Source organism: Allosediminivita pacifica, from assembly GCF_003054175.1.
GTDB classification, from domain to species: domain Bacteria; phylum Pseudomonadota; class Alphaproteobacteria; order Rhodobacterales; family Rhodobacteraceae; genus Allosediminivita; species Allosediminivita pacifica.
This window is the reverse complement of sequence record NZ_QBKN01000011.1, coordinates 1-54517: the sequence shown is the minus strand read 5'-3', so window position 1 is coordinate 54517 and position 54517 is coordinate 1. Positions and strand designations below refer to the sequence as shown.

Annotated in this window: 59 protein-coding genes (1 of these 59 cut by a window edge); 24 read left to right on the top strand and 35 right to left on the bottom strand. The window is 66.3% G+C overall.

Going from position 1 to position 54517, the window contains the following annotated elements:
• On the bottom strand, nt 1-261 hold the 5' end (the start) of the coding sequence (gene infC, locus C8N44_RS10215; protein ID WP_107976114.1) for a translation initiation factor IF-3. The gene continues 420 nt to the left of window position 1, outside the view; the window shows 261 of its 681 coding nt (coding positions 1-261); its start codon is at nt 259-261; the stop codon falls past the left edge of the window.
• A 63-nt stretch (nt 262-324) separates the two neighbouring features.
• Here infC and C8N44_RS23360 point away from each other — a divergent pair, with 63 nt between their 5' ends.
• Nucleotides 325-1350: a hypothetical protein gene (locus C8N44_RS23360; RefSeq protein WP_158274036.1), complete on the top strand. Its 1026-nt coding sequence runs from the start codon at nt 325-327 to the stop codon at nt 1348-1350.
• A 71-nt stretch (nt 1351-1421) separates the two neighbouring features.
• Here the strand turns inward: C8N44_RS23360 and C8N44_RS10200 are convergent, their stop codons facing one another.
• The 6 genes from C8N44_RS10200 to cobA form a co-directional block, all read right to left on the bottom strand.
• Entirely contained in the window at nt 1422-2282 is an 861-nt protein-coding gene (locus tag C8N44_RS10200) for a ferredoxin--NADP reductase (RefSeq protein WP_107976110.1), read from the bottom strand.
• Between the two features lie 132 nt (nt 2283-2414).
• Entirely contained in the window at nt 2415-2798 is a 384-nt protein-coding gene (locus tag C8N44_RS10195; protein ID WP_107976107.1) for a DUF934 domain-containing protein, read from the bottom strand.
• Nucleotides 2795-3568 carry a phosphoadenylyl-sulfate reductase gene (locus C8N44_RS10190; RefSeq protein WP_107976105.1) on the bottom strand — a complete coding sequence of 258 codons (774 nt, stop codon included), beginning with the start codon at nt 3566-3568 and terminating at the stop codon, nt 2795-2797. The genes C8N44_RS10195 and C8N44_RS10190 overlap by 4 nt, the downstream gene beginning before the upstream one ends.
• Nucleotides 3569-3572: 4 nt before the next feature.
• Nucleotides 3573-5246 (bottom strand): nitrite/sulfite reductase, encoded by a 1674-nt coding sequence (locus C8N44_RS10185; RefSeq protein ID WP_107976103.1) that lies wholly within the window; start codon nt 5244-5246, stop codon nt 3573-3575.
• Between the two features lies 1 nt (nt 5247).
• Nucleotides 5248-5550 (bottom strand): DUF2849 domain-containing protein, encoded by a 303-nt coding sequence (locus C8N44_RS10180; protein ID WP_107976101.1) that lies wholly within the window; start codon nt 5548-5550, stop codon nt 5248-5250.
• Nucleotides 5550-6311 carry a uroporphyrinogen-III C-methyltransferase gene (gene cobA / locus C8N44_RS10175; RefSeq protein WP_107976099.1) on the bottom strand — a complete coding sequence of 254 codons (762 nt, stop codon included), beginning with the start codon at nt 6309-6311 and terminating at the stop codon, nt 5550-5552. The genes C8N44_RS10180 and cobA overlap by 1 nt, the downstream gene beginning before the upstream one ends.
• Nucleotides 6312-6459: 148 nt before the next feature.
• Between cobA and C8N44_RS10170 the strand changes: the two genes are divergently transcribed.
• From C8N44_RS10170 to C8N44_RS10155, 4 genes are all read left to right on the top strand, one after another.
• A complete protein-coding gene (locus C8N44_RS10170) occupies nt 6460-6915 on the top strand; it encodes an Lrp/AsnC family transcriptional regulator (RefSeq protein ID WP_107976306.1) in 456 nt (151 codons plus the stop codon).
• 121 nt (nt 6916-7036) lie between these two features.
• Nucleotides 7037-7822, top strand: coding sequence for a 5'/3'-nucleotidase SurE (surE, locus tag C8N44_RS10165; protein ID WP_107976096.1), 786 nt, complete (start codon nt 7037-7039; stop codon nt 7820-7822).
• Nucleotides 7819-8460, top strand: coding sequence for a protein-L-isoaspartate(D-aspartate) O-methyltransferase (locus C8N44_RS10160; RefSeq protein WP_107976094.1), 642 nt, complete (start codon nt 7819-7821; stop codon nt 8458-8460). The genes surE and C8N44_RS10160 overlap by 4 nt, the downstream gene beginning before the upstream one ends.
• A 57-nt stretch (nt 8461-8517) precedes the next feature.
• Nucleotides 8518-9756, top strand: a complete 1239-nt coding sequence (locus C8N44_RS10155) for a LysM peptidoglycan-binding domain-containing M23 family metallopeptidase (protein WP_107976092.1) — start codon at nt 8518-8520, stop codon at nt 9754-9756.
• Here C8N44_RS10155 and C8N44_RS10150 read toward each other — a convergent pair.
• The gene (locus C8N44_RS10150) at nt 9753-10745 is read right to left on the bottom strand and encodes a molybdopterin-binding protein (protein WP_107976090.1); all 993 of its coding nucleotides are present in this window, start codon (nt 10743-10745) and stop codon (nt 9753-9755) included. The two genes, C8N44_RS10155 and C8N44_RS10150, sit on opposite strands and share 4 nt — an antisense overlap.
• Nucleotides 10742-11710: an XdhC family protein gene (locus tag C8N44_RS10145; protein WP_107976088.1), complete on the bottom strand. Its 969-nt coding sequence runs from the start codon at nt 11708-11710 to the stop codon at nt 10742-10744. Before C8N44_RS10145 ends, C8N44_RS10150 begins: the two co-directional genes overlap by 4 nt.
• Nucleotides 11711-12020: 310 nt before the next feature.
• Between C8N44_RS10145 and C8N44_RS10140 the strand changes: the two genes are divergently transcribed.
• Both C8N44_RS10140 and pyrC read left to right on the top strand, forming a co-directional pair.
• Nucleotides 12021-12998 (top strand): phosphoadenosine phosphosulfate reductase, encoded by a 978-nt coding sequence (locus C8N44_RS10140; RefSeq protein ID WP_188758708.1) that lies wholly within the window; start codon nt 12021-12023, stop codon nt 12996-12998.
• A gap of 42 nt (nt 12999-13040) precedes the next feature.
• On the top strand, nt 13041-14075 hold the full coding sequence (gene pyrC / locus C8N44_RS10135) for a dihydroorotase (RefSeq protein ID WP_107976086.1): 1035 nt from the start codon (nt 13041-13043) through the stop codon (nt 14073-14075).
• 10 nt (nt 14076-14085) lie between these two features.
• Here the strand turns inward: pyrC and C8N44_RS23150 are convergent, their stop codons facing one another.
• Nucleotides 14086-14820, bottom strand: a complete 735-nt coding sequence (locus C8N44_RS23150; RefSeq protein WP_146178834.1) for a hypothetical protein — start codon at nt 14818-14820, stop codon at nt 14086-14088.
• A gap of 260 nt (nt 14821-15080) precedes the next feature.
• Between C8N44_RS23150 and C8N44_RS10125 the strand changes: the two genes are divergently transcribed.
• Nucleotides 15081-15749, top strand: coding sequence for an orotate phosphoribosyltransferase (locus C8N44_RS10125; RefSeq protein ID WP_107976083.1), 669 nt, complete (start codon nt 15081-15083; stop codon nt 15747-15749).
• Nucleotides 15750-15965: 216 nt separating this feature from the next.
• Nucleotides 15966-17456, top strand: a complete 1491-nt coding sequence (locus C8N44_RS10120) for a replicative DNA helicase (protein ID WP_107976082.1) — start codon at nt 15966-15968, stop codon at nt 17454-17456.
• 47 nt (nt 17457-17503) lie between these two features.
• Here the strand turns inward: C8N44_RS10120 and C8N44_RS23355 are convergent, their stop codons facing one another.
• From C8N44_RS23355 to cobS, 3 genes are all read right to left on the bottom strand, one after another.
• Complete coding sequence (locus C8N44_RS23355; RefSeq protein ID WP_158274035.1) at nt 17504-17896, bottom strand: response regulator; 393 nt, start codon at nt 17894-17896, stop codon at nt 17504-17506.
• A gap of 142 nt (nt 17897-18038) precedes the next feature.
• Complete coding sequence (cobC, locus tag C8N44_RS10110; RefSeq protein WP_107976080.1) at nt 18039-18542, bottom strand: alpha-ribazole phosphatase family protein; 504 nt, start codon at nt 18540-18542, stop codon at nt 18039-18041.
• Nucleotides 18533-19291 (bottom strand): adenosylcobinamide-GDP ribazoletransferase, encoded by a 759-nt coding sequence (gene cobS, locus C8N44_RS10105; RefSeq protein WP_107976079.1) that lies wholly within the window; start codon nt 19289-19291, stop codon nt 18533-18535. The genes cobC and cobS overlap by 10 nt, the downstream gene beginning before the upstream one ends.
• Nucleotides 19292-19417: 126 nt before the next feature.
• Here cobS and alr point away from each other — a divergent pair, with 126 nt between their 5' ends.
• From alr to C8N44_RS10060, 9 genes are all read left to right on the top strand, one after another.
• Entirely contained in the window at nt 19418-20455 is a 1038-nt protein-coding gene (gene alr, locus C8N44_RS10100; RefSeq protein WP_107976078.1) for an alanine racemase, read from the top strand.
• Nucleotides 20452-21237 (top strand): MlaE family ABC transporter permease, encoded by a 786-nt coding sequence (locus C8N44_RS10095; RefSeq protein WP_107976077.1) that lies wholly within the window; start codon nt 20452-20454, stop codon nt 21235-21237. The genes alr and C8N44_RS10095 overlap by 4 nt, the downstream gene beginning before the upstream one ends.
• Nucleotides 21238-21391: 154 nt before the next feature.
• The gene (locus tag C8N44_RS10090; protein ID WP_107976076.1) at nt 21392-22138 is read left to right on the top strand and encodes an ABC transporter ATP-binding protein; all 747 of its coding nucleotides are present in this window, start codon (nt 21392-21394) and stop codon (nt 22136-22138) included.
• On the top strand, nt 22135-22518 hold the full coding sequence (locus C8N44_RS10085; protein ID WP_107976075.1) for a hypothetical protein: 384 nt from the start codon (nt 22135-22137) through the stop codon (nt 22516-22518). Before C8N44_RS10090 ends, C8N44_RS10085 begins: the two co-directional genes overlap by 4 nt.
• 170 nt (nt 22519-22688) lie before the next feature.
• A complete protein-coding gene (locus C8N44_RS10080) occupies nt 22689-23456 on the top strand; it encodes a DNA repair protein (protein WP_107976074.1) in 768 nt (255 codons plus the stop codon).
• Nucleotides 23457-23539: 83 nt separating this feature from the next.
• Entirely contained in the window at nt 23540-24907 is a 1368-nt protein-coding gene (radA, locus tag C8N44_RS10075) for a DNA repair protein RadA (RefSeq protein ID WP_107976073.1), read from the top strand.
• Nucleotides 24908-24941: 34 nt separating this feature from the next.
• A complete protein-coding gene (locus C8N44_RS10070) occupies nt 24942-25511 on the top strand; it encodes a CvpA family protein (RefSeq protein WP_107976072.1) in 570 nt (189 codons plus the stop codon).
• 138 nt (nt 25512-25649) lie between these two features.
• The gene (purF, locus tag C8N44_RS10065) at nt 25650-27143 is read left to right on the top strand and encodes an amidophosphoribosyltransferase (protein WP_107976071.1); all 1494 of its coding nucleotides are present in this window, start codon (nt 25650-25652) and stop codon (nt 27141-27143) included.
• 382 nt (nt 27144-27525) lie between these two features.
• The gene (locus C8N44_RS10060; RefSeq protein WP_107976070.1) at nt 27526-28167 is read left to right on the top strand and encodes an SDR family NAD(P)-dependent oxidoreductase; all 642 of its coding nucleotides are present in this window, start codon (nt 27526-27528) and stop codon (nt 28165-28167) included.
• Between the two features lie 188 nt (nt 28168-28355).
• On the opposite strand, the gene C8N44_RS10055 is transcribed toward C8N44_RS10060, so the two are convergent.
• Genes C8N44_RS10055 through tatA form a run of 4 tightly spaced genes read right to left on the bottom strand, consistent with a single transcriptional unit; the run spans nt 28356 to nt 30827 of the window.
• Nucleotides 28356-29207 (bottom strand): ATP-binding protein, encoded by an 852-nt coding sequence (locus tag C8N44_RS10055; RefSeq protein ID WP_170121077.1) that lies wholly within the window; start codon nt 29205-29207, stop codon nt 28356-28358.
• The gene (tatC, locus tag C8N44_RS10050) at nt 29200-30045 is read right to left on the bottom strand and encodes a twin-arginine translocase subunit TatC (RefSeq protein ID WP_373282707.1); all 846 of its coding nucleotides are present in this window, start codon (nt 30043-30045) and stop codon (nt 29200-29202) included. The genes C8N44_RS10055 and tatC overlap by 8 nt, the downstream gene beginning before the upstream one ends.
• A 2-nt stretch (nt 30046-30047) precedes the next feature.
• On the bottom strand, nt 30048-30572 hold the full coding sequence (gene tatB, locus C8N44_RS10045) for a Sec-independent protein translocase protein TatB (RefSeq protein WP_107976068.1): 525 nt from the start codon (nt 30570-30572) through the stop codon (nt 30048-30050).
• A 3-nt stretch (nt 30573-30575) separates the two neighbouring features.
• The gene (gene tatA, locus C8N44_RS10040) at nt 30576-30827 is read right to left on the bottom strand and encodes a twin-arginine translocase TatA/TatE family subunit (protein ID WP_107976067.1); all 252 of its coding nucleotides are present in this window, start codon (nt 30825-30827) and stop codon (nt 30576-30578) included.
• A 171-nt stretch (nt 30828-30998) separates the two neighbouring features.
• On the opposite strand from tatA, the gene C8N44_RS10035 reads away from it, so the two are divergent.
• Nucleotides 30999-31676, top strand: a complete 678-nt coding sequence (locus C8N44_RS10035; RefSeq protein ID WP_107976066.1) for a helix-turn-helix transcriptional regulator — start codon at nt 30999-31001, stop codon at nt 31674-31676.
• Between the two features lie 447 nt (nt 31677-32123).
• Here the strand turns inward: C8N44_RS10035 and C8N44_RS10030 are convergent, their stop codons facing one another.
• A complete protein-coding gene (locus tag C8N44_RS10030) occupies nt 32124-33026 on the bottom strand; it encodes a fructose bisphosphate aldolase (RefSeq protein ID WP_107976065.1) in 903 nt (300 codons plus the stop codon).
• 150 nt (nt 33027-33176) lie between these two features.
• Nucleotides 33177-33923, bottom strand: a complete 747-nt coding sequence (locus C8N44_RS10025) for a cytochrome c biogenesis CcdA family protein (RefSeq protein ID WP_107976064.1) — start codon at nt 33921-33923, stop codon at nt 33177-33179.
• A 93-nt stretch (nt 33924-34016) separates the two neighbouring features.
• Here C8N44_RS10025 and C8N44_RS10020 point away from each other — a divergent pair, with 93 nt between their 5' ends.
• Nucleotides 34017-34241 (top strand): sulfurtransferase TusA family protein, encoded by a 225-nt coding sequence (locus C8N44_RS10020; RefSeq protein ID WP_107976063.1) that lies wholly within the window; start codon nt 34017-34019, stop codon nt 34239-34241.
• Nucleotides 34242-34304: 63 nt separating this feature from the next.
• Here the strand turns inward: C8N44_RS10020 and C8N44_RS10015 are convergent, their stop codons facing one another.
• Together C8N44_RS10015 and C8N44_RS10010 are read right to left on the bottom strand one after the other, a co-directional pair.
• Nucleotides 34305-37013 (bottom strand): Rne/Rng family ribonuclease, encoded by a 2709-nt coding sequence (locus C8N44_RS10015; RefSeq protein WP_107976062.1) that lies wholly within the window; start codon nt 37011-37013, stop codon nt 34305-34307.
• A 454-nt stretch (nt 37014-37467) separates the two neighbouring features.
• Complete coding sequence (locus tag C8N44_RS10010; protein WP_373282706.1) at nt 37468-38517, bottom strand: NAD(P)-dependent oxidoreductase; 1050 nt, start codon at nt 38515-38517, stop codon at nt 37468-37470.
• Here C8N44_RS10010 and C8N44_RS10005 point away from each other — a divergent pair.
• On the top strand, nt 38444-40906 hold the full coding sequence (locus C8N44_RS10005) for a penicillin acylase family protein (RefSeq protein ID WP_107976060.1): 2463 nt from the start codon (nt 38444-38446) through the stop codon (nt 40904-40906). The genes C8N44_RS10010 and C8N44_RS10005 overlap by 74 nt on opposite strands.
• 16 nt (nt 40907-40922) lie before the next feature.
• On the opposite strand, the gene arsJ is transcribed toward C8N44_RS10005, so the two are convergent.
• The 4 genes from arsJ to C8N44_RS23350 form a co-directional block, all read right to left on the bottom strand.
• Complete coding sequence (gene arsJ, locus C8N44_RS10000; protein ID WP_107976302.1) at nt 40923-42182, bottom strand: organoarsenical effux MFS transporter ArsJ; 1260 nt, start codon at nt 42180-42182, stop codon at nt 40923-40925.
• Between the two features lie 40 nt (nt 42183-42222).
• Nucleotides 42223-43221 (bottom strand): ArsJ-associated glyceraldehyde-3-phosphate dehydrogenase, encoded by a 999-nt coding sequence (locus C8N44_RS09995; RefSeq protein WP_107976059.1) that lies wholly within the window; start codon nt 43219-43221, stop codon nt 42223-42225.
• A complete protein-coding gene (locus C8N44_RS09990; RefSeq protein WP_107976058.1) occupies nt 43218-44051 on the bottom strand; it encodes an arsenate reductase/protein-tyrosine-phosphatase family protein in 834 nt (277 codons plus the stop codon). The genes C8N44_RS09995 and C8N44_RS09990 overlap by 4 nt, the downstream gene beginning before the upstream one ends.
• 93 nt (nt 44052-44144) lie before the next feature.
• Entirely contained in the window at nt 44145-44300 is a 156-nt protein-coding gene (locus C8N44_RS23350; protein WP_158274034.1) for a hypothetical protein, read from the bottom strand.
• Between the two features lie 119 nt (nt 44301-44419).
• Between C8N44_RS23350 and C8N44_RS09985 the strand changes: the two genes are divergently transcribed.
• Complete coding sequence (locus tag C8N44_RS09985; RefSeq protein WP_107976057.1) at nt 44420-45154, top strand: PRC-barrel domain-containing protein; 735 nt, start codon at nt 44420-44422, stop codon at nt 45152-45154.
• On the opposite strand, the gene C8N44_RS09980 is transcribed toward C8N44_RS09985, so the two are convergent.
• The 5 genes from C8N44_RS09980 to C8N44_RS23345 are packed head-to-tail and all read right to left on the bottom strand — an operon-like array spanning nt 45133 to nt 49319.
• The gene (locus C8N44_RS09980; protein WP_107976056.1) at nt 45133-45873 is read right to left on the bottom strand and encodes a gamma-glutamyl-gamma-aminobutyrate hydrolase family protein; all 741 of its coding nucleotides are present in this window, start codon (nt 45871-45873) and stop codon (nt 45133-45135) included. The two genes, C8N44_RS09985 and C8N44_RS09980, sit on opposite strands and share 22 nt — an antisense overlap.
• Nucleotides 45861-46823, bottom strand: coding sequence for an amidoligase family protein (locus C8N44_RS09975; protein ID WP_107976055.1), 963 nt, complete (start codon nt 46821-46823; stop codon nt 45861-45863). The genes C8N44_RS09980 and C8N44_RS09975 overlap by 13 nt, the downstream gene beginning before the upstream one ends.
• A complete protein-coding gene (locus C8N44_RS09970; protein ID WP_107976054.1) occupies nt 46820-48541 on the bottom strand; it encodes a sensor histidine kinase in 1722 nt (573 codons plus the stop codon). The genes C8N44_RS09975 and C8N44_RS09970 overlap by 4 nt, the downstream gene beginning before the upstream one ends.
• Complete coding sequence (locus tag C8N44_RS09965) at nt 48541-49146, bottom strand: RNA polymerase sigma factor (protein ID WP_107976053.1); 606 nt, start codon at nt 49144-49146, stop codon at nt 48541-48543. Before C8N44_RS09965 ends, C8N44_RS09970 begins: the two co-directional genes overlap by 1 nt.
• On the bottom strand, nt 49143-49319 hold the full coding sequence (locus C8N44_RS23345) for a NepR family anti-sigma factor (RefSeq protein WP_158274033.1): 177 nt from the start codon (nt 49317-49319) through the stop codon (nt 49143-49145). Before C8N44_RS23345 ends, C8N44_RS09965 begins: the two co-directional genes overlap by 4 nt.
• A 126-nt stretch (nt 49320-49445) precedes the next feature.
• Here C8N44_RS23345 and C8N44_RS09960 point away from each other — a divergent pair, with 126 nt between their 5' ends.
• Nucleotides 49446-50246, top strand: coding sequence for a response regulator (locus tag C8N44_RS09960; protein ID WP_107976052.1), 801 nt, complete (start codon nt 49446-49448; stop codon nt 50244-50246).
• 73 nt (nt 50247-50319) lie between these two features.
• Here C8N44_RS09960 and C8N44_RS09955 read toward each other — a convergent pair whose 3' ends face one another.
• The 5 genes from C8N44_RS09955 to C8N44_RS09935 all read right to left on the bottom strand — a co-directional run bounded on the left by C8N44_RS09955 (nt 50320) and on the right by C8N44_RS09935 (nt 53927).
• On the bottom strand, nt 50320-50478 hold the full coding sequence (locus C8N44_RS09955) for a DUF1328 domain-containing protein (protein ID WP_107976051.1): 159 nt from the start codon (nt 50476-50478) through the stop codon (nt 50320-50322).
• Nucleotides 50479-50494: 16 nt separating this feature from the next.
• The gene (locus C8N44_RS09950; RefSeq protein ID WP_107976050.1) at nt 50495-50683 is read right to left on the bottom strand and encodes a PLD nuclease N-terminal domain-containing protein; all 189 of its coding nucleotides are present in this window, start codon (nt 50681-50683) and stop codon (nt 50495-50497) included.
• A gap of 113 nt (nt 50684-50796) precedes the next feature.
• A complete protein-coding gene (locus C8N44_RS09945; RefSeq protein WP_107976049.1) occupies nt 50797-52197 on the bottom strand; it encodes a TRAP transporter large permease in 1401 nt (466 codons plus the stop codon).
• Nucleotides 52197-52826 carry a TRAP transporter small permease subunit gene (locus C8N44_RS09940; RefSeq protein ID WP_107976048.1) on the bottom strand — a complete coding sequence of 210 codons (630 nt, stop codon included), beginning with the start codon at nt 52824-52826 and terminating at the stop codon, nt 52197-52199. The genes C8N44_RS09945 and C8N44_RS09940 overlap by 1 nt, the downstream gene beginning before the upstream one ends.
• A gap of 84 nt (nt 52827-52910) precedes the next feature.
• The gene (locus tag C8N44_RS09935) at nt 52911-53927 is read right to left on the bottom strand and encodes a C4-dicarboxylate TRAP transporter substrate-binding protein (protein WP_188758710.1); all 1017 of its coding nucleotides are present in this window, start codon (nt 53925-53927) and stop codon (nt 52911-52913) included.
• Nucleotides 53928-54320: 393 nt separating this feature from the next.
• On the opposite strand from C8N44_RS09935, the gene C8N44_RS24185 reads away from it, so the two are divergent.
• A partial coding sequence (locus C8N44_RS24185) for an acetyl-coenzyme A synthetase N-terminal domain-containing protein (protein ID WP_425352937.1) occupies nt 54321-54517 on the top strand: 197 nt, incomplete at its 3' end.

Here is a 54517-nt window from a genome sequence, read left to right as displayed (position 1 = left end):
CGGCGAGACAACGCCGACGTTTTCGCCTTCCGCACCAATCAGCCGGATTTCGGGGGCCCTGATCCGGTCGTTGACGCGGGGGCCGGTATCGCGCGTCGGCGGCGCGTTGTGAGGTCTGCGAGCTATGGCTTCAGTCCTTTGTTCCGTTGCATTCTGGGCCGTCAAAGTAGTCTTCAGACGGGTCGTGTTCAAGCAGCAAATGGGCGAGGAACCGCCCTGGTTCCCCACCAGCCCTTGCTGCCGGCGTCTCGCGCACCACATGCGCAGAAAGGTGTGCCGGAGGCAATGCCCGAGGCGCCTTCCAAGACGTTCAAGGAGTGCATAATGCGGAACTTCATTCTGGCCCTCGTGGTGATCGTGGTCGTTGTCGGCGGATATCTCGCCCTCAACCGGCAACAGACCCAGGATGCCGTCGAAACAGAGACGACCGAGGAAACCGTGACGACGGCCGAACCTTCCGAGGAAGTCGAGGCCGAGGCCGAAGCGGCCGCCGACGACGCCGAAGCGGCCATGGAGGACGCGGAAGCCGCCGCCGACGACGCGGCCGATGCCGCGAGCGCCGCTGCCGAAGACGCGATGCAGGCCACCGAGCAGGCCCTCGACGATGCCGCTGCGGCCACCTCCGAGGCGCTCGACAATGCAGGGCCGGCCCTCCGCGACGCGTCGCAGGACGCTCAGGCCGCCGCCGCCGAAGCGATCGAAGAGGCGCGTCAAGCCGGCGCCACCGCCTCGGAACAAGCCGAGGCTGCCAGCGCCGCCGCGCAGGACGCCGCGCGCAACGCACTCGACACCGCCGGCGATCTCGGGGCGGACGCACGCGATGCCGTTTCAGGCGCGGTCGACAGTGCGATGCAGCAGGTCGACGAGGCAGCAGATACGACTGTCGCCAACGCAGAGGACGCGGCGGAGGAAGCCGGTCAAACGGCCGAGCAGGCAGGCGAGCAAGCCGCCGAAACTGCATCGGAAGCAGCCGAAGCGGCGGAAACCACCGCCGAAAGTGCCGCCGAAGAAGCCTCGGAAACCGCGAGCGAGGCAGCGCAGGCCACCGAAAGCGCGGCCGAACAGGCAGGCGAAAGCGCCGAGGCAGCCGCCGAAGACGCGGCACAGGAAGCCGAGCAGACTGCCGATCAGGCAATGTCAGCCGCTACCGAAGAGGCCGACGTCCCGGATTTCCTGACCGTCGAGGACTTCGACTACGATCAGGCGCGTGATTTCATCGCCGAGTCCGACCTTAACGACAACTCCAAGTCGGCGCTGACAGGCCTGATGCAGAGCGCGCAGGACAACCCGACGCTTCTCGAGACCGTGCTGGAACAGATCCGCGACCGGCTCGATCTCGGCGCGCAGTAAGCCGGACAAGAAGCAAAAAAGAACGCCGCCCCTCGGGGCGGCGTTTTTCGTTCCGGGGCTCTGGCCTCACCTCAGTCGAGAAAGGCCTTTTCGACCACGTAATGCTGCGGATCTGAGTTAGCACCTTCGACAAGGCCGTACTCTTCCAGCATTGCCTTCAGTTCGAGGTTGAAGGCCAGGTTGCCGCAGATCATCGCGCGGTCGGTCTCGGGATTGATCGGCTCGATGCCGAGATCGCTGAACACCTCTCCCGAGCGCAGCAGGTCAGTGATCCTTCCCATCTTCGGGCTCTCTTCACGCGTCGTGGTGGGGTAGTAGCGGATCTTCTCGTGGAAATCCGGCCCCATCAACTCGTGCAGGAGCTCGTCCTTCTTGATTTCCTCGATCAGGGCGGCGCCGTAGGCCAGCTCACCCTTCTCGCGACAGGTGTGGGTGATCACCACCTCGTCGTAATCCTCGTAGGTCTGCGGCTCGCGCAGCAGGCTCGCGAAAGGCGCAAAACCGGTGCCCGTCGCGAAGAGCCACAGGCGCTTGCCAGGCAGCAGCGCGTCGTGCACCAGCGTTCCGACGGGCTTGGGCCGAAGGATGATCTCGTCACCCTCCTTGATGTGCTGAAGCCGCGAGGTCAGCGGACCGTCCTGCACCTTGATCGAGTAGAATTCCATCTCCTCGTCCCAGGACGGCGAGGCGATGGAATAGGCACGCAGAAGGGGCTTTTCCTTTCCGGTCTTGGGGTCGGTCTGCATCAGGCCGATCATGACGAACTCACCCGAACGGAAACGCAGCGACGCGGGGCGCGTCACGCGGAACGAGAAAAGCCGATCCGTCCAGTGATGGACATGGGTCACGGTCTGCACGTCGGGGCGGGCGGCGGCCTTCTTGGGCTCTGCCTTGGGGGCGGTCGCTTCGTTCACTGCGCTCAACTCTGTCATTCATATCTCACCGGTCGTAGGCGCCGGTGCCTCACATCTAGCTATCATCCAGGTGGGAAGAAAGCCCACGGGGCGCGACAAGAAGCGCTCGGTGGGCCTCGGCCGTCGTTTGTGCACAAACGATAGTCAGGCTTATCCGCGCAGGCGGGCCTGGTAGTCGTGCGCCTTCCAGTCGGCCCGGAAGAGCCACTGGTCCTCGGGCTGACGTTGCGCCAGTTCGTCCGAGATCTCGACCTCGTCGAAGCCGCAGCGGCGCGCCATAGCGTATTGGTCCGCGATCACGTGACCGCGGGCGCGCAGGCGGCCGGTGTAGCCGCGGCGGCGCAGCAGGCGGGCCAGCGTGAAGCCGCGGCCGTCCGAGAAGCTCGGGAAATCCACCCGGATCATCTCGACGCCGGGGCCGATTTCCAGCGCGGCGGGATCGGTGTCGGAGGGAAGATCCAGCGCATGCGCGCCTTCCCGATCCCCGGTCCAGTCGTCTGCGGCAAAGCCGGTGTCCGTGACGATCACGCTCATGCCTTCTCTCCTTGTCTGACGGCCTTCCCATCGACGATGTGAATGCCGCATTCTTCCTTTTCCTGCCCGCGCCAGCGCCCTGCCCTCGGATCCTCGCCCGGTGCGACCTTGGAGGTGCACGGGTGGCAGCCGATGCTCGGGTAGCCCTGCGACACCAGCGGATGCCGTGGCAGGCGGTTCTCGTCCATGTAGGCGCGCACGTCCTCGGGACGCCAGCTCGCCATCGGGTTCACCTTGATCCGACCCGTATCCTCCTCGAGTTCGAAGAACTCGAGCGCGGCGCGGGTCGAGGACTGGTAGCGCTTGCGCCCGGTGATCCAGCCGTCGAAACCTTCGAGCGCCTGGTCGAGCGGCAGCGTCTTGCGCAGCGCACAGCACGAGTCGGTATCCGAGAAACGCAGCGCCCCGTAGGGATCTTTCTGTGCCAAGGTCTCCTCGTCCGTGCGGATCACGCGCACATCCCGCAGGTTCAGCCGCTCGGCCACCTCCTGCTGGTAGGCCAGCGTCTCCGCAAACAGCAGCCGCGTGTCTATGAAGAGAACCGGAGTATTCCGGTCGACCATGGCCACCAGGTGCAGCAGCGCCACCGACTCCGCCCCGAAGCTCGACACCATGGCGATGTCTCCGGCCTCGGGGTCGTTCAGCGCTCCTTCGAGCACCGCCGTCGCCCCGTGGTGGCGATAGCGGTCGTTCAGGGCGGCGACGCGGGCGCGCTTGTCGGCGAGTTCCGCCGCGCTCACCCCGCCGGGACCGGTTTCATCGAGAGCCATCGGCTCAGGCTGCCCGGGACCGTTTGGAAGTCTGTTCGCCATAGAGTGCCTCCTTGAATGGAGCCATGCCAACGCGGCGGTAGGTGTCGATGAAGGCCTCGTCCGCGCTTTCGCGGTTGTCGAGATAGGCCTGCACCACGGTCTCGATCGCCGGAACGATCTCCTCCGCGCCGAAACCGGGGCCGGTGCGTTCGCCAAGGCTGGTCTTCTCGGTGTGGTCCCCTCCCAGGGTGATCTGGTAGTTCTCGACGCCCGCACGATCGAGGCCGAGGATGCCGATGTGGCCCACGTGGTGGTGGCCGCAGGCGTTGATGCAGCCCGAGATCTTGACCTTGAGATCGCCGATCTCGTTCTCGATCTTGAGCTCGTCGAAGCGGGTCGCGATTTCCTGCGCGATCGGGATCGAGCGGGCGGTGGCCAGCGCGCAGTAGTCCATGCCCGGGCAGGCGATGATGTCGCTGATCTTGCCGATGTTCGACGTGGCCAGCCCGTGCTGCTTGAGCGTGGCGTGGATCGCCGGCAGGTCGGCCTTGTGCACGTGGGGCAGGACGATGTTCTGCTCGTGGCTGACGCGGAGTTCGTCGTGGCCGTACTGTTCGGCGAGATCCGCCATGACGCGCATCTGCTCGGCGCTCGCGTCGCCCGGCGTGGCGCCGTGCGCCTTAAGGCTGATCTGCGCGATGGCATAGCCGGGGGCGACGTGATCCCAGAGGTTGGCATCGGCCCAGGCGCGGAACACCGGGTCGCTGTCGTAGGCCTGCTGGTAGGCGTCGAGCGGCTTGTCGGCGAATTTCGGCGGGGCGAAGGCCTCCTTGATGGCGCCGAAGAGCTGCTGGTCGACGCCGGTGAAGGCGCTGCGCAGCTCGCCGTAGCGTTCGTCGACCATGGCGCGGATTTCGTCGATGCCGTGCTCGTGCACGGTGATCTTGATGCGCGCCTTGTACTTGTTGTCGCGGCGGCCCAGCAGGTTCCAGACCGAGACGATGGCTTCGACGTAGGGCAGCAGGTCTTCCTGCGAGACGAAGTCGTTGATGACCTTGCCGATCATCGGCGTCCGGCCGAGGCCGCCGCCCACGAGGACCTGGTAGCCGATCTCTCCGTCGCGTTCGACGATGCGGATGCCGATGTCATGCGCGGCGGTCACGGCGCGATCGTTCGGGCTGCCGGTGACGGCGATCTTGAACTTGCGCGGCAGGAACTGGAATTCCGGGTGGTCGGTCGACCACTGGCGCAGCAGCTCGGCCACGGGGCGGGGATCGGCGATCTCGTCCTTGGCGGCCCCGGCGAAGTGGTCGGCGGTGACGTTGCGGATCGTGTTGCCCGAGGTCTGCAGCGCGTGCATCTCGACCTCGGCCAGCGCGTCGAGGATGTCGGGGATGTCGCGCAGCTTGGGCCAGTTGTACTGGATGTTCTGGCGCGTGGTGAAGTGGCCGTAGCCCTTGTCCCAGCGCTCGGCGATATAGGCCAGCTGGCGCATCTGGGCGCTGTTGAGCGTGCCGTAGGGCACGGCCACGCGCAGCATGTAGGCGTGCAGCTGCAGGTAGAGACCGTTCATCAGGCGCAGCGGCTTGAACTCGTCCTCGGTCAGGCTGCCGTCGATGCGGCGCTCGACCTGGGCGCGGAACTGGCGGTTGCGTTCAGCGACGAATGCCGCGTCGAAATCGTTGTAGCGATACATGTCAGGCGACCTCCGCTTGCTTGCCGTGGTTCCGGTTCGAGGGGCCGGTGCGCCGGAAATCCTCGCGGAAATGGGTGGGTTCGGGGCCGTGGTCGGTGGGTTTCATGTCGGCGAGGTAGACGCCGACCACCTCGTCCACGCGGGCGCTGGCATCGACCAGCCGGACCTGCGCGTGGGCTTCGTCGGTGAGCAGCTCGGCCTCGTGCAGGTGGCGCGTCCAGGTGTCGTCGGCGGTCAGGTAGACCACGTCGCCCTCGAGCAGGGCATTGGCGGTGACGACCTTGGGGGTGAATGCGCGGGGCATCAGAGAGCCTCCTCGATGAATGTTTCTGCGGCGGCCTGGGCGGCGCGGGGCGCGAGGCCGTAAAGGGTGATGGCGGGGCCGTTGAGTTCGGCCTCGGAAAGATCGGCGTAGAGGTGCGACAGCGTCGTCGGCACGATGCGCTGGTCGGCGCGGGAGGCGTTCTCGACCAGCGTGACGGGCGTGGCGGGATCGGCACCGTGCATCATCAGGCGGCCCTGGATGAAGCGCGCGGCGCGCTTGCCCATGTAGATCGCGGCGACCTCGCCGGGGCGGGCGAGCGCCTTCCAGTCCTGCTCGGCAAAGCCCTTCATGTCGTGGCCGGTCAGCAGGCGGAGCGCGGCGTTGCGGCCCCGCTTGGTGAGGCTTTCGCCGAGCGCGGCGGTCGCGGCAGAGGCGGCGGTGATGCCGGGCACCACGTGGTAGGACAGACCGGCTTCCTCGGCGGCGTCCACCTCCTCGGCGAGGCGGGCATAGACCGCCGGATCGCCGCCCTTGAGCCGCACGGTGCGCGCGCCGGTGCGGGCGGTTTCCACCAGCAGGCGGTTGATCTCGTCCTGCGTGACGGAGGGGCCGAAGCCTTCCTTGCCGACGGAGATCAACTGCGCCTGCGGGGCGAGGGCGAGGATCTCGGCCGGCACCAGCCGGTCGTGCAGGACCACGTCGGCCCACATCAGGCAGTTCACCGCCTTGACCGTCAGCAGGTCGGGGTCGCCGGGGCCGGCGCCGACGAAGGCGATCGGGTGAATGTCCTGAGGCATCATGAAAGTGTCTCCGCTGCGTCGTGTCTTCCCAAAAGATAGAATTTTGTCCCGCTTTGTGACCAGTGCCCTAGCGAAACAAGAACGTCCGTTCTAAGCTCGGGCACAGACGGGACATGTGTTCGGAAGGAGCGGCCAAATGCGAACGGAGATGCGGATCGACGACACGGATCGGAAAATCCTCCGGGAGCTTCAGCGCGACGCGGCGCAATCCCTCGACGAAATCGCCCGCGCGGTGGGGTCATCCAAGACACCGGTCTGGAACCGCATCCGGAAAATGCGCGAGGCCGGCGTCATCGGCGCCCAGACCGTGCGCCTCGATCCCGAGGCCCTCGGCTTCGAGGCCTGCTTCTTCGTCCTCATCCGCACCTCCGAGCACGAGGCCGACTGGCAGCAGCGCTTCCTGCATGCTCTTCAGGCGCGGCCCGAGGTGCAGGAGGCGCACCGGCTGGCGGGGGATATCGACTACATCCTGAAGGTGCGGGTCGAGAACGCGCGGGCCTATGACGTGTTTTACCAAGCGCTGATTTCAGAGGTGAAGGTGCACAACGTGACCGCCCTCCTGTCCATGGAAGAGATCAAGGCCACCACCGCCCTGCCCCTCTGATCCCTTCTGCCCGCCACAAATCGTGGCGATGACGCCTACGGGGCCTTACAGGCACCGGCGAGCGCTTGCCGACGCTGCCGCAATTTCCTATGCAGGCGCGCATCCAGGGGGCAGTTTCCGCATGCGCATTCTCATCACCAACGACGACGGCATCAACGCGCCGGGCCTTTCCGTGCTGCACGAGATCGCCGAGGATCTCGCCGGGCCGGAGGGCGAGGTCTGGACCGTCGCACCGGCCTTCGAGCAGTCGGGCGTCGGACACTGCATTTCCTATGCCCACCCCACCATGATCGCCGAGATGGGCCCCCGCCGCTTTGCCGCCGAGGGCAGCCCCGCCGACTGCGTGCTCGCAGGCCTCCACGACGTTCTCAAGGACACGCCCCCGGACCTCGTGCTCTCGGGGGTCAACCGCGGCAACAACTCTGCGGAAAACGCCATGTATTCCGGCACTCTGGGCGGCGCCATGGAGGGCGCGCTGCAGGGCCTGCCCGCCATCGCCCTTTCGCAGTACTATGGCCCCGCCAACCGCGACATCGACGATCCCTTCGAGCCCGCCCGCCGCTTCGGCGCCGATACCATCCGGCGGATTCTCGAGACCGACCCGCAGGGACAGACCGGCTACCGGCTCTTCTACAACGTGAACTTCCCGCCCGTGCCCGCCGACGACGTGGCAGGCACCCGCGCCGCCCACCAGGGCGTGCGCGAGGGAACTCTCTTCACGGTCGAGCCGCATCTCTCCCCCTCGGGGCGCCGATTCCTCTGGGCCAAGGGCACAGACCAGCAGGCCAAGACCGACGCGGGTTCCGACGCCGATCTCAACCTCGACGGCTACATCACCGTCACCCCAATGCGCGCGGACCTCACGTGCCACGACACGCTGGCCGAGCTGAAGAAGGCCCTTTCATGACCTTCGACGCCGATGCCAAGATGCAGCTCCTGTTCGCGCTGCGCTCCAAGGGCGTGACGAACAAGACCGTGCTCGAGGCCATGGAAAAGATCGACCGCGGGGCCTTCATCCAGGGCTACTTCTCCGACCGCGCCTACGAGGACACGCCGCTGCCCATCCCCTGCGGCCAGACCATCTCGCAGCCCTCCGTCGTGGCGCTGATGACCGAGGCGCTTGATCTCAGTCCCCGTGACAAGGTGCTCGAAGTCGGCACCGGCTCGGGCTACCAGGCCGCCGTGCTCAGCCAGCTCGCCCGTCGCATCTATACCGTCGACCGCTTCTCCCGGCTGGTGCGCGACGCCCGCGCCGTCTTCGAACGGCTGGGCCTGTCGAACATCACCGCCTTTACCGCCGACGGCTCCTTCGGGCTGCCCGACCAGGCGCCCTTCGACCGCATTCTCGTCACCGCCGCGGCCGAGGATCCGCCCGGCCCGCTCTTGGCCCAGCTCAAGATTGGCGGTATCATGGTGGTGCCCGTGGGGCAGTCGGACACCGTGCAACACCTGATCCGCGTCACCCGGCGCGAGGACGGCTTTCACTACGACGACCTGCGCGCCGTGCGGTTCGTCCCCCTCGTCGAAGGGCTGGGCAAGGATTGACCCGCCCGAACGCAGCCAGACGTCCCGCCACAAGGGGCGCGCAGTGAGGATATCGAGATGACCGTGACAGGCCAGGCCACGATCCCCGCACGCACGACCACCCGGATGGTCTCCGCCATCGCCCTCGTCGCAGCACTCTCGGCCTGTTCCGGGCCGCTGGATCTCGACGTGCGCGGCGGTCTCGGCGGCAGCGTCGACACGTCGGACGCGGCGGTCAACGCGGTGGAACCCCGCCCCGAACCCGACAGCCGCGGGGTTATCTCCTACTCCACCTACCAGGTGGCCGTGGCCCGGCGCGGCGATACCGTCGCAGACGTCGCCGCGCGCGTGGGCATCCCCGCGAACGAGCTTGCCAGCTACAACGGCATCCAGACCGGCGACAGCCTGCGCCGGGGCGAGATCGTCGCCCTGCCCTCGCGTGTCGACGAAGCGGCCCCCGGCGGCACCGTCAGCGGGCCCAACAGCCCTGCCCAGGTCGATGTCGAAACGCTCGCCGGCAACGCCATCGACAACGCGCCCGCCAGCACCCCCAGCCAAAGCCAGCCGGCCTCGTCGCAGAGCGGCGGCGTGGAGCCTGTCCGCCACCGCGTGGCCCGTGGCGAGACCGCCTTTACCATCGCCCGGCTCTATAACGTAAGCCCCCGGGCGCTGGCCGAATGGAACGCGCTCGACGAACAGTTCACCATCCGCGAGGGCCAGTACCTGCTGATCCCCGTGGCGAGCGACGAACAGTCCTCGACCCGGTCGCAGGCCACCGACGAGACGAACGCCCCCGGCAGCCAGTCGGCGACACCGCCGCCGCCCTCGTCCGCAACGCCGCTGCCCGAGGACACTTCCAATGACAGCGGCACGAGCAGCTCCTCGCAAAGCAGCAGCTCCTCGACTTCGTCGTCGAGCGAACCGCGCGAACCCGTCGCCGACATCGGTCAGGATCAGGCCCCGGCCTCCTCCGGCGCAATGCAGATGCCGGTGCAGGGCAGCATCATCCGCGAATACGCCGCCGGCGTGAACGAGGGGATCGACATCTCGGCCTCGGCGGGCACGCAGGTCAAGGCCGCCGCCGGGGGCAGCGTGGCCTATCTCGGCCGCATGTCGGACGGCAAGCTGACGGTGCTCATCCGCCACCCCGACAACGTCATCACGGTCTACAAGAACCTCGAAGCGACCGTGCAGCAGGGCGACACGGTCAGCCGGGGCCAGACCATCGGCACGGTCTCCGAGGGCGATCCCAGCTTCGTGCACTTCGAGGTCCGCAACGGCATGGACAGCACCGATCCCATGCCCTACTTGCGCTAAGCCTCGCGCGGACGACCCCTGGCGGGGCTCTCCTTCAGGAGCCCCCCGACTCCCATCCCCATGATGTCGGCGGAGCTCAGCGCGACACCGCAGAGCAGCCGTTCCAGCACCCAGTCCGCGCCGTTGAGCGCGGGCGAGCGCGCGCAGCCCGGCAGACCGATGACCGGACGCCCCCGGTGGCGGCCGAAGAACAGCAGGTTGCCCGGGTCCACGGGCATGCCGAAATGCGTGACGGTGCCCCCCGCATCGCGCAGCGCCCCCGGCGCCACGTCGTCGGGGTCCGAGGTGGCCGAGCCTGTCAGGATCAGCACCACTTCCTCATCTGCCGCTTCGATTGCCTCGGCCAGCGCATCGCGTTCATGCGCAATGACCTGCCGCGGGCCCAGCGCCACGCCCAAGCGGTCGAGCCGGGTTTTCATGGCGCGCTGTCCCTTCTCGCCACTCTCGCCCTCGCGCACCCGGGTCTGGATCAGCTTCGCCGAGCCATATTGCACCGGGCGGACACGCAGCGCGCCGGGCGCCGCGTCGCAGGCACCCCGCACCGAGCCCTCCTGCACCGCATAAGAGATGATTTTGACCGTCGCCACCATGCTGCCCGCCGCAACCCGCTGCCAGCGCGGCAGGGTGGCCAGCGTCACCATGGGATCGAGTTCATTCACCCGGTCCACGCGCGCGGCATCGACCTCCAACACGCCGGGCACATCGGCATGGATGTTCACCCGCCCCGTCGCAGCCTCTCCGATCCTCAGTCCGGCGGCCTCCGGATCCGGCACCAAGGCAGAGGCCAGCCGCGCGGCGGCGGCATCCTCGCCCACGTCGCCCGGCTCCAGCCGCGCGACCACAACCGTGGTCACACCCGCGTCCCGCAGCGCGGCCACTTCGCCCGCGCCCAGCAAAGTCCCCTTGCGCAGCCGTCCCCGCTCCAGCGGCACCGAGTGTGCCAGCACCGCGCCCTCGGCCTCGTCCAGCGCGACGCGACCGAACCTCAAGAGCCGCGCCTCAGCACGCGCGTCATCTGGGCGATGACCGACACGGCGATCTCGGCCGGGGCCGCCGCCCCGATGTCGAGCCCAACCGGCGCGTGAATGCGCCCGATCTCGTGCGGGGCAAAGCCCGCCTCCTCCAGCCGCGCCACGCGCTTGGCGTGGGTCCGGGTCGACCCCAGCGCCCCGATGTAGAAACACTCCGAGGCCAGCGCCCGGTGCAGCGCCGGGTCGTCGAGCTTTGGATCATGCGTCAGCAGAACCAGTGCCGTGCGCAAGTCCGGCGCCTCGGCGGCCACCGCCTCGTCCGGCCAGTCATGGCTCAGCCGAGTGCCCGGAAAGCGCGCGGGCGTGGCAAAGGTCTCGCGGGGATCGACCACTAGCGCGTCATACCCCGCCGCCCGCGCCATCGGCACCAGCGCCTGCGCGATATGCACCGCGCCCACCACGATCAGGCGCAGCGGCGGATTGTGCACCGCCACGAAGGTGCGGCTTTCCCCCTCGAAGCCCGAGCGGTCCATGCGGAACCGGTCCCCGTGTCCCTCGGTCTCCACCCGCCGCGCGCCGCTTTCGAGATCCGCCACATAGGCCACCGACCGTCGCGCCGCCCGCGCCTCGCACAGCTCCCGAAGCAGGGCCCCGGGCATCGATCCGCCCACCGGCTCCACCAAAACGCGGATCGTCCCGCCGCAGGCCAGCCCCACCGCAAAGGCGTCGTCGTCGCTCACGCCGAACTCCAGCTCCCGCGCGCCGCCGTCCTCGAGCGCCTCAAGCGCCTCGACGATTACCGCCCCCTCGACGCAACCGCCCGAGACCGACCCCGCGATCTCGCCATCGCCCGAGACCGCAAGCTGCGCCCCAACGCGCCGCGGCGCCGAGCCCCATGTCTGCATGACCGTCGCCAGCACCGCACCGGACCCGTCCTCGTGCCAGGCCAGGGCCTGCTCTGGGATGTTGTCGAAATCATCCATGCCCGAAACCTCCGTTTGCACCGTCCATATCACGCTGGCGCAGGAACCGCGAACCGTCCCCACCAGGGCGCGCAACCGCCGGCTGAACCCGCCCTCGGCGCAGCCCGTCGCTGCCCGACACGGGGACAAAGCGACACAAAATGGCGCTTCGCAAGTCCGACCTGCACGCTAAAACATGGAACTCGCGCATTCATACCAATGATCCGCAAAGGATCACCGAAGAACCCGACGAAAGATACTGACCGTGCCTCCCGGCCCCAGGTCCGGAAACGGGGCAACCCCGCGAGACCGACCCGGAGGCATCGACAGAATGACGGCCTTTCCCCCCGATCTCTCCGACCGCCCCCGCGGCGAATGGCTCGCGGCGCTGCGCAAGCTCGGCCAGCAACGCGGCTTCGCCCGTCCCCTCGGCCACGGGCACGCGGCCATCCTGATCGAGGAGGGCGATACCCTTCTCGTCAGTTTCGAATCCATGTCCGCGGTCGAGGCGCTCTCGACCACCCGCACCCCGCTCGGCTTTGACATGGTCGGCCGCGAAGGCTGGTCCTGCCTGTCGATGCTCAGTCACGGCGACACCTGGTTTCGCGCCCCGGAGGTCTACACCTTCCTCGACCAGCTCACGGACGAGGGCTTCTTCGACCAGTACGACCGCGTGATCTTTCAGGGCGCCGGCCCCTGCGGCTATGCCGCCGCGACCTTCTCGGTGGCAGCCCCGGGCGCGCGGCTGTTCCTGATCCAGCCGCAGGCCACGCTCGACCCGCGCATCGCCGGCTGGGACGATCGCTTCCTCTCCGACCGGCGCCGCGACTTCACCACGCGCTACGGCTTCGCACCCGACATGGTCCGCGCCGCCCTGCACGCCGCGCTGCTCTACGATCCCTACCAGCGGTACGACGCCATGCATGCCGCGCTTTTCCATGGCCCGAACGTGGCCCGTCACCAGCTGCCCCATTTCGGCGGCACCCTCATGAACGACCTGTTGGAACTCGATCTCTGGGCGCCGCTTCTCGTGGCCGTGGCCGACGACCGTCTCGACACCGCGACCTTCGCCTCGGCCCTCAGGGCCCGCCGCGACCACCTCGCCTACCTGCGCGAGCTGCTCGCCTTCCTCGACAGCCGGGACCGCACCGCCCTGTCGCGCCAGCTCTGCGAATACGTCCTCGCCCGGCAGGACGTGCAGCGCTTCCGCCGCAGGCTCGACCAGATTCTCGCCACTCACAAAGCCGAGTCCGCCCGCGAAAGGGCAGACCGGGACCGCGACCAGCCCCCGCGCCTCGGCACCGGCTGAGCGCGCTGGCGCGCCCCGCGCCCGCATGCTAACGGCATCGGCATGGACAGCCTGACCCTTCGCCGCCCCGACGACTGGCACCTGCACCTGCGCGATGGCGCAATGCTGGAGGCCGTGACCCCCGAAAGCGCCCGCCACTTCGGCCGCGCGATCATCATGCCCAACCTCGTGCCGCCGGTCATCACCGGCGCCGAGGCCCGCGCCTACCGCGACCGCATCATGGCGGCCGTGCCAGAGGGCAGCGGCTTCACGCCCCTGATGACGCTCTACCTGACCGAGGACACGGACCCCGCCGACGTGGTGAAAGCCCATGCCGAGGGCCTCGTGACGGCAGTCAAGCTTTACCCGGCCGGCGCCACCACCAACTCGGCCTCGGGCGTGCGCGACTTCGACAAGGTGCGCCCCGTACTCGAGGCCATGGCCGAGGCGGGCATCCCGCTCTGCGTGCATGGGGAGGTCACCGAGGCCGACATCGACATCTTCGACCGTGAAGCCACCTTCATCGACCGCGTGCTCGATCCGCTGCGCCGCGCGACGCCGGGGCTCAAGGTCGTGATGGAGCACATCACCACCAAGCAGGGCGTCGACTACGCGCTGGCCGGTGGCGATACGCTGGCCGCCACGATCACGACCCATCACCTCGTCATCAACCGCAACGCCATCCTCGTGGGCGGGATCAAGCCGCACTACTACTGCCTGCCCGTCGCCAAGCGCGAAGAACACCGCATCGCCCTGCGCACCGCCGCGACCAGCGGCGACGCGACCTTCTTCCTCGGCACCGACAGCGCCCCTCACCTGGACGCCGCCAAGGAAATGGCCTGCGGCTGCGCGGGCATCTTCACCGCCACCAACACGCTCTCCGTCCTCGCCGAGGTCTTCGAGCAGGACGGCGCGCTCGACCGGCTCGAGGCCTTCGCCTCGCTCAACGGCCCGGCCTTCTACGGCCTGCTCCCCAATGAGGAGATGGTGACGCTGACAAAAGGCGCGCCCGTCGACTACCCCGCACGGATCGAGACCGGCGACGGTCCCGTAACTGTCTTCGACCCGATGATGCCGCTGCACTGGCACGTGTCGTGAGGCTCCGCCCCTAGCTTCCGCCCGCGAGGTCAAGGAAGGCATCGACAATCACGCTCAGCTCGCCGGAGATCTCCTGCGGGCTGAGCCCGTCCTGCACCGCCACCACAAGCGCGACCCCCGCGGCACCCAGAAGGGCCAGCCCGGCAACGCGCCAGGCATAGAGCGACACGATCGCCGCCCCGAAGCCAAGCGCGAAGGGCAGCCAGGACTCACCCAGGTCGCCGTTCGCCTCCAGCCAGCCCCAGACCAGCAGCAGGACTGCCCCGAAAAGCAGAACCTTGGCCGCCAGCCGCCAGAGCACCGCGCCGATCAGTCCGCCAAGAACGGCCAGGGCAAAGGGCACCCACTCAAGGTCCGGCCCAAAGGTGTAAAGCTCCGACAGCAGGAACAGCACCCAGCCGCCGGTGATGAGTGCCGCGGCCCGCGTGGCCCACTTCCAGCTCTCGCTCTCACCGGCGGGCGGCAGTTCCTGCACCCGCTCCCGTCTCGTCCCCCTGCGCCTGTCACGCCCCCTCCCGCGCGGCCGGCGCGCCGGCACCGTGTCCGGCGCATAGGGGTCCTGCCCCGTCCCCGCGCAATAATGGCAGCGCACCCACTCGGGCGACGGCAGATGCCCCGTGCCGCCGCAGCTCGTGCAGCGATCCTCCGTGTCGGAGCCGATGAACCCCGAGCCCCCGCAGCGGCCGCAGGGCGGATAGTCCCCCTCGACCTCTCCGCTGCCATGACAATACGGGCAGGACGTCATCGCCGCCTCCTTCTCCAAATCGCTACCGACAAGCATCTGTCCCTAAAAACCGGAAGACGATCTCACAGGTCCCGATTCGGGAAAATCAGTTCCCGCCTGTTGCCGGCGCGCGCTGATCCCGATGCCGGTCGTCACGACCCTGAAAACGGCATCCGTGCCGTCGCGACACGCCTTCCGCGAAATCGGCGTCGCGCGCCACGCGAGCGCTCTTCACGCCTGCGGACGCATGGGCTAAAGCGCCCCAAACAAGGAGTGCGCCCATGATCCCCTCGTCCTATCCCACCTCCGAAGAAATGGCCCGACTGACCGCCAGGATGCTGTGGGAGATCGAGGCCGTGAACTTCATGGAAGACAAGCCCTTCACGCTGGCATCCGGCCTGCCCTCGCCGGTCTACATCGACTGCCGCAAGCTCATCTCCTTCCCGCGCATCCGCTCCACGCTGATGGATTTCCTGACGGTCAAGGTCATGCGCGATGCCGGCTTCGAGGCCTTCGACAACATCGCCGGCGGTGAAACCGCGGGCATCCCCTTCGCCGCGCTGGTGGCCGAACGCATGGGCCTGCCGATGACCTACGTCCGCAAGAAGCCCAAGGGCTACGGCCGCAACGCCCGCATCGAGGGCGCCATGACCGAAGGCCAGCGCGTGCTGCTGGTCGAGGACCTGACCACCGACGGCGGCAGCAAGCTCAGCTTCGTCGACGCCATCCGCGACACCGGCGCCACCTGCGGCCATACGGCGGTGATCTTCTACTACGGGATCTTCCCCGAAACCGAAAAGACGCTGGGCGATCACGGCGTTGCCCTCCACCACCTCTGCACGTGGTGGGAAGTGCTGGCCCAGGCCCCCGAAAAGCACCGCGGCGTGCTCGGCGAGGTCGAGAGCTTCCTGCGCGACCCCCGCGCCTGGCAGGCGGAAAACCGCGCCTGAGTTTTGCAGAGGTCTGGGGATAAACCTTCCCTCGAATCGCGATATCGCGCAGCATCTAGTGGCAGGCACCGCCTGCGCCCCTTCATCTGAGGCGCGCGCGGCTTGTCCACAGGGTTATACAGAACCCGTCCACCGACCTATCAGCATATGGTCGGAAGCGGGCTAAGGGACTAGAACGCCGGACTCACAAGATCCGGGGGGCAGAGGACAGCAGGCATGAACGATCACAGCGTATTCAACCCGACCGGTGTCGAGGTCGAGCAGGCCGCCACCATGCCCCATTCGATCGAGGCCGAGCAGCAGCTCCTGGGCGCGATCCTCACCAACAACGACGTCTACGACCGCGTCGCCTCGGTCATCAGTGCGCAGCACTTCTACGACCCGGTGCACGCCCGCATCTTCGAAACCGCCGCCGCCCGGATCGCCAAGAACAACCTCGCCTCTCCCGTCACCCTCAAGGCCTTCCTGGCCGATGACGAGGGCCTCAAGGAACTGGGCGGCCCCGCCTACCTCGTGCGTCTCGCCGGCGCTGCCGTCTCCTCCTTCGCGGTCCGCGACTACGCCCAGATGATCTACGATCTTGCCGTGCGGCGCGACCTGATCGCCCTCGGCCGCGAGATCTCCGACAAGGCCGCCAAGGTCGACGTGGCCAACGAGCCCCGCGAACAGATCGTCGAGGCCGAACAGAAGCTCTACAAGATCGCCGAGCAGGGCCAGGCCGAAAGCGGCTTCCAGTCCTTCCTCAAGGCCGTCACCGACGCGGTCAACGTGGCCAATGCCGCCTACCAGCGCGACGGCGGCCTTGCCGGTGTCTCCACAGGCCTCATCGACATGGACCGCAAGCTCGGCGGCCTGCACAAGTCCGACCTCCTGATCCTCGCCGGGCGCCCCTCCATGGGGAAAACGTCGCTCGCGACCAACCTCGCTTTCAACATCGCCAAGGCCTACAAGAAGGGCGTGCGCCATGACGGCACCGAAGGCGCCATCGAGGGGGGCGTCGTGGGCTTCTACAGCCTCGAGATGAGCGCCGAGCAGCTCGCCGCGCGCATCCTCTCCGAGGCCGCCGAGATCCCCTCCGAGCAGATCCGCAAGGGCGACATGACCGAAGAGGAATTCCGCCGCTTCGTCGATGCCGCGAAAAGCCTCGAGGCCTGCCCGCTCTACATCGACGACACGCCCGCCCTGCCCATCTCGCAGCTCGCCGCCCGCGCGCGGCGGCTCAAGCGGACGCATGGGCTCGACGTGCTGATGGTCGACTATCTCCAGCTCGTCCGCGGCACCGGCAAGTCGGAAAACCGGGTGAACGAGATTTCCGAAATCACCATGGGCCTCAAGGCCATCGCCAAGGAACTCGACATCCCCGTCATCGCGCTCTCGCAGCTCTCGCGCCAGGTCGAAAGCCGCGACGACAAGCGGCCTCAGCTCTCGGACCTTCGTGAATCCGGCTCGATCGAACAGGACGCCGACGTGGTGATGTTCGTCTACCGCGAGGAGTATTACGTCGAACGCGAAAAGCCCTCGGACGACAAGCTCGACGAAATGGCCGCCTGGCAGGAACGCATGGACCGGCTGCACGGCAAGGCCGAGGTCGTCATCGGCAAGCAGCGTCACGGCCCCATCGGCACGGTGGAACTCAGCTTCGAGGGCCGCTTCACCCGCTTCGGCAACCTCGTGAAGCCCTGGCAGCAGGACGGCGGCGGGTTCTGATCCCGCCGCGGCCTGCGCGCATCAATCGCCTTCCGCGTGTATGGGGATCAGGCCGCCTGCGGCGGGGCCAGCCGCGACAGCGTGTTGCGAAGCACGTTGAAATCGACAGGCTTCGACAGCAGGGGCGCCCGGTCGCCAACGATCTTCTCGGCGACCGCGCGGGCGCCGGTCAGCACCAGATAGGGGATGCCGAGCGTCTCGAGGCGCTGCGCGACGGGACGCGCGGAACTGGTTCCCAGCTTCACATCGAGGATCGCGAGATCGGTTTCGGGACCATGGCGGGAGATCAGCTCAAGCGCGCGCTCCACATGCGACGCGACGCCCACCACCTGGTGGCCCATCTCCTCGAGAAGGATCTCCAGCTCGATGCTCAGCAGCGTCTCGTCCTCGATGATGAGGATGCGGCTCGCGGCATTTTCAGAGATATCGGTCTGCATCATGTGCGCCTCCTGTGGCAGGACGATGTCGGCCCAACGCAGACGGTATATCATTGGTTGTGCGCCCAAGTCACTGTTATGCGCAAAAAACTTCCGCCGCGCCGCGGCGTTCCCTGCCGCGTGTGCAAAATTTCTGCTAGGTTGATCAGAGCCTGATAAGTGCGCCAAAAGGGACCTTTGCCTCCCAGGCCCCCGGCGTGCCCGAGCGCGCAAGCGCCGCCCGGATGGGCCCGGCATGGGTCACCACCAGGGCGCCGTCGGGCACCGCTTCCATGGCCCGGGAAACCCGCAGGGCCAGCGTTGCCACGCTTTCGCCGCCGTGACCCGCATAGCCCATCAGGTCCGCCGCCCACCCATCGATCTCGGCGCGCGGGATGTCGTCCCAGCGCCGCCCTTCCCACCGGCCGAAGTCGATCTCGCGCCAGTCCGGGTCGATTTGCACCTGCAGCATTCGCGCGGCGGAAACCCGCTCCGCCAGCCGCCGGCACCGGCCAAGCGGTGAAGAAATAATCGCGGAAATTTCCGGAAGCCCCGAGATGAACGCCTCTGCCTCACTCTCGAACCCCGTGCTGAGGGGCACTTCGGTGATGCCGTAGCAGATCCCCGACTCAACCTCCGGTTTCAAATGGCGGGCCAGGATCAGGCCCATGCGGTGACGCCCAGCATGACTGCCAGCTCGCACAGCACCACCGCGCCACCCAGGCAATCGCCCGTGTAGCCACCCAGGCGCTTCATGAAGAGGCCGCGGAAAACGAGCAGCACGACCATGCTCAGAACAAAGCCCCAGACCATCGCGGCGACGCCGAACATGAGCCACAGAACCAGCCACAGAACCAGCGCCGTCAGGGTCGCCACGAGGTAGCCGTCGGGCGTCACCCGTGGCACCGCGAACTTGCCGCCCTGCGCCCGCGCATAGGGCGTGCCGCGGATCACCTGGACCGCTGCCATGCGCCCCAGCCCCTGCCCCGCGATCAGCAGCAGCGCGGCGGCCCCGGGCGCCAGCGATCCCAGCAGCGCAAGCTTCAGCCCCAACGTCACGATCAGCGCCGCCGCCCCATAGGTGCCCACACGGGAATCGCGCATGATCTCCATCGCGCGCTCGCCGGTGCTGCCGCCGCCCAGCCCGTCGGCGCAATCAGCGAGCCCGTCCTCGTGAAAGCACCCCGTGGCCAGCAGCGTCGCGGCCAGCGACAGCACCACGGCCACCGGCATCGGCCAGATCTGCGCCGCAGCCCAGAGCACGACGCCGCCGATGGCGCCCACAAGCGCCCCCACAAGCGGGTAGTATTTCACCGCCCGGATCGTCAGGTCATCAGAGAACGGCAGGTCGCGCGGCACCGGAAGACGGGTCAGGAACTGCACCGCCAGCAGGAAGATCTGCCACTCAAGCCGCACCATCTGACTGCCCTCCTCGCAACCGCACCTGCCCGCTTAGCGTCCTGCCCGGCGCGGCACAATGCCGACCCCCGCCCGAGGCCCGGGTTTCCACTTGACCCCGTCGCGCGTGCCCCCCAAACGCATGGCATGGCTCAACCGACGCTTACCATCGATCTCGACGCGCTGCGCACCAACTGGCGCACGCTGGCTGACAAGAGCAGTGCCGAGGCCGGCGCCGTGGTCAAGGCCGATGCCTACGGGCTCGGCGTGGACAAGGTCGCCCCGGCGCTCGCCGAGGAAGGCGCCCGCCGCTTCTTCGTGGCCACCGCCGAAGAGGGCGCCACGCTGCGCACCATTCTCGGCCCCGGCCCCGAGATCTGCGTCTTCAACGGCCACATGGCCGGCGACGTCGCCCTGATCCGCGACGCGCGGCTGACCCCCATGGTCAACGACATCGACCAGATGCTCCGCCACGTGGAGGCCCTGCCCGGCCATCCCTTTGGCATCCAGCTCGACACAGGCATGAACCGCCTCGGGATGGAGCCCGCCGAGTGGAGCGCGCTGCGCGACATCGCCCTCAGCCAGAAGCCGGCGCTCATCATGAGCCACCTGGCCTGCGCCGACACGCCCGACCACCCGATGAACGCCCACCAGCTCAACGCCTTCCGCGAGATGACCGACGGGCTCGACGTGCCCCGCTCGCTCTCGGCCACCGGCGGCGTGCTGATGGGGCCGGACTACCACTTCGACGTGACCCGCCCCGGCATCGGCGTCTACGGCGGCCTGCCCTTCCTCGATGCCAAGCCCGTCGCCCACCTGCAGATCCCCGTCATCCAGACACGCGAAGTGGCTGCCGGCGAATCCGTGGGCTACGGCAACACCTGGGTCGCGCGCAGCCCGGCCCGCATCGCCACCATCGCGGCCGGCTACGCCGACGGCGTGCACCGCATCATGGCCCCCAAGGCCCACGTCTGGGTCGGCGAGACGCGCTGCCGCATCGTCGGGCGCATCTCCATGGACCTCATCGGCGTGGACGTCACCCAGATCGAGGGCCCCGTGGACCAGGTCGAGCTACTCGGCATCCACCAGAGCGTCGACACCGTCGCCGACTGGGCCGGCACCATCGGGTACGAGATCCTGACCTCGCTCGGATCCCGCTACCGCCGGATTTACGAGGGCGGATGAGCATCGCGCTTGCGCCACTTGGCTGGATCGGGCGGGCCGTGCTCACCGCCCTCGGCGCCGTGGGCCGTGTCACGCTCTTCGCGCTCTCGGCCCTCTCCCACGTGCTGCGCCCGCCCTTCTACGGTCGTGAATTCGCAGCCGCCCTCGCCCAGATCGGCTGGCTTTCGCTGCCCGTCGTCGGCCTCACCGCGGTCTTCACCGGCGGCGCGCTGGCGCTGCAGATCTACGCAGGCGGCGCCCGTTTCAACGCCGAGGCGGTCGTGCCCCAGATCGTCGCCCTCGGCATGGTGCGCGAGCTCGGCCCCGTGCTCGTGGGCCTGATGATCGCCGCCCGCGTGACCTCCTCGATCGCGGCCGAAATCGCGACCATGAAGGTGACCGAGCAGATCGACGCGCTGACGACGCTCTCGACCAACCCGATGAAATACCTCGTGGCCCCCCGCGTGCTGGCCGCGCTCATCGTCGTGCCCGCGCTCGTGGGCGTCGGTGACATCATCGGCATCTTCGGCGGCTGGGCCGTGACATCGGGCACGCTGGGCTTCAACCCGTCGACCTACCTCAAGAACACCGTCGATTTCCTGCAGACTTGGGACGTGGTGACATCGCTCTTCAAGGGCTGCGCCTTCGGCGGCATCGCCGCGCTCATGGGCTGCTACTACGGCATGAACTCGGGCCGCGGCGCGCAGGGCGTGGGCCGTGCCACCAAGGGCTCGGTCGAGGCCGCAGCCATCCTGATCCTCGCCGCGAACTTCCTGCTGACAGGGGCGTTCTTCTCGGTATGAGCTGGATGATCGGAACGAAAAGGGGCCGGGACGCGCCCGACCTCCCCCCACAGGGCGCCTTGGTGACGTTCTTCACAACTTGGGCGACATCGCTGCCCGGAATGAAACACGCGGTCCAAACGCGGCTCGGCTACGTCATCCCCGGGGGCACGCCATGATCACCCTCGACAGCGTCTCCAAGACCTTCGGCACCAACCACGTGCTGCGCGGCGTCGACCTCACCATCGACCGCGGCACCTCCATGGTCATCATCGGCGGTTCGGGCACCGGCAAGTCGGTCCTGCTGAAGTGTATCCTCGGCCTCACCCCGCCCGACAGCGGCACCATCACGCTCGACGGTCAGGACGTCACCCGCACCGACCGCGATGCCTTTCTCGCCCGCTTCGGCATGCTCTTCCAGGGCGGCGCCCTCTTCGACAGCCTTCCGGTCTGGCAGAACGTCGCCTTCCGCCTCCTGCGCGGCCCGCAGAAGCGCCCCAAGCACGAGGCGCGCGAGATCGCCATCGAGAAACTGCGCCGCGTCGGGCTCACCCCCGACCAGGCCGACAAGTTCCCGGCGGAACTCTCGGGCGGCATGCAGAAACGCGTGGGCCTCGCCCGTGCCATCGCCGCCGAGCCCGAGATCATCTTCTTCGATGAACCCACCACCGGGCTCGACCCGATCATGGCGGGCGTCATCAACGACCTCATCCGCGAGATCGTGACCGAGATGGGCGCCACCGCCATGACGATCACCCATGACATGTCCTCGGTGCGCGCCATCGCCGACAGCGTGGCAATGCTCCACGGCGGCAAGATCCGCTGGACCGGCCCCGTCGCACAACTCGACAGCAGCGGCGATCCCTACGTCGACCAGTTCATCTCGGGCAGTGCCGAGGGCCCGATCGAGGCCGTCCGATGACCTTCCCCGAACCCGATCCCGTCGTCCTCGCGGCCTTCTTCATCCGCCGGTTCGTCTGGCTCGAGGTGCTGGTCTTCATCGCGCTCACCCGCGGCATCGTCGGGCGCGGGCCCTCCCGCTGGGCGGCGCTCGCGGCAATGGTGCTCTGCCTTGCGGGTATCCTCACGACCTTCGCGCCCATGGCCGGCTACAATCAGGGCACCCTCTACGTGACGGCCGCGCAAGTCATGTCCTGGGGCGGCGGCATGTGGGCGCTCATGGCGCCATCGGCGCTCCTGCTGCTCTCGGCGCTCCTGCCGGTGCCGCGATGGCGCTGGCTCGACGTGTTGCATGTCCTCCTGCTGGGCGCATTTTTCGTCCTCTGGTGGTGGATTTCCTGAAAAACTCCCGCCCGAGTGGCGGAAACAAAGCGTTTCCGACATTTAGGACACGGAATGCACCCTCTTCGTGTGCCGGCCCGGAACGATTGCCAAAGTCGCAATGTTTCCCCGATGTTCCGGCAAGAAATTGCCGATCCGAAGAAATCCGGCAGAACACGGGGGACATCGCAATGACCAATCACCTGACAGCGGCCCTGGCACTGGCCACCGCCATCTTCCAACGGCTGGCCTTCGCCGTGGTCCTCGCTCTCGCCATCGGGCTCACGCTCTACAGCCTTCTGGCGATCATCGCGCTCGTGCCCTTCCCCGAACTCGCCCTCGCCCTCGGCGGGACCCCCGTGACCGACGCCGGTCACTACGCGCTCTTCGGTCTCACGCTGCTGGCCATCACGCTCTGCTTCTACCTGCCGACCAACGCGCGCGTCATGGCGCTCGAAAACTCGCACCGCTCCTTTCACATGGGCATGCAGGATGTGGCCCGCGCCTACGCCGTGGCCCATGCCTCGGACCGGGCCGGCAACTTCACGCTTTCCGGCGAGTTCGATTCGGTGCGCGAACGCATCGACTTCCTGCGCCGGCACCCCGATCTCTCCGATCTCGAACCGCCGGTCCTCGAACTCGCCGCGCAGATGAGCCATGTGAGCCGCGAGCTGGCCGAGACCTACTCCGAGGAAAAGGTCGCCCGTGCCCGCGATTTCCTGATCGCCCGTCAGCGCGAGATCGCGGATTTCAACGCCCGCCTCGACACTGCCAAGGCCACGGCGAGCGAGATCCGTGGCTGGACCCAGCAGGTCGACCTCGACGAGGCCGTGGCCCGCTCGCAACTCGACCGCCTGCGCGAGGACCTGGCCGAGGTCCTGCCAGAACTGGGACCGCTCGACGCCCGCAACACCGAGGACGACAAGGTCATGCCCATGCCTCGCATGGCGGCAGAGTGACCGGAGCCCGGGCCGAAAGCGCCCCCACCCCCTAGGCAGCCGCGCCGCCTTGCGGCAATAAGGCCCTCCGACCCGGAGGACACATGGCCAAGCCGACGCTCAACTTCAAATGCCAGGCCTGCGGGGCCACCTATTCCAAGTGGTCCGGCCGCTGCGAGGCCTGCGGCGAATGGAACACTATCGTCGAGGAAAAGCCGCTGGCCGCCGGGCCCAAGGGCAAGACCATCGGCGCCGTCCGCGGCCGTGCCATCCCGCTCACCGACCTTTCCAGCAAGGAAGCGCCCCCGCCGCGCACCGCCGCCGGGCTCGACGAATTCGACCGCGTGCTGGGCGGTGGCCTCGTGCCCGCCTCGGCCGTGCTCGTCGGCGGCGACCCGGGAATCGGCAAGTCCACCCTGCTGCTTCAGGCCGCCGCCGCTTTCGCCAACGCCGGGCTGAAGGTGCTCTACATCAGCGGCGAGGAAGCCTCCGCCCAGGTGCGCCTGCGCGCGCAGCGCCTCGGCCTTGCCGAGGCGCCGGTGAAGCTCGCCACCGAAACCAACCTGCGCGACATCCTCACCACGCTGGAAGAGGAACAGCCCGACCTCGCCATCGTCGATTCGATCCAGACCATGTGGGCCGACAACGTCGAAAGCGCCCCGGGCTCCGTCTCCCAGGTGCGCGCCGCCGCGCACGAGCTGACGACCTTCGCCAAGCGCCACGGCAGCGCCGTCATGATGGTCGGCCACGTCACCAAGGACGGCCAGATCGCCGGCCCCCGCGTGGTCGAACACATGGTCGATACCGTGCTCTATTTCGAGGGCGAACGCGGCCACCAGTTCCGCATCCTGCGCAGCGTCAAGAACCGCTTCGGCCCCGCGGACGAGATCGGCGTCTTCGAGATGACCGGAGGCGGCCTCGCCCAGGTCCCCAACCCCTCGGCGCTCTTCCTGTCGGAGCGCGGCGCGCCTTCGCCCGGCTCGGTCGTCTTCGCGGGCATCGAGGGCACGCGCCCCGTGCTGGTGGAACTCCAGGCCCTTGTCGCCCCCTCGCCGCACTCGCAGCCCCGGCGCTCGGTCGTGGGCTGGGACGGCAGCCGGCTCGCCATGATCCTCGCCGTGCTCGAATCGCGCTGCGGCATCCCCTTCGCCGGGCTCGACGTCTATCTCAACGTCGCCGGCGGCATGCGCGTGGGCGAACCCGCGGCCGATCTGGCTGTGGCGGCTGCGCTACTTTCCGCGCGCGAGGACAGCGCGCTGCCCGCCGAGACTGTCGTTTTCGGGGAAATCAGCCTATCAGGGGCGCTGCGCCCCGTCGGACAGACCGAAAACAGGTTGAAAGAGGCGCACAAACTTGGTTTCTCGGCCGCGATCCTGCCGGATGGCGGAAAGAAGACCGGCATGAAGGGCATGGCGCTGTCGCCCATGTCGGACCTGACCGGCTTCGTGGGAAACGTATTCGGCGCGGGCTGAACCCGCGCGCAGGAACGAGGGACGAGCAGGCGCCATGGAAGGCTTCACAATCATCGACGGCGCGGTGGCCGTCATCATCGTGCTGTCGGCGATCCTCGCCTACTCGCGCGGCATCGTTCGCGAACTCATGGCCATCGTCGGATGGGTGGTAGCCGCCATCCTCGCCTTCCTCTTCGCGGCCCAGCTTCAGCCTCTGGTCAAGGAAATCCCGGTCATCGGCGAATTCCTCGCCGACAGCTGCGAGCTTTCGATCATCGCCGCCTTTGCCGTGGTCTTCACCCTCGCGCTGGTGCTGGTCTCGCTCTTCACGCCGCTCCTGTCCTCCGTCGTCCAGCGCACCGCGCTCTCGGGCCTCGACCAGGCGCTCGGTTTCCTCTTCGGCGTCGCCCGCGGCGTGCTGCTCGTGGCGGTGGCCTTCTTCGTCTACGCCACGGTCATCACTTCGCAGGACATCGCGATGATCAACGATTCCCGCTCGGCGGTGGTCTTCGACCGCTTCACGACCCGGATCGAGGAACAGAACCCCGAACAGGCCCTCGGCTGGATCACCGCGCAGTACGAGGCCCTTGTGGGCGTCTGCGCCGCCCCCGCGACCGAGACCTGATTGACCTCGGCCGGCGCGTGACCGGGCGTTCATCCGAATGTGACGCCCGCGACCCCCGGCTTTTGTGATCGTTCCGTGACAAGCCGGGTCCGAGCGCCTAAGACACCGGCGACACCAGTCTTGGATTCGGAGCCACCCTTGCCCGACGCGCCCTGGCACTCAGCCCCCACGCACGATTTCGACGCCACCCCCTGGGATGGCGATACCCTTCACGAGGAATGCGGCGTCTTCGGCGCGGTGGGCCTCACCGACGCCGCGAACTTCGTGGCCCTCGGCCTGCACGCCCTGCAGCATCGCGGCCAGGAGGCCGGCGGCATCGTCTCCTACGAGGCCGAGACCGGCTTCAACTCCGCCCGCCGCTTCGGCTACGTGCGCGACAACTTCACCAACGCCTCGCTCATGCAGACGCTGCCCGGGAGCCTCTCCATCGGCCACGTCCGCTACTCCACCGCCGGCTCCAAGGGCGCCGCGATCCGCGACGTGCAGCCCTTCTTCGGCGAATTTTCCATGGGCGGCGCCGCCATCGCCCACAACGGCAACATCACCAATGCCGAGGCGCTCCGCCGCGAGCTGATCGAGCGCGGCTCGATCTTCCAGAGCTCGTCCGACAGCGAATGCATCATCCACCTCATGGCCCGCTCGCTCCAGCGCGACATCCCGGCCCGGATGGAAGACGCCCTGCGCCGCGTGGAAGGCGCCTTCAGCGTCGTCGCCATGACCCGCACCAAGCTCATCGGCGTGCGCGACCCGCTCGGCGTGCGCCCGCTGGTGCTCGGCCGCCTCGGCGACGGCTGGGTGCTCAGCTCGGAAACCTGCGCGCTCGACATCATCGGCGCAGAGTTCATCCGCGAGATCGAACCCGGCGAGATGGTGGTCATCACCGCCGAGAACGGCGTCGAGAGCCAGCGCCCCTTCCGCCCCCAGCGCTCGCGCTTCTGCGTCTTCGAACACGTCTACTTCTCGCGCCCCGACAGCATCATCGGCGGCCGCTCGGTATACGAAACCCGCCGCCAGATCGGCGTGGAACTCGCCCGCGAGGCCCCGGTGGACGCCGACATCGTCTGCCCGGTGCCCGACAGCGGCACCCCCGCGGCCATCGGCTACAGCCAGGAATCCGGCATTCCCTACGCCATGGGCATCGTGCGCAACCAGTACATGGGCCGCACCTTCATCGAGCCGACCGAGCAGATCCGCAACATGGGCGTGCGCCTCAAGCTCAACGTCAACCGCGCGCTCATACGCGGCAAGAAGGTCATCCTCGTCGACGACAGCGTCGTGCGCGGCACCACCTCGCGCAAGATCAAGGACATGATCCTCGACGCCGGCGCCGCCGAGGTCCACTTCCGCATCGCCTCGCCGCCGACCGCCTGGCCCTGCTTCTACGGCGTCGACACGCCCCAGCGCGACAAGCTGCTGGCCGCCAACATGTCGGAAGAGGAAATGCGCGACCACCTCGGCGTCGACAGCCTCAAGTTCGTGACCCTCGACGGTCTCTACCGCGCCGTGGGCGAGGCCGAGGGCCGAAACAATGCCTGCCCGCAGTACTGCGACGCCTGCTTCTCCGGCGAATACCCGGTGGAACCGGCCGACCAGATCGAAAAGGGCTTCCGGATGAAGACCGCGGCCGAATAGGCCGCGCCCCCGGATCTCCCGCCGGCTTTCAACCCAGCACTTCGCCCTCCGCCTATCCGTGAGCAGGACCCGCGAGCGAGGGCCGGCACCACCGGGACACCGCGCGCCCTCCACCACCCGCGCCGCCCTCTCCCCTCGGGGGAGAGGGCCGGGGTGAGGGGCTCGGAGCGCCCGGAAAACAGGCCGGGGGCCTGTTTTCAGCGACGAGCGGTCGGAGACCAAGAACGCCGGAAACATGCCGGGAGCATGATTTCGGCGAGTAAGGGCCGGAGAGCAGAAGTGCCTCGCCCCCGGTCCGCCGGAGCGCGCTTCCCCCCGCGACACCAGCGCCCGTCACCCACCGCTTGACGGCCCCGCCAAAGAGGGTCAAACCCCCGCCACCATGACCAAGATTGCCCTCATCACCGGCGCCTCGCGCGGTCTCGGCTTCGCCTTCGGCGAGGCCCTCGCCCCCGATTACCACGTCGTCGCCCTCGCCCGCACCGTGGGCGGCCTCGAGGAACTCGACGACCGCGTGAAGGCCAAGGGCGGCGAAGCCACCCTCGCGCCCATGGACGTGACCGTGACCGACGCCATGGCCCAGCTCTGCCGCTCGATCCACGATCGCTGGGGCGGCGTGCATCTCTGGATCCACACCGCCGTCCACGCGAGCCCGATGCAGCCCGCCGCCCACATGGACAGCAAGGACTGGGGCCGCGCGGTTGCCACCAACGTCACCGCCATGGGCACGCTCGTCCCCTTCATCGCACCGCTTCTGGGGGCCGAGGGCCGCGCCATCTTCTTCGACGACCCCCGCGCGGGGCAAAAATTCTTCGGCCCCTACGGCAGCACCAAGGCGGCGCAGATCGCGTTCGTCCGCTCCTGGCAGGCGGAATCGGAAAAGATCGGCCCGCTGGTCAAGGTGCTGGAACCGCGCCCCATGGCGACTGCCTGCCGGGCCCGCTTCTTCCCCGGAGAGGACCGCGACGGCCTGACCCTCGCCCGCGACGAAGCCGCCCGCCTCCTGCCCGAGATCATTGGCTGAAAACCCGGGCACCGCCCGCTTCTTCTTGGTAAAAATACTCCGGGGGAGGCCCGCAGGGCCGGGGGCAGAGCCCCCTCTTACCGGCGCACCCGATGTGGGACAGTCCGAACAAAAGGTTAATTCGCCCCCTGTAACCCATTGATTTTTCTTACTCGGAAAGGTGTCCCTGCCCGGGACACCCCGGGACGTCACCCCAGCGACACGCCTTTCCGCCCCGCCAGGTCGGTGAAGAACTGCCAGGCCACCCGGCCCGACCGCGCCCCGCGCGTGGCCTGCCACTCGATCGCCTCGGCCTGCAGCTCCGCCGCATCGACCTCGACCCCATAGGCCGCGCAATAGCCCTCGATCATCGCCAGGTAGTCGTCCTGCGAACAGGGGTGGAAGCCTAGCCACAGCCCGAACCGATCCGAGAGCGACACCTTCTCGTCCACCGCCTCACCGGGCGTGATCGCCGTCGACTGTTCGTTCTCCACCATCTCCCGCGGCATCAGGTGCCGCCGGTTCGAGGTGGCATACAGCAGCACGTTCTCCGGCCGCCCCTCGATGCCGCCGTCCAGCACCGCCTTCAGGCTCTTGTAATGCTGATCGTCCCCGGAAAACGACAGATCATCGCAAAACAGCAGGAACCGGTAAGGCGCGCTCCGCAGGTGCGCCAGTAGCCGCCCCACGCTGGGCAGGTCCTCGCGGTGCAACTCCACCAGCTTCAGATCCGTGCCCGAGGCGCGTACGGTGCCATGCACGGCCTTCACCAGGCTCGACTTCCCCGTCCCCCGCGCGCCCCACAGGAGCGCGTTGTTGGCCGGCAGCCCCGCCGCGAACCGCTCGGTATTGCCCAGCAGCGTGTCGCGCGACCGCTCGATGCCCACCAGCAGCGACAGATCCACCGCGCTCACCTCCGCGACGGGCTCGAGCCGGTCCGGCTCTACCTGCCAGACAAAGGCACCGGCGGCCGAAAAGTCGGGCACCGGCGTCTCCGCCGGTGCCATGCGTTCCAGCGCCGAGGCGATCCGCTCCAGCGGATCATTCACCCCGTCACTCATCCTCGTCGTCCTCGAACCAGAGCCCCTGCTCCCGCAGCTCGGCCTCGCGCTTCTTCTCCACGCGACGGACCAGCAGGATCGAGATCTCGTAAAGCCCGTAGACCACCACGAACAGGATCACCTGCGTGATGACATCCGGCGGCGTCACCAGCGCGGCCAGCACCAGAATCGCCACCACCGCATACTTACGCACGGCGCCGAGCCCGACGGCCGACACCAGCCCGGCCTTGCCCATGAGCGTGAGCAGCACCGGTAGCTGGAAACACAGCCCGAATGCCACGATGAACTTGATCGTGAGGTTCAGGTATTCCTGCGCCGAGCCCTGGAAGACCACCGACAACCCCTGTCTCACCTCTTCGCCTGCGACCGCCTCGCCCTCGTTTCCGAACTGCTGGAAGCCAAGGAAGAAGTCATAAGCCAGCGGCGTCACCACGTAGAAGGCAAAGGCCGCGCCGAGGAAGAACATGAAGGGTGAGGCCACGAGGAAGGGCAGGAACGCCCCCTGCTCGGACCGGTAGAGCCCCGGCGCCACGAAGCGCCAGAGCTGGTTCGCGATGAAGGGAAAGCCCAGGATGAAGCCGCCCAGCAGCGACACCTTCACCGCCACGAAGAAGCCTTCCTGTGGCGAGATGAAGATCAGGTCGCAGTCCTGCCCGCGCTCGGCCAGCACCTGGCAGAGCGGCGCGGTCAGGAAGTTGAAGATCGGCGTCGCCACGGTGAAGCAGATCACCATGCCGATGATGAAGTAGATCACGCAGCGGATGAGCCGTGTGCGCAGCTCCGCCAAATGCTCGATCAGCGGCGCCGAACTGTCTTCGATGTGGTCGTCCTCGCGCATGCTCATGCGCTGTCACCCCTGCCCTTGCCGGCGTCGTCCGGGTCCCCGTGCGCGGCATCCGCCGCGTCCTCGGCCGCTTCCGCGCCGCTCTCCAGCTCGGCGGCCATCTCCTCGGCCTCCATCTCGGCCAGCTTCCGCTGTGCCTCCTCGGCCTCGCGCTTCTTGCGCTCCGCCGCCGCCCGTGCCGAAGACAGCTCCATCTTGCGCTTCGCCTCGGCCCGCTCCGCCGACAGCTTGCCGGTCTCGCTCTTGGGGTCGAGGTCGGTCATCGACTTCGCGGCATCCTTCACGCCCTTCATGGCGCTGTTCACCGGGTCGGTGGCGCTGCGAAAGGTCTTGGAAATGTCGTTGACGCCGCTCTGGTCGGCGGCATCGTTCATGGCGCGCGTGAATTCACGCGCCATGCCGCGCGCCTTGCCCATGAACCGCCCCGCGTTGCGGAACAGCACGGGCAGATCCTTCGGCCCCACCACGATCAGCGCGACGATGCCGATGACCAGAAGCTCGGTCCAGCCGAGATCCAGCATCTCTTAAACCTTGTTGCGGTCGGTCGTCTCGGCCGTGGCGCTCTCGGTCGACGTGGTTTCGCCGGGGGTCACGTTGCGTGCCTTTTCGACGCGCTCGTTCTCTTCCTCGGCTTCGCCCTCGCTCACGCCCTTCTTGAAGGCCGTGATGCCCTTGCCGACCTCACCCATGAGGTTTGCGATCTTGCCGCGGCCGAACAGCACGAGCACGACCACCGCGATGAGAAGAAGGCCCGGAAGGCCGATATTGTTGAGCATTGCTCGTCCTCCTGCGGGCGGGCATTTCGCCCGGCCCATGTCATTCACCGCCCCCGGTTCTAAAGGTTGAGGCGGCCCCGCGAAAGCGCGAATCCGGCCTCGGGCGGGGCGTTTCCGCGCAAGTTTTGTCATGAGCTTGTCAGTTGACGGAATCCTGTCAGAATCGCGGCCATGGCAAAGCAGAGCAAACGCGCCGACAGGCTCTACGCATTGATGGATCGGCTGCGCGACGGCCGGCTGCACACGGCCGAAGCCATGGCCCAGGACCTCGGCGTGTCGGTGCGTACGATATACCGCGACATGGAGGTGCTCGCCGCCTCCGGCGTGCCGGTCGAGGGCGCGCGCGGCCACGGCTACACCGCCCAGGCGGCCATCACGCTGCCCCCGCTCAACCTCACCGAGGGCGAACTGGCCGCGCTTCACATGGCCCTTGCCGCGCTCGGCGCCTCCGATCTGGGGGAAGAAGCCGCCGACGCCCGCCGCCTCGCTGCCAAGATCGAAGCGGTCCTGCCCGAGGATGCAGGGCCGCGCCCAGCCTCCTTCGCCTTCGCCACCGACAGCTACGCCGAGGCCGCGCGCGGCTTTGCGCTCATGCCCCGCGTCCGCGCCGCCATCCGCGCCCGCCAGAAGCTGCGGATCCGCCAACGCGACGCCGAGACGCCCGAGGTGATACGCCCCCTGCACATCGACTACTGGGGCAGGATCTGGACCTGCCTCGCCTGGTCGGAAACCGCCGGCGACTTCACACGCCTGCGCATCGACCGCCTGCAGGAGGCCAGCCCTCTGCCCGGCCTCTTCGTCGACGAGCCCGGCAAGACCCTGAAGGACTGGCAAGCCCGCCAGTCCTGACGCAGGACCCTGCGCCCCTCCCGGTTCGGAGTCGCCCATCGCCTGTGCCCGGAAAGGCGGGCGCCAGCCGGCGGCGCAAGCGGAATTGCCGAGCAGCCCGCCTGCGGTGATACGCTCGGTCCCGCTTGCGGCGACGGACGGGGGCCGGCAGGGCACGCCCTGGCGATGAGTGGATCCGGCTCCCGGGACGGTTAGCCCGAAGCTGGCCTGCCAAACCGAATCCAGGCGCGATCTCGAACCAAGGCCTCAGCCAGTCCTCGAAACACGTCGGGTTAATCGACCATGCGCAGGCCGCCCAGCGGGCCAAAATCCTAAGTCCCGGTTAAAACGTCTCTATAAGCCATTGATTTTCCTATCGCGCCAAACTGTCCCGGCCCGGGACAGGCCACGCCATACCCCTTCGAGCGATGCCCCGGGACAGCGCACGCGCCGTCCCAGGCTCCGACCTCAACCCGCGACGGAGGCGGTGTAGATCTTGTCGATGTTCTGCCCGAGAGCGGCGTTGAATTCCGCGTCGGACTGCTTCTTCGAAAGCCCCTCGGTCAGCGCCCGGCTGAAGGAAGCGATCATCTTGCCCTGCTTCGCAAGCCGCTCGCAGGCATCGTCGGTGGAATAGCCGCCCGAGAGCGCCACGACCCGCAGCACGCGGGGATGATCGGCCAGCTCGTCATAGAGCCCCGCCTCGGTCGGAATGGTCAGCTTCAGCATGACCGTCTCGCTCTCGGGCAGCTGGTCGAGATACTTGGCGATCTCCGCCTTCAGCATGGCCTCCGCCTCGGGTTTGTCGGGGGCGTTGATGTCCACCTCGGGCTCCAGGATCGGCACGAGCCCGGCATCGGTCACGACCTTGCCCACCTCGAACTGCTGCTTCACGATTGCCGCGATCCCCTCGGCATTGGCCTCATGCACGACCGAGCGTTCCTTGGTCCCGAAGATCCCCATGCCCTTCGCCTCCTGCAGAAGCTCCGGCAGGCCCGGGATCGGCTTCATCAGCTGAACGCCGTTCTCCTTCTCCTCGAGCCCCTTGTCGATCTTGAGGAAGGGCACGATCCCGCGGCTTTCCCACAGCAGCTTCGCCACCGGCGTGCCCTCGACCGCGCCCCGCATGGTCCGCTCGAAGAGGATTGCCCCGATCACCTTCTCGCTGGTGAAATCCGGCGCGGTGATGATGCGCGCGCGCATGGCATGGATCTCGGCGAACATCGCTTCCTCACCCTCGTACTCGTCCTCGGAGACACCGTAGAGGCGCAGCGCCTTCGGCGTGGACCCGCCCGACTGGTCCAGAGCAGCGATGAAGCCCTTTCCTTCACCCATCTGCGCCGACATTTTCTCGAATTGATCCTGTCCCATAACACCCTGTCCTTGTGGGAAATCACCTCGAGACACTGATTAGACGAGCCGGGTGAGCGGCGATAGACGTGCCCCGGGCATTTATCGCTAACACTTTGGCTCGCGGCACAAACTGGCGCATTTCTGTCGCGCCCCTGTTCGCGCCGGCCTCTATCCGAGCTGGCCGAGTGTCGGGAATGTCTCGAGCAACCAGAAGGAAAGCGCCGAGAAACCGCCGGTCAGCATGAGCAGGCCGATGGTCCAGAGCAGCAGGCCCATGACCTTCTCGATCCGGTCCATGTGGCGCTTCATCCAGCCCATCACGCCCCCGAGGCGCGGGAGGAAGGCCGCCACCAGCAGGAAGGGAATGCCGAGCCCCGCGGCGTAGACTGCCAGCAGCAGCGTCCCGCGTGTCACCGAAGCCTCCGACGCCGCGAGCGACAGGATCGCGCCAAGCTGCGGGCCGATGCAGGGGGTCCAGCCAAATGCGAAGGCCAGCCCGAGCACGTAGGCCCCGAAGGCTGTGCCCCCCTGTTCGCCTGCATCGAAACGCGCCTCGCGGTCGAGGAAGCCGATCCGGAAGACCCCCACGAAATGCGCGCCGAAGATCATCACGATCACGCCCGCGATCATGTTGAACCAAGTCTGGTAGCTCAGAAAGACCCGACCGATGGCCGAGGCCGTGAAGCCGAGCAACAGGAAGACCGTCGAAAGGCCCAGCACGAAGAAAAGCGCCGTGAGAAGCGTCCGGCCGCGGCGGCCGTCCTGCATGTCGGTCATTGAGACGCCGCTCATGTAGGCGAGGTATGGCGGGACAACGGGCAGAACGCAGGGGCTGAGAAACGAGATCACACCCGCAAAGGCGGCGACCATCATCGCCGGCAGGAGGCTCGCATCCATGATTTCGATTCCGAACATGCTCCCCCGATAGAGGATGCGGACGGGGTCGTCACCGCTACGCTCCGTCACATCCTCGTGGACCAGGAGCCGACAGCAGGATATTTCGCCCCCATGACCGAGCACATTGATGCCCGGGGCCTGCTGTGTCCCCTGCCCGTCCTCAAAGCCCGCAAGCGGCTGCTGCAGCTTCCCGCGGGTGCCACGCTGGAAATCGTCACCGACGATCCTGCGGCTGTGGTCGACATGCCGTACTTCTGCGCCGAGGCCGGATACGAGCTCGCGGAGAGCCGCGAAGTCGCAGACGGCATGTCGTGGCGGATCGTGAAACCGGCCTGACGCAAAGAAAACGCCCCGGCGCGAAGGCCGGGGCGTTCATTGCGATCTACTTCCGTCGGCGGTTTAGCGACCGATCGACCACCAGCCACGACGGCGCGGCTTGGGCTCTTCCTCGGGCTTCTCCTCGGTCGCCGTTTCGCCATCCTCGCTCGAAGCCGTCGCCTCGGCAGGTGCGTCGGAGGTTTCCTCCGCGCTCTCCGTGGTGCCGATCACCTCGGCAATAACAGCCGCCGCCTTGCGACGTGTCCGTGCGGGGCGAGCCTTCTGCGCTTCCGACTCCTCGGCCTGCGGTGCGGGTTCTTCCGCAGCAGGCGCCGACTCGGCCTTGCTCTCTGCCGCAGCGGGGGCTTCGCTCACCTCGGGCTTGGCCGGCTCTTCCTTGGCTTCGGGCGCCTCGGCAACCGGGGCTTCCACCGCCGTTTCAGCGGGCGCAGCGACCTCAGGTTTCTCCGACGACTGCGCGGGTTCCTCGGACTTGGCAGAGGTCTCCTTGACGTCCTCCGGGGCGGTCTCGGGTTTCGGCGCCTCTGCGGTCATGGCCTCGGCCTCGGTCTTCTTGACCTCATCGCCGGTCTTGGCCGCGTCTTCCTTGGGCGCATCCTGCCCCGCATCCGCGTCCGAGCCGTTCTCGGCCTTGGCCTGATCCTGCTCGCCGTTGGTGTCCTTGGCCTTCGAACGACGACGACGGCGGCGGCGCTTCTTCTTGGGCTTGCCCTCATCCTCTGCCTTGGGCTGAGGTTCCGGTTGCGCCTCGGGTGCCGCCGGGGCTTCCTCCGGCTCGACCTCGTCCTCTTCCACCGCGTCCTCGTCGACCTGATCCATCAGCGAGGTATCGACCGACACCACCGGCGTCGTCACCTCGGGCACCGAGCGTGTCGCGGTCTTGAACTTATCCATCGTGAAGTCGGGTGCGACCAGCGACGGATCGCCCTCGACGCGGACCGACATGCCATACCGGGCTTCGATCAGCGCGATGTGCTCGCGCTTCTGGTTCATCAGGTAGTTGGCAATGCCCACCGGGCACTTGAGCAGCACCTCACGCGAGCGGCCGCGCGTGCCCTCTTCCTCGACCGAGCGCAGGACCTGAAGTGCCATGCTGTCGTCGCTGCGGATAAGCCCCGTGCCGTGGCAGTGCGCGCAGGGCTGGGTCGTCGCCTCGATCATGCCGGGACGCAGACGCTGGCGGCTCATCTCGAGCAGGCCGAAACCGCTGATCCGGCCCACCTGAATGCGGGCGCGGTCGGATTTCAGCTTGTCCTTGAGCTTCTTCTCGACGGCGGCGTTGTTCTTGCGCTCGGCCATGTCGATGAAGTCGATGACGATCAGGCCCGCGAGGTCACGCAGCCGGAGCTGGCGCGCCACTTCCTCGGCGGCCTCGAGGTTGGTCTTGGTCGCCGTATCCTCGATCGAGCCTTCCTTGGTGGCCTTGCCCGAGTTGACATCGATCGCAACCAGCGCCTCGGTCACGCCGATGACGATGTAGCCGCCGGACTTGAGCTGGACGGTCGGGTTGAACATGGAGCCGAGGTAGCTCTCGACCTGGTAGCGCGCGAACAGCGGCATCGGGTCGGCGTAGTGCTTCACGTTCTTCGCGTGGGACGGCATGATCATCTTCATGAAGTCCTTGGCGATGCGATAGCCCTTCTCGCCCTCGACCAGAACCTCGTCGATCTCCCGGTTGTAGAGATCGCGGATCGACCGCTTCACGAGATCGCCTTCCTCGTAGATCTTGGCGGGCGCGATGGACTTAAGCGTCAGCTCGCGGATCTGCTCCCACAGGCGCTGCAGGTATTCGTAGTCGCGCTTGATCTCGGTCTTGGTGCGCTTGGCACCCGCCGTGCGGATGATGAGCCCCGCGCCCTTCGGGACGTCGATGCTTTGCGCGATGGTCTTGAGTTTGGAACGGTCGGCCGCATTGGTGATCTTGCGGCTGATGCCGCCGCCTCGCGCGGTGTTGGGCATGAGCACGCAGTAGCGGCCCGCGAGCGACAGGTAGGTGGTCAGCGCCGCGCCCTTGTTGCCGCGCTCTTCCTTGACGACCTGTACCAGCAGGATCTGGCGGACCTTGATGACTTCCTGAATCTTGTACTTGCGCGGACGCGGCTTGCGCACGGGACGGATGTCCTCGTGTGTGTCGTCGTCGGCGACAGCCTCTATCGTCTCGTCGCGCGCAGCGGCATCCGTCGCCTCGGTCTCGCAGTCGTCCTTGCCGTCGTCATCACCCGAGGGCTGGTCCTGAGGTTCCTCGACCGGCGTCTCGGCAACGCGTTCCATCGGCGAGACCGCTTCCTCGTCGGAGCGATCGTTTCCGCCCCCCTCGCCGAGATCAATGGTCTCCATGCCATTGATTTCGCTTTCGGGCTCGGCGCTCGTCTTCGGATCGTCGCTCTTGGCGCTTTCGGCCTTGGCCGGCGAAGTCCTGCGAGGACGGCGACTGCGCGTCGCCTTCTTGGGCTTTTCCTCTTCCTCTGCGGCCTCCGCGGCGAGACGCTCCTCTTCCTCCATCAGCGCCTGACGGTCGGCGACGGGGATCTGGTAATAGTCTGGGTGGATCTCGGAAAACGCCAGGAAACCGTGACGATTACCGCCGTAATCGACGAAGGCGGCCTGCAGCGAAGGTTCGACCCGCGTTACTTTCGCGAGGTAGATGTTGCCGGCCAGTTGCCGGCGGGATTCGGATTCGAAGTCGAATTCCTCGACCTTGTTTCCGTCCACCACCACGACGCGGGTTTCCTCCGCGTGGGTGGCGTCGATGAGCATTTTCTTTGCCATTGTATCCGTTTGCACGCGCAGGGCGGCAGCCCCGCTTCGAAGGGTCGCGGCCGCGCAGCGTGTCTTGTCTGGGCGAGAGCAGGCGCGCCGGCACGACGTACGGGCCTGCCCGTCGTCCTGTGCCTCATGTCTTCTGCGCGCTTCATCGCGTTTCTTCTCCGACGCACGGCTCTTGCGGCCGGCGCCCTGTGATGGCCCGCCGCGCGTGGCGTACGGGACTGTCGTGTCGGCCCGAGGGCCGGATCGGTCTGTCCGGGGGCGGGGAAAACTCCTCGACGCCGTCCCGTTCAGCGAAACTGTTGCAGGGCCGCCCGACGCTGCATTGCAGGCGATCAGCCTAAAGTGGAACATAAAGCGATCCGTGTGGAAAACACAAGATCAATCGCTTGCGCACTGACGCGGGAGAACGTCAGGCCGGAACGCCTTCATGGAATGCGGCGTCCTGCCAGCCGTTTCATCCCTTGTCGTTCAGGCGCTTGATAAGGCTGGAGGTATCCCAGCGCCCACCGCCCATTTTCTGAACATCCTTATAGAACTGGTCCACAAGCGCCGTCACCGGCAGGGACGCACCGTTCTCGTCAGCCGTCTTGAGACAGATGCCCAGGTCCTTGCGCATCCAATCGACGGCGAACCCGTGTTCGAACATGTCGTCGAGCATGGTTTCGTAGCGGTTGACCATCTGCCACGAACCGGCGGCGCCACCGCCGATCACGTCGACAACCGCGCGCCCGTCTAGGCCCGCCTTCTGCCCGAAATGCAGCCCTTCGGAGAGACCCTGCACCAGCCCCGCGATGCAGATCTGGTTGACCATCTTGCACATCTGGCCCGAGCCGCTCTCGCCGATCAGGCGGCAGAGCTTCGCGTAGGCCGCGATCACCGGCTCCGCCCGCCCGTAGGCCTCTTCCTCGCCACCGCACATCACCACGAGTTGACCGTTCTCGGCGCCAGCTTGGCCGCCCGAAATCGGCGCGTCCACGAAGGAGATGCCGCTTTCACCGGCAAGCGCATGCAGCTCGCGCGTGACCTCGGCCGAAACGGTGGTGTGGTCGACGAGGACCGCCCCAGCGTCCATGCCGGCAAGGGCGCCGTCTTCGCCACGGCAGATGGCCCGAAGATCATCATCGTTTCCGACGCATGTCATGACGAAATCCGCGCCCGATGCAGCCTCTCGCGGTGTCGGCGCGGTGTGCCCGCCGAATTCCGCGACCCAGCTTTCGGCCTTGGCAGCCGTGCGGTTATAGACCTGCACCTCGTGGCCCGCCTTCGCCAGGTGACCGGCCATCGGATAGCCCATCACGCCAAGTCCCAGAAACGCTACCTTCGACATTCCGCTCTCCCTTACGCCGCTGCGTGCGGTCTGCACGCCCTTGGCATCAGGCGCACCGCACGATAATCCGCCTCGGGCATACCCCAACGAAAAGGCAAGGGAAATGGCGACGCTTTTCCGCTGGCTCTTCCGTGCGACCACCGCCGCGCTCGTCGTGCTGACGCTCGGGCTGCTCACGGTCTACTATCTCGCCTCGCGATCCCTGCCCGACTACGACAAGACGCGCGCCGTGGCCGGAACCACCGCCGATATCGAGATCGTTCGGGACAACAACTCGATCCCCCACATCTTTGCCTACTCGGACCGCGACGCGTTCTTCGGCCTCGGCTACGCGCACGCCCAGGACCGGCTGTGGCAGATGACGCTTCTACGCAGGACCGTGCAGGGACGCCTGTCAGAGATATTCGGAACGCGGACCGTGGACACGGACACGCTTCTGCGGCGCCTCGACCTCTACACGCTGGCCAGCCGGTCGGTCGAAGCTCAGGACCCGGCAACCCGCGATGCGCTCGAGGCCTACGCGGCCGGCGTCAACGCCCGCATCGAGGAAATCAACGAGAGAAGCCTAGGCCGAGGTGCGCCCGAGTTCTTCCTGTTCAATGCGCCGCTCGCGCCCTGGCAGCCCGCGGACTCCATCGCCGTGCTGAAGCTCCTGTCGCTGCAGCTTTCGGGTCAACTCAACGAAGAGGTGCTGCGGGCCCGCACCTCGCTCGGGCTCGACGATGACAGCCGGCTCTCGGACCTGCTGCCAGACATGCCCGGAGACGGGATCGCCGCGCTGCCTGAATACGCGAGCCTCGTGCCAGGGGCAGGCACCGGGAGCAAGCTGCCAGAGACCCAACACGCCTTTCTCGACCCCGCGCCCAGACGCGGGCTTGCCGGTGCGTCGAACGCCTGGGCGGCTGACGCGTCACGCTCGGCAAGCGGCGGCACGCTGCTGGCCAACGACCCGCACCTGCCCCTGACTGCACCGTCGATCTGGTATCTCGCGCGGCTCCAGCTTCAGTCGGGCAGCGTCATCGGGGCCACAATTCCGGGGGTTCCGGCGGTCATGATCGGACGGTCCGAGCGGCTGGCCTGGGGACTGACCTCGAGCTATCTCGACGATCAGGACCTGCATATCGAAGAGGTCAATCCCGACAACACCGAGCAGTACCGGACCCCTGATGGCTGGGCCGAGTTCCGCACGCGACGGTCCATCATCAACATCAAGGATGCCGCGCCCGTCACGCTGACATTGCGGTGGACGGAGAACGGCCCGGTCCTGCCCCGGTCGCAGTTCGATCTGGACGAGGTGACGCCGCCGGGCCATGTCGCCTCGCTCGCCTGGACCGCGCTTTCGGCGCAGGACACCAGCATGACAGCGGCGGTCTCGCTCATGAACGCCAACAATGTGCGCGAGGGGATCGCTGCGGGCGAGGACTACGTCGCGCCCTCGCAGAACCTCACGCTGATCGACAGCGACACGATTGCCCTCAAGCTGATCGGAACGATGCCGCGTCGCGACCCGGGTCATCAGAGCCGCGGTCGGATGCCGAGCCCCGGCTGGATCGAGGCCAATCGCTGGCAAGGCAAACTGCCCTACGCCTCGAACCCCGAGTTCGTCGCCCCCGCCGGCGGCATCGTCGGCAACACCAACAACAAGATCATCGACCGCCCCTTCCCGAACCACGTCAGCTACGACTGGGGTGACAGCCAGCGCGTCCAGCGCTGGCGGGCCCTCATGCAGGGCCGCGAGGTGCATACCCGCGACAGCTTTATCGAGGCACAGCTCGACACGGTTTCCCCGGCCGCCCGGACGCTTCTGCCGCTGATCGGCGCCGATCTTTGGTTCACCGGCGAAGCGGCACCTGCCGGCACGCCCGAGCGTCGGCGCCAGCGAGCTCTGGAGCTGCTCGCCGACTGGAACGGCGAGATGAACGAGCACATGCCCGAGCCGCTCATCTACGCCGCCTGGCTGCGCGCGCTGCAACAGCGGCTCATCCAGGATGACCTCGGCCCGCTGGCCGCGGAATTCGATCATATCGAGCCGCTCTTCATCGAGCGTGTCTATCGCGACGTGAACGGGGCGAGCGACTGGTGCGACATACGCCGGTCCGCCGCCGTGGAAACCTGCAGCGATATCGCGCGCGTGGCGCTCGACGATGCCCTTGTCTGGATCAGCGAGAACTACGGCACTTCGCTCGAGTCCCTTCGCTGGGGAGATGCCCACCAGGCGCTCCACGAGCATCAGGTCCTCGGGGAGGTGCCATTGCTGCGGTACTTCGTGAACATCCGCCAGAGCACCAGCGGCGGTGATTTCACGCTCCAGCGTGGCGTCAGCTCCGGTCAGGATCCCGCTCCCTTCACCAATGTGCACGGCGCCGGATACCGGGGGGTCTATGATTTCGCCGATCCGGATTCCTCGGTCTTCGTCACTTCGACGGGCCAGTCCGGGCACTTCCTGTCCCGGCACTACGACGACCTCGGCCAGCTGTGGCGCCGTGGGGAATACGTGCCGATGTCACTTGACGAGGACCTCGCCCGGGCGGCCTCGGTGGGGGTGACACGGCTGGTGAAGCCGTAACCCCGGAACCGGACCCCTAGGCGCGCAGACGGCCCGCGGCGAGCGCGCTCAGCACAACGAACACTCCCGACGTTGCAAGGCACAAGGCTAGACCGCCAAGCTGATAGCTTGCGCCGGAAAGCAGCGTCCCGATCAACCGGCCGGCCGCGTTGGACATGTAGTAGAAGCCCACATCCATGGTGACCCGTGCGTCTTTGGAGAAGGCAAGTATCAGGTAGGAATGTAGTGAGGAGTTCACCGCGAAGATCGCCCCGAACACCAGAAGTCCGATCACGAGACTGACCGTCAGCCATCCGACAGGCGTGCCAGCCAAGACGACAATGGCCGCAAGAGCCAGCGGAATGACGCTGAGCGCCACTGCCCAGCCCTTTGCCACCCCGACCAGTTCCCTCTCCGGCCGGGACGCAGCCTTCAGGACAATCGGCGCAAGGGCCTGCACCCCGCCGTAGAGGATCGTCCAGACCGCCATAAAGGTGCCGATCATGAAGAACGCCGCCTGGTCGCCCGCCTCAGATCCGTCCGAAAGCACGGCGTAGAAATAGACTGGAATACCGACCACGAACCAGACGTCGCGAGCGCCGAACAGAAAGACCCGTGCCGCGGACAGCCAGTTGATGTTGGGCTCCTTCGAGAAGACCTCGCGGAAGCGCGCGCCACGCTTGCCCGCGGGCAAGCCGGACGGCATACGGAACCACAGAAAGACGAGCACCACGGCGAGCACCGCGGCCATACCAAGCACGGCGGCAGTAAACCCTGCAAGCGCGAGCAACCCCGCGCCAAGCAGGAAGCCCAGGCCCTTCACCGCGTTCTTCGACCCGGTCAGCAGCGCCACCCAGCGGAACAGCCCGCCGCCAGTCGTCGGCGCCAGAAGCTTGACCGCCGACTTTGCCGACATCTTGGACAGATCCTTGGCGACGCCCGACACGCCCTGCACGAGCATCACGAAGACCACCGAAACGGACACCGCCCACCCCGGGTCCAGCTGCGCCAGCGCCACGAGGGCCAGAACCTGCAAGCCAAGCCCTGCGTAGAGCGTCGAGGTCAGGCCGAACCGCGCCGCGATCCATCCCGCGCAGAGGTTCGTCACCACCCCTGCAAGCTCGTAAAAGACGAACAGATAAGCCAGCTGAACCGGACTGAAGCCCAGCGTATGAAAGTGCAGCAGCACCAGCAGCCGCAGGGCCCCGTCCGTGAGCATGAAGCCCCAGTAGGCCGCGGTGACGGCGACATAGGCGGCAAGCCCATCCTGACGGGCGGTATCCTCGGCATGGCTCATGGCAGGGCGGCCTTCCGTGTCGATGCGCAGGGTGCGGCGGTCACAGGTGCGCTCCGACCATCCGCGCGACATCCCAAAGCCGATGGGCATAGCCCCACTCGTTGTCGTACCAAGCAAAGATCTTCACCTGCGTTTCGTCCACGACCATGGTCGAGGGGCCATCAATAATCGCGCTGCGCGGATCGTTCACGTAGTCCGCCGACACCAATGGCCGGTCCTCGTAGCCGAGTATCCCCTTCAGCGGACCGGATGCGGCCTCGGTCAGCAGTCCGTTCACCTCTTCGACCGATGTGGGACGCTCCACCTCGAACACGCAGTCCGTCAGCGACGCGTTGAGCAGCGGGACACGCACCGCGTGACCGTTAAGCCGCCCTTCAAGTTCGGGATAAATCATCGTGATCGCGCTGGCGCTGCCCGTCGTTGTGGGTATCAGAGAATTCAACGCCGAGCGTGCCCGACGCAGGTCCTTGGCGGGACGGTCGACGATGGTCTGCGTATTCGTGACGTCATGGATCGTCGTGATGGTTCCGTGCCGGATGCCAAGGCTTTGATGCACGACCTTCACGACCGGGGCGAGGCAGTTTGTCGTGCAACTTGCTGCGGTAACGATGTCATGCGTGGCAGGATCGTAGGTGTCGTGATTGACCCCGTAGACGATGTTCGCCGCCCCACCGTCCTTGACCGGGGCAGAGACGACGACCTTCTTCACACCGCGCTCGAAGTAGGGGGCAATGCGGTCGGCCGTCTTGAAGTAGCCGGTCGCGTCGATGACGACATCCACGTCGTCGAGCGGCAGATCCTCAAGCGACCCGCATGTGTGCAGGGGAATGCGTTTCCCGTCGAAGGTGACCGCATCCGCGTCATGGCCGATTTCGGCGTGCCATCTTCCGTGCACGCTGTCGAATTTCAGAAGATGCGCGTGCATCGCGGCGTCGCCCGTCGCGTCGTTGAGAAAGGCGATCTCGGCGCCCTGCTCCAGCATCGGCCGCAGGAGCAGCTTGCCGATACGCCCGAGACCATTGACCGCAAACCTCGTCATGCCGACCTCGCTTCGAGCGCGATTTCGTCCACGCGCGCCTGAAGAGCGTCGCGCCCCAAGCTCTCGAGCGGCAGGGAGGCGAGCTGGTCGATCCTCAATGCGAGCTCATCATAGACCGCCTGATAGGCTGCGGAAATCTCCTCCTCCGAACCTTCTGCGGCCGCGGGATCCGGTAGGCCCCAGTGGCTTGTCACGGGCTGTCCGGGCCAGGTCGGGCAATCCTCGTTGGCAGCGTGGTCACAAAGCGTGAAGGCAAGATCGATCCGGGGCGCCTCGGGGGACCGCAGGAAATCAGGCGATTTCGAGGAAAGCCCGCTCACGTCGTGGCCCTTCTCGCGAAGCAGGCGGAGCGCGTGCGGATCAACCTCGCCACGCGGCATCGTCCCTGCGGAGTAGACCGAGAAACGGCGCCCTGCCCGCTCTCGCAAAAGACACTCTGCCATGATCGAGCGGCAAGAGTTTCCGCTGCACAGGAACAGTACGTTGCGGTTTCCACCGCCGACCTCGCTTTCCCCGACTTCGGGCAGAAGCGAAGCACAGAACTCCGGACGCCCTCGGCAGCACTCTCCGGCCAGATAAGTGATCAGGGCGCCAGCCCCCTCGGTGTCGGCGCCGTAGCGCAACGACGTCCCAAGCCGTTCCTGGGTGATCAGACCTGCGCCGCGCAGCTGTGCGAGTGCAGTCGAAAGCGAAGATGCCGGCAACGACAGAGCCTCGGCGATTTCGCCAGCCGGAACAGCATCCGGGTAGCGACGCATCAACAGCCGGAACACCGCGAGCCGGCGCGGGTGTGCCAAGGCGGAGAGCTGTTCGAGTGATTCCTTTTCCATAATTCCAAACTACCGGAATTACAGAAATTATCCAGATATATTTTGGCAGAGCTAAAGGTTGAAAGGGGCCCGCGCACGGCCCCCTTTCTCGCCTCAGGATCGAGATGAATCGCGTCTCAGCCGTGTAGCGTCGCGCGCATTGAACTCTCTCGGTTTGTCGTCGGCCCGTTTCTTGCTGGAGAGCGCAACAATGAGGCCGGCGACCACGACCAGGCAACCAAGCCCGATCAGGAAGACATCCGTCGACATGTTCCCTCCATTAGTAGTCTGACTTGGGAAGCTAAACGCCCGGCCGCGTGGCCGGCTCCGGAACGTCACGGCCCCCGGCGGGGTTATGATCACATGTTGGATCACGGGGGAACGAACCGATGCTGATAAGTCTGAACGACACCTTGAGCTGGCATGTTTCGGTCGAGGATGACCGGTTCCGCCTGTCGGATTTCCTGCTCGACCCCGATACGCACCGGCCCGTCTACATGATCCTCGATCTGGGCGGCTGGTTCGAGACGGACCACGCGCTCGTGGCGGTTTCCCTCATGCAACATCCCGACCTGGACAGCGGTATGCTTCCGCTCGCCATTCGCGCTGACGAACTGCGGCAAGCGCCGCACTGGCGCGAGGAAAAGGGCGGGCTGTCGAGCCTGCTGACCTCTCTGCCTCCGCTCGTTGTCGGACCTTTCGGCGCCACGCATGCTCCGCTCGCCATGGCCGTCGAAGGCATGGGCGACACATCGCAGGACGACGTGGACGGGGATCCCGCCGCGCAGGAAGCTCTGACTCGATACGAGCGGTTCACGGATTGGCGCGACAAACCCGTCTTTGCCCGTGACGGAGAGGTCGGCCGCTTGTCGGATATCCTGCACGATATCGAAAACGGGGAAATCTCACACTTCGTCGTCGACAGCGGCCATGAGGAAGGCGGACAGGTTCTCGCCATTCCGTCCGCCCTGCTTCGGCATCACGCCGAAACCGAAAAAGGCGGCCATATCGTACTGAATACCGGGATCGAGGCCATCCGGACCGCACCGCGCGTCGGAGAGAACGAGAAGCTGACCGGCGGCTGGCAACCCGCCCTGAAGCGTCACTTCGCGCTGGCAACCTGAGGCGCGAAGTCGGTGTCCGCAGCTTCCTCGGCTGCGCCAAGCTGTGCCGCCCGCGCCATTCTCGCCCGGGCGGCCGCAACGAGCGACTTGAAGAGGCGACGGTGTGCCGGACGGTAGAACAGGTGTTCGGGGTGCCATTGCACACCGATTGCGAAAGGGTCGCGCGTCCGTTCGATTGCCTGCACCATCCCCGAAGGATCGCGACCCGCGACGCGAATGTCCTGCCCCACCTTGTCGACCGACTGGCTGTGCAGCGCGTTTACATAGAGACATTGCTTGCGAATGGTCCGGGCGACGAGCGATCCCTTCTCGAGATTGACCCGCTTGCGAGGAAGAATGGTCTTGATGTTGCGCACGCCGTAAACGTCGTAGGCATCTTCGAAGAGTGTCCCACCGAGCACGATGTTGAGCATCTGCGCGCCGCGGCAGATCCCCAGAACAGGGATGCCTCGCTCGAAGGCCGCTTCGAGAACAGCTTTTTCCATGGCGTCGCGCGCGGGATCGAGTCGCACGCCCACCCGCAGCTCGCCGCCGTAAAGCGTCGGGGCAATGTCGTCGCCGCCACCGATGACGATGCCATCGACATCGTCCAGGCGGACGTCCGCCATTGCCTTCCATTTCTTCGCGCGCCCGCCCGCAAGACGCACCGAAAGCGCCATGAGCGGAAAGATGCGCCAGCCCGAGCGACGCGACACTGTCACGCCGATCACCGGGCGCATAACACGTTCCCATTCAACAGAATTTCGCGACTGCGCTCGGCCCAGTCGCCACGAACTGTGGTCAGCGCGGCACGGTGCTCCAGCCACGCTCGTTTGAGCCGGTTCAGTAAAAGCGGGTCGTTCGCGACCCGCTCCACGAGAACCCAGCGGTTCCACTCAAGAGCAAGGCTCCAATCGGGCTCATCGATCCGGCAGTCCGGCAGCCTGAAATGGTATGTCGGTCTCGGCGAGATCGAAGTCAGGTCGATGGACCGCGACACCCGCCGGCGGTCGAGATGCGCAAAGAGACAGAGCATATCGAGCGCATAGTTCCGCGATGGGGCGAGCTTGAGATAGACATCAATCAGATCTTCAAGAGACGTCAGCCCGCCCCGCGCCAGCGCGTCCACTAGATTTCGGGGATAGGGATCGACAAAGGGTAGTGCGCGTCGGGCCAGATCGATCCCCGCGATGAGCCGCAGATGATCTTCCAGCAATGCGAAGGCGGTCACAACCGGAAGGATATCGGACAGCTCGGATCCAGTGACTTCAGGATTGAAGTGCACCCCGAACCCCAGGAAGACGCCGGCCGCGGTTCCGGTTGCCCCTTCCGCGGCCAGCCGGTCAAGCGCCTCATCGAACTCGGCAATCTGATCGGGAAGAATGGGATCCGTGACGATCTCCACCGGAACCACGTTTCGCGCAACCTCCCTGAGCACCTGCGCAAGACGTCGGTTGTCATCGTCGTCGAGGTACCGGCTGTCAAGGTAGACCTGAAGATCGCCAAGGCTCGATCCTTTGACCTTCCACCCCTTGCCGTGAACCTTCTCGGCCTCTCCGCCGAGCGTCTCGCAGAGTATATCTGCGACACGCCCCTCTTCGAGCGCGCCGAGTTCGATTTCGACGCCGACGCGCCGTGCCGTACCCTCCGCGTTGGTCGGGGTTGGCAGTGGGTCGAGTTCCGATTTCATGCAGCGTCTTCCATGTAGTCGCGGGACACGGAAAAACTCATGCTGAGGCGATAGCTGTTCCCTTCGATCCCGTGATGCAGGGTCGCACCAAGCTGCATCGCGAAGGCCCGGATAAGACGGTGCCCGAGACCGGCCGCCGCCGTAGCCTCGGCGTCGTCATCGCGCGGCTTGACGCTGTTGAGCACCTCGAGCTTGGCGCGGTCAGGACCTTCCGTCCCGAAACGCAGCTTCACCCAAGATCGACCGGTTTCATCCGGTTCGACGTGCTTGAGTGCATTGGTCATCGCCTCGGCTGCAAGAAGGGAAAGCGGCACCACCTGGTCGGGCAGCATCTCAACCGGTTCGATCTCGTCAGTGATCGAAACCGCCCTGCCCTCGCTCATCTGCCCGATCTGTGCGGTCAGATCCGACAATAGCGCGCCCGCGTCCAAGCGACCGAGATTCTCTGTTTCGTAAAGCGAGCGGTGAACGGTGGCGAGGCTGCGTACCCGCTCCTGCAGGCCCTGCACGACCGCCTTGGTCTCGGACGAGGAGGAGCCGCGGATCTGCATGTTCATGATCGAGCTGATGAGCTGGAGGTTATTCTTGACGCGATGATGTACTTCGCGCAGCAGGATCGTCTTCTCGCGAAGTGCATTTTCCTGGGCCGCCTCATCCCGCAGGATGCCGTGCGCCATGTCGAGGAAGTCCTGCTCCATCTCCTGCAGTTCATCGGGGAGACCCGCAGTCAGAGAGGCACGAGGCAGGAGCCGCGACCGCGCGAAAAGCCGCATCCGGCGACCAAGCTGACGGATCGGCCGGATCACCATCCGGTTCACTGCGAGAAAGGCCACCACGACGCTGGCGCCCCACATCAGGAACGGTAGCGTTCCTGCCAATCGGTTCGGAGAAAACGCAGCAACCCGCCCCGAATCCTCGGGCCAGATGCTGAGCGCGTAGACCATGTCGGGAACGAGCGGTGTCACCACGTAAATCCGGCGGACACCCTCGTTGTCGGTTGCGGCGAAACTGTGAGGCGGACCACCCACGAGGCTCTGCAACCCGAGAGTGTCCGGCAGCCGCGGATAGATCCGCTCGATCTCGGCACGCGCAGAGAGCGGCACTCCCTGAGCGTTGAACGTCATCAGGTTGACGTTTCCCGGAAGGTTCGCCTGGCTCGTTCCCGCTAGGAAGGACGAAGGAACCGAGAGCGTGAGGTACCCCGAAAAGAGACCGTCCTGCGTCAGAGGTTCGGATACCACGAGAACGGATTGGCCGCTGAAAGGTCCGTAGGGATTCAACGTAACACGCGGGCGCGGCTCTTCGAGCCATCCTGCAATCCGGTCCGGATCCGGCAATGGCCCGACGACTCCGTTCGACGCGCACTCGATCTGCCCGTCCAACCCGATCACGCTACTGAAGCTGTAGGTTTCGCTCGATTCGACGAAAGTGCTGAGGATCTGACTGCAGGCACCCGCAATACTCCTGTCGGCCTCGATCGCGGCCGCCAGCGCCTGGGCAGCACCAAATGCGCGCAGAATCGCTTCACGTTCCCCCGAGGCAGCGGCCTCGGTGAGCGCTGCAAGAGAAAGCTCGGAGCGTGCGCGGCTTTCTTCGTTCAGCTTGGCAGTTTGGACGTAGGCGACACCGCCGATCGGAAGCAACGCAAGCGAGAGGAACAGAATGATCCTCGCCGCCAGACCGGACGGCGTCAGGGCAGGCCCCGGCGCGCCGATCATCAGAGGGCGCCTCCCGACTTGCGGCTTGCTACTACGGCCATTGTCGCGCTGTCTGTCAGCTCGAGCGCCTCATTTTCTTCGAGCCTCATGAGCTCGATGAGACGGCTTCGCGCGCGGTTGACCCGGCTCTTGATCGTCCCAACCGCGACTCCACAGGTCGCGGCAGCTTCTTCGTAAGAAAAGCCCTGGGCGCCTACCAGCATGAGCGCCTCGCGCTGTTCGACATTGAGCTGCTCGAAGGCCTGACGGAAGTCGGCCAGCTGAAGCCGTCCGTCGTGCGCCGGCTTCTCGGAGAGAGAGTCGGTCATGATGCCATCGACGTCTGCGACCTCGCGCCCCGCCCGCCTGCGGTTGGAGTAGTAGGTGTTGCGAAGGATCGTGAACAACCAGGCCCGCATATTTGTGCCCGGCTCGAAAGTGTGGATCTTGGTCCATGCCTTCACGAGAGTGTCCTGCACCATGTCGTCAGCCAGCGCCCCGTTGCGGGTCAAGCTGAGTGCGAAGGCGCGAAGAGCCGGCAGGTGCTGAACGAACTCGTCTCGAGGATCGGAGAACTTCTTCTTGCCGGCGCCTTTATTGGAAGCCTTGTCGGCGGCGTCGCTCATTTTGCCTCACCGCTGTTGTCATCGCCTTGGGTGGAGTCATCCTGCTCCTTGAGTTGCGAAAGCAACTCCATGAATCGATCCGGCACATCGTCATCGATCATGTCGCGATAAACCCGCTTGAGATTCTCGTCGATCACCTGTTCTGCCTTAGCCTTTCCGTTCTCGCGACCCATCGTTTCTTTCGACCCTTTATGGTTGTCTCTGCTTGCCCTCGACAGCGTTTATCACCAAAACCCGAGGAACAAACTTGTGTTTAGAACGTTCGGTTCCAGAAAAAATCAAAGACGGGAGAACATATAATGTCTCAGGCCGATCGCAGCGTGCAGGTTGCCGAAGCGTTACCCTACCTGCGCCGCTATGCGCGCGCACTGACCGGCAGTCAGCAAACCGGCGACAACTATGCTGCCGCTACGCTTGAAGCGATCCTAGCCGACCGCTCTGCTCTCGACGCTGGCGACAGCGTCAAGGTTGCACTTTTCTCCACCTTTCACGGAATCTGGATTAGCACAGGCGCGCCGATTACCGAAGAGGATGCAGGCCCCCGTGCGACCGCACAACGTCGACTGTCCACCCTCACCGCGGGGTCCCGCGAGGCGCTTCTGCTCCACACCGTGGAGGAGTTCACCGTATCCGAGGTCGCCCAGGTCATGAATGTCGATCCCGACGAAGCTGCGCGACTTATCGAAATCGCCCGAAGCGAGATGTCCGACGCGATGTCCGGCCGCGTTCTTATCATCGAGGATGAAGCCATCATCGCCATGGACCTCGAGACCATCGTCGCCGACCTGGGCCACAAGGTCACGGGCGTGGCGCGGACGCGCGATGCCGCCGTCGAGCTGGCTGGCACCGAAGTTCCCGACCTGGTCATGGCGGACATCCACCTTGCGGACGACAGCTCCGGCATCGACGCGGTCAACGACATCCTGCGCGATCATGGCGATCGCCCCGTCATCTTCATCACGGCCTACCCCGAACGCCTGCTGACAGGCGAGCGTCCCGAACCGGCGTTTCTCATCTCGAAGCCCTACTCGGAAGAGCAGGTTCGCTCCGCGATCAGCCAGGCAATGTTCTTCTCTTCGACAGAGACACTCAAGGTTTGAGTTCGCCACACTCCACCAACTAAAAAGGGGCGCCTGTCGGGCGCCCCTTTTGATATCAGCAACCTTGCCCGTTCTAGCGTACGGCCCGCATGATCAGCGAGGCGACAAAAAGCACGAGGAAGATTACGAACAGGATCTGCGCGATGCCGGCCGAAGCCCCGGCGATGCCGCCAAACCCGAGAACGCCGGCCACGATGGCGACGACAAAAAAGATGACTGCCCAGTAAAGCATTGTAGTCTCCGTTAGATCAGGCGCTGCGTGGTGCCGAACGTGGACCCGCGATAAGCCAGATGATGAAGCCAAGGACCGGCAGGATCAGGATCAGCAGGGTCCAGAGCACCTTGGCACCGGTCCCACGGTTCGATCCGATGATCGACACGATGGCCCAGACATCCAGAACCAGTACGATAAACCCGAAAAAGCCTGCGATTTCCAATGTATGCCGCTCCCTTTCGATCGTGGCGGGACGCGTCGGCGTCCCGACCGGTTACGGCATGATAACTATCCTGTGTGCGTCGCGGTTCCCGCGGTCCCAAGCATATCTCGCGCTCATGCGAGCGACGGCAGCCACAGTACGATGGCGGGGAATGTGACGAGGAGCCCGATGGTCACCGCATCCGCGATGAAGAACGGCGTCACACCCCGGAACACGTCTTGCACGCTCAGTTCCGGCCGCACGCCCGCCACGACGAAGCAATTGAGCCCGATCGGCGGCGTGATCAGGCAGAACTCTGCCATCTTGACTGCGAGAATCCCGAACCAGACCGCGCACATCGGTCCCGACATGCCAAAGGCGCTGTCCTCGGCCGCCACCAGTTCTCCGCCGTTCAGCGCCATGACCGCCGGGTAGACCACCGGGAGCGTCAGCAGCAGCATCCCGATGGCGTCCATGAACATGCCCAGCACCGCGTAGGCCAGCAGGATGCACACGAGGATCAGCAGCGGCGGATAGGTGAGCGAGGTGATCCAGTCGGCGAAGGCCGACGGCAGGTCCGCGAAGCCGAGGAACCGCACGTAGATCAGCACACCCCAGATGATCGAAAAAATCATGATCGACAACTTGGCCGTCTCGACCAGCGCATCGCGCAACTCCGGCAGGCGCATCCCCCGCCAGAGCGCCATGAGGAAGACGATGAAGGCGCCGATCGCCCCACCCTCGGTCGGCGTGCCCCAGGCGTCTCCGCCGAAGGGGTTGTAGACGAAGCAGATAATGATGACGACGACCGCCACGATGGGCAACGCGGGCGGCAGGCTGACAAAGCGCTCGCGCCACGTGAACCCGCCCACCGGCGGCCCGAACCCCTTGATGCTGAGCGCCATGACGACGATCAGCACACCGTAGACGAAGGCCGAGAAGACGCCCGGGATGAAGCCCGCCAGCAGCAGCTGGCCCACGTCCTGCTCCACGATGATCGCGTAGATGACAAGAATCGCCGACGGCGGGATCAGGCTCGCCAGCGTCCCGCCCGCGGCCACTACCCCCGCGGCGAACCGCTTGTCGTAGCCGATCTTGAGCATCTCGGGGATCGCGATGCGCGCGAAGACGGCCGCCGTCGCCACGCTCGCCCCCGACACCGCGGCAAACCCCGCCGTAGCGAAGACTGTCGACACGGCCAGCCCGCCCGGCACCCAGGCAATCCAGCGCTTGGCCGCCTCGAAAAGCGCCCGTGTCAACCCCGCGTAATAGGCCAGGAAACCGATCAGGATGAAGGTCGGGATCAGGCTCAACGCCTGGCTCGCCACCTTGCCGTGGGGCACCTGCCCCGCCGTCTTCACAGCCACCGAAATGGCCCAGCCCAGCATCTCCGGGTCGTAGTCCCGCCTGTCCCAGAAGAACCAGACCAGCCCCACCAACCCGGCCAGCCCCGCGGCAAAGGCCACGCGCATGCCGAGGACCACCATGACGAAGAGGCCCCCGGTGACCCAGAGCCCGATCTCGATACTGTCCATCAGTCGTGCCCCCGCACCTGCTCCGCCTCGGCCGCCGCCACTTCGGCCGCCGATTGCACCAGCGGCACCGCCACCGGCCTTTCGAGCCCCAGCACGAAGGCCCTGCCGTACCCCCAAAGCTGAAGCACCAGCCGCAGACACATGACGGCGAAGGCCACCGGCACCACCAGTTTCGCCGGCCAGATCGGCAGGCCGAGGTCCATGGAACTGTCACGGCTCCAGTTCGGCGCGCCGAAATCGAAGCTTCTGCCGAAGTGCGCCCAGCTGCCCCAGACCAGCGCCACCATCAGCAGCAGTATCCCGAACGTCGTGATGATCTCGGCCGCCCAGAGCCAGCGCCCCTTCAAGCGCCCCACGACAATATCCATGCGTATATGACCGCCCTCGCGCTGCACGTAGGAAATGCCAAAGATCGCGATCAGCGGCATGAAAGCCTGGATCCAGTCGACATAGCCCGGCAGCGGCTGATTGAATGCACTTCGCCCGCCGACCGAGATCACCGCAAGGATCATCAGGCCGAAGGCAAAGACCCCCGACAACAGCGCCATTCCCCACTCGATCCGCACAAGACCGCGGTCAAGACGGCTCAGCAGGCTGCCATCCCCAAGCACCGAAGCAGCACCGGCCAAGGTCACCTCCTGTCATGAAAAGCGGGGCATCCCTGCCCCGCCATTGCGCGCGGCGCGGCCCGAAAGACAGCGCCTCCGGCTTCGTCAGTTCGAGGCGCGCGTCTGGTCCAGCGTCTCGTAGACCAGATCATAAAGCTCCTGGGCGGGCAGGCCCTGCGCGCTCATCTCCTCGATCCAGGCCTCGTGGATGGGATCTCCGGCGACGGACTTGAATTCCGCAAGTTCCTCCTCCGGCACCATGACCTTCTCGACACCCTTCTCGTCGAGCACGCCGTCCCAGCGTTCAAGCAGTGCCCCGTAGTTGGCTAGGTAGTGATCGATGGCTTCCGGGATGCTCTCGTCGAGGATCGCGCGATGCTCGTCCGACAGGCTCTCGTAGGCGTCGATGTTGGCCACCACCGGGCAGTTCACAGTCCCGGGGTTGAGGTTCGCGGTCCACCAGTCCGCCTCGTTGATGGTGCCGAAGGACAGATGCGCGTGCTGGGCGAAGGCGGCGGTGTCGATCACGCCCGATTCCATCGCCTGGTAGACCTCGGAGGCCGTCATCGACGTCGGCACCGCCCCCACGGCGCGGAAGGCCTCGCCCAGACCGCCGGTCGCGCGCACCCGCATGCCGTCGAACTCCGACAGCTCGTCGCGCGGCTCGCCCGTGCCCACGAGGTTGTACTGCGGCATCGGCGAGGTCATCAGCAGCTTGGCATTCCACTGCGCCATCTCTTCGGCCACGGCCGGGTGCTCGTAGACCGCGTGGCTCACCGCCACTTCCTCATCCAGCGTAGACACGCCGAGGAAGGGCAGCTCCAGCACCGTGATCGCGCGGTTCTTGTCGGGGTGATAGCCCGCACAGAATTGCGCCATCTCGAAAGCGCCGATCGAGATTCCGTCGAGGTTCTCGGTGTTCTTCGAAAGCCCGCCGTAGGAGATGTTCATGGTGAACTCGCCGCCCGACTTTTCCTCGACCAGTTCGGCCAGCTTGTGCACGTGCTCGGTGAACGCGCGCTGCTTGCCCCAGAGCGAGACGTTCCAATCGGTCGCGAACGCGCTCGTGGCAAAGCTCGCGCACAGGGCCGTGGTCAGCAGTTTCGCCGTCATCTGTTTCATCGATTTCCTCCCTTGGTGACGAACCCTCCCAAGCCCGTCGTGCACGCCAGCCTAGTCGATCTTCGCAACAGCGCAAGCCTGCGGCGGAACGCAGATTCGGACGGCGCTGAACACAACCAGACCGTTAGCGGTATACAATTGCACACTGAAACCTTTTGTCACACCCGGATGCCGCGACGCAGCGTCGTTCGCCGGGCTTGGCGTGGAGGCAAAGACCCGTCTCAAACTCATTCAGGAAGTGTGCTTTTTGAATGGGTTATCATGCTTCGGAAAATCGTGTTTACATATTTTCCGGATGGTCAGAAAATAATTTACTGAAAAATTGTTTAGTTTCGTAACCTTATTTTATTATTTTCGCATCCGCGTATCCTGTTGCCAAGCGGCGCCAGCGCGATGCGCCGACGTCATGACCGAGGAGGAGACTTCATGACCCAGCCGAGCGCGGCCCAGGCGGCCAGTGACAAAACCTACGCACCGTCCGACGAGATTGTTCGAAACGCGCATGTGGATGCGGCGCGGTACGAGGAGCTTTACAAGCAGTCGGTCGAGGATCCCGAGGGGTTCTGGGGCGAGCAGGCCAAGCGGCTCGA

Coding starts and splice junctions, on each gene's coding strand:
- arsJ (WP_107976302.1), bottom strand. CDS start 42,182: ATGAGCCATGCCGAGGATACCGCCCGTCAGGATGGGCTTGCCGCCTAT.
- cobC (WP_107976080.1), bottom strand. CDS start 18,542: ATGGGCCTGATCCTGGCCCGCCATTTGAAACCGGAGGTTGAGTCGGGG.
- C8N44_RS10030 (WP_107976065.1), bottom strand. CDS start 33,026: ATGGGACAGGATCAATTCGAGAAAATGTCGGCGCAGATGGGTGAAGGA.
- C8N44_RS10025 (WP_107976064.1), bottom strand. CDS start 33,923: ATGTTCGGAATCGAAATCATGGATGCGAGCCTCCTGCCGGCGATGATG.
- C8N44_RS10120 (WP_107976082.1), top strand. CDS start 15,966: ATGAACGATCACAGCGTATTCAACCCGACCGGTGTCGAGGTCGAGCAG.
- C8N44_RS09960 (WP_107976052.1), top strand. CDS start 49,446: ATGTCTCAGGCCGATCGCAGCGTGCAGGTTGCCGAAGCGTTACCCTAC.
- C8N44_RS10060 (WP_107976070.1), top strand. CDS start 27,526: ATGACCAAGATTGCCCTCATCACCGGCGCCTCGCGCGGTCTCGGCTTC.
- C8N44_RS10180 (WP_107976101.1), bottom strand. CDS start 5,550: ATGCCCCGCGCATTCACCCCCAAGGTCGTCACCGCCAATGCCCTGCTC.
- C8N44_RS23345 (WP_158274033.1), bottom strand. CDS start 49,319: ATGGGTCGCGAGAACGGAAAGGCTAAGGCAGAACAGGTGATCGACGAG.
- C8N44_RS23355 (WP_158274035.1), bottom strand. CDS start 17,896: ATGATGCAGACCGATATCTCTGAAAATGCCGCGAGCCGCATCCTCATC.
- C8N44_RS09985 (WP_107976057.1), top strand. CDS start 44,420: ATGCTGATAAGTCTGAACGACACCTTGAGCTGGCATGTTTCGGTCGAG.
- C8N44_RS09980 (WP_107976056.1), bottom strand. CDS start 45,873: ATGCGCCCGGTGATCGGCGTGACAGTGTCGCGTCGCTCGGGCTGGCGC.
- tatC (WP_373282707.1), bottom strand. CDS start 30,045: ATGCGCGAGGACGACCACATCGAAGACAGTTCGGCGCCGCTGATCGAG.
- C8N44_RS10020 (WP_107976063.1), top strand. CDS start 34,017: ATGACCGAGCACATTGATGCCCGGGGCCTGCTGTGTCCCCTGCCCGTC.
- C8N44_RS10145 (WP_107976088.1), bottom strand. CDS start 11,710: ATGGATGATTTCGACAACATCCCAGAGCAGGCCCTGGCCTGGCACGAG.
- C8N44_RS09955 (WP_107976051.1), bottom strand. CDS start 50,478: ATGCTTTACTGGGCAGTCATCTTTTTTGTCGTCGCCATCGTGGCCGGC.
- C8N44_RS10170 (WP_107976306.1), top strand. CDS start 6,460: ATGCGGATCGACGACACGGATCGGAAAATCCTCCGGGAGCTTCAGCGC.
- C8N44_RS10155 (WP_107976092.1), top strand. CDS start 8,518: ATGACCGTGACAGGCCAGGCCACGATCCCCGCACGCACGACCACCCGG.
- C8N44_RS09995 (WP_107976059.1), bottom strand. CDS start 43,221: ATGACGAGGTTTGCGGTCAATGGTCTCGGGCGTATCGGCAAGCTGCTC.
- C8N44_RS23360 (WP_158274036.1), top strand. CDS start 325: ATGCGGAACTTCATTCTGGCCCTCGTGGTGATCGTGGTCGTTGTCGGC.
- C8N44_RS10190 (WP_107976105.1), bottom strand. CDS start 3,568: ATGGCTCTCGATGAAACCGGTCCCGGCGGGGTGAGCGCGGCGGAACTC.
- C8N44_RS10035 (WP_107976066.1), top strand. CDS start 30,999: ATGGCAAAGCAGAGCAAACGCGCCGACAGGCTCTACGCATTGATGGAT.
- cobA (WP_107976099.1), bottom strand. CDS start 6,311: ATGATGCCTCAGGACATTCACCCGATCGCCTTCGTCGGCGCCGGCCCC.
- C8N44_RS10015 (WP_107976062.1), bottom strand. CDS start 37,013: ATGGCAAAGAAAATGCTCATCGACGCCACCCACGCGGAGGAAACCCGC.
- C8N44_RS10195 (WP_107976107.1), bottom strand. CDS start 2,798: ATGAGCGTGATCGTCACGGACACCGGCTTTGCCGCAGACGACTGGACC.
- C8N44_RS09990 (WP_107976058.1), bottom strand. CDS start 44,051: ATGGAAAAGGAATCACTCGAACAGCTCTCCGCCTTGGCACACCCGCGC.
- alr (WP_107976078.1), top strand. CDS start 19,418: ATGGCTCAACCGACGCTTACCATCGATCTCGACGCGCTGCGCACCAAC.
- tatB (WP_107976068.1), bottom strand. CDS start 30,572: ATGCTGGATCTCGGCTGGACCGAGCTTCTGGTCATCGGCATCGTCGCG.
- C8N44_RS10005 (WP_107976060.1), top strand. CDS start 38,444: ATGGCGACGCTTTTCCGCTGGCTCTTCCGTGCGACCACCGCCGCGCTC.
- C8N44_RS10070 (WP_107976072.1), top strand. CDS start 24,942: ATGGAAGGCTTCACAATCATCGACGGCGCGGTGGCCGTCATCATCGTG.
- C8N44_RS10090 (WP_107976076.1), top strand. CDS start 21,392: ATGATCACCCTCGACAGCGTCTCCAAGACCTTCGGCACCAACCACGTG.
- C8N44_RS10125 (WP_107976083.1), top strand. CDS start 15,081: ATGATCCCCTCGTCCTATCCCACCTCCGAAGAAATGGCCCGACTGACC.
- C8N44_RS09975 (WP_107976055.1), bottom strand. CDS start 46,823: ATGAAATCGGAACTCGACCCACTGCCAACCCCGACCAACGCGGAGGGT.
- C8N44_RS09970 (WP_107976054.1), bottom strand. CDS start 48,541: ATGATCGGCGCGCCGGGGCCTGCCCTGACGCCGTCCGGTCTGGCGGCG.
- C8N44_RS10080 (WP_107976074.1), top strand. CDS start 22,689: ATGACCAATCACCTGACAGCGGCCCTGGCACTGGCCACCGCCATCTTC.
- C8N44_RS10185 (WP_107976103.1), bottom strand. CDS start 5,246: ATGTATCGCTACAACGATTTCGACGCGGCATTCGTCGCTGAACGCAAC.
- C8N44_RS09945 (WP_107976049.1), bottom strand. CDS start 52,197: ATGGACAGTATCGAGATCGGGCTCTGGGTCACCGGGGGCCTCTTCGTC.
- C8N44_RS09935 (WP_188758710.1), bottom strand. CDS start 53,927: ATGAAACAGATGACGGCGAAACTGCTGACCACGGCCCTGTGCGCGAGC.
- C8N44_RS09965 (WP_107976053.1), bottom strand. CDS start 49,146: ATGAGCGACGCCGCCGACAAGGCTTCCAATAAAGGCGCCGGCAAGAAG.
- tatA (WP_107976067.1), bottom strand. CDS start 30,827: ATGCTCAACAATATCGGCCTTCCGGGCCTTCTTCTCATCGCGGTGGTC.
- radA (WP_107976073.1), top strand. CDS start 23,540: ATGGCCAAGCCGACGCTCAACTTCAAATGCCAGGCCTGCGGGGCCACC.
- C8N44_RS10085 (WP_107976075.1), top strand. CDS start 22,135: ATGACCTTCCCCGAACCCGATCCCGTCGTCCTCGCGGCCTTCTTCATC.
- C8N44_RS10200 (WP_107976110.1), bottom strand. CDS start 2,282: ATGACAGAGTTGAGCGCAGTGAACGAAGCGACCGCCCCCAAGGCAGAG.
- C8N44_RS23150 (WP_146178834.1), bottom strand. CDS start 14,820: ATGACGTCCTGCCCGTATTGTCATGGCAGCGGAGAGGTCGAGGGGGAC.
- C8N44_RS10095 (WP_107976077.1), top strand. CDS start 20,452: ATGAGCATCGCGCTTGCGCCACTTGGCTGGATCGGGCGGGCCGTGCTC.
- C8N44_RS10055 (WP_170121077.1), bottom strand. CDS start 29,207: ATGAGTGACGGGGTGAATGATCCGCTGGAGCGGATCGCCTCGGCGCTG.
- C8N44_RS10140 (WP_188758708.1), top strand. CDS start 12,021: ATGACGGCCTTTCCCCCCGATCTCTCCGACCGCCCCCGCGGCGAATGG.
- surE (WP_107976096.1), top strand. CDS start 7,037: ATGCGCATTCTCATCACCAACGACGACGGCATCAACGCGCCGGGCCTT.
- C8N44_RS10160 (WP_107976094.1), top strand. CDS start 7,819: ATGACCTTCGACGCCGATGCCAAGATGCAGCTCCTGTTCGCGCTGCGC.
- cobS (WP_107976079.1), bottom strand. CDS start 19,291: ATGGTGCGGCTTGAGTGGCAGATCTTCCTGCTGGCGGTGCAGTTCCTG.
- pyrC (WP_107976086.1), top strand. CDS start 13,041: ATGGACAGCCTGACCCTTCGCCGCCCCGACGACTGGCACCTGCACCTG.
- C8N44_RS23350 (WP_158274034.1), bottom strand. CDS start 44,300: ATGTCGACGGATGTCTTCCTGATCGGGCTTGGTTGCCTGGTCGTGGTC.